Here is a 57,671-nt window from a genome sequence, read left to right on the forward strand (position 1 = left end):
AGCTGCGCCATTCGGCATCCTGCGTCTCGGCCGCCTCGCCGGTGCCCTTGTACCTGGGCGCCAGCTCGAGCAGCCGCTCGGTCGCGTCCGCCCGGCGATTCTGGATCACGTCCTCGCAGGCGTCGCGCAGCTCGCGCGGGATCTGTTGGCGCGCCTCCTCGGTGTCCTCGATGACGAACTGGTCGACGCCCTTGACCAGCGCATGCTCGAGCCGCTTCTCGACCGGCCAGCTGCGCCATTCGGCGTCCTGCGTCTCGACCGCCTCGCCGGTGCCCTTGTACTTGGGCGCCAGCTCGAGCAGCCGCTCGGTCGCTTCCGGCCGGCGGTTCAGGATCACGTCCTCGCAGGCGTCGCGCAGCTCCTGCGGGATCTGGTCGTAGACCTCGAGCTGCCCGGCGTTGACGATGCCCATGTCCATGCCGGCCTGGATGGCGTGGTAAAGGAACACCGAGTGCATGGCCTTGCGCACCGGCTCGTTGCCGCGGAAGGCGAAGGACAGGTTGGACACGCCGCCGGAGATCTTGACGCCCGGGCAGCGCGCCTTGATCTCGCGCGTGGCCTCGATGAAATCGACACCGTAGTTGTTGTGCTCCTCGATGCCGGTCGCTACCGCGAAGATGTTGGGATCGAAGATGATGTCCTCGGCCGGAAAACCGACCTTGTTCACCAGAATGTCATAGGCGCGCGCGGAGATCTCGACCTTGCGCTCCTTGGTGTCGGCCTGGCCTTTCTCGTCGAACGCCATCACCACTACGGCCGCGCCGTAGCGGCGCACCTTGCGGGCATGCTCGATGAAAGGCTCGACCCCTTCCTTCATCGAGATCGAGTTCACGATCGGCTTGCCGGCGACGCACTTCAGGCCGGCTTCGATCACGCTCCATTTGGAGCTGTCGATCATGATCGGCACCTTGGCGATGTCGGGCTCGGACGCGATCAGCTTCAGGAACGTGTCCATCGCCTTCTCGGCGTCGAGCAGGCCCTCGTCCATGTTGACGTCGATGATCTGCGCGCCCGATTCGACCTGCTGGCGCGCGACCTCGATGGCCGCAGCGTAGTCGTCCGCCAGGATCAGCTTCTTGAATTTGGCCGATCCCGTGACGTTGGTGCGCTCGCCGATATTGATGAAGGTGGCCCGTGTTTCGGGCTTGGCGTTCTCGGTCATCTCAAACTCAAAAGAAACTCGCTGCTTCCATGCCGGAAAGACGGAGCGCCGGAGGCAGGGCCTGCCACCGGCGCGGCGTCACGCCCTGTACCGCCTCGGCGACGGCCTTGATGTGGGCGGGCGTCGTGCCGCAGCAGCCGCCGACCACGTTCAGCCAGCCATTTTCGGCCCAGCCCTTCACGAGCTTGGCGGTCATTTCGGGCGGTTCATCGTAGGCGCCGAGTTCGTTCGGAAGACCGGCATTGGGGTAGACGCAGACCAGACCGTCGACCTGCGGATTGAGCGCGTTCACGTAGGGATGCAGTTCGGTCGCGCCGAAACTGCAATTCAGTCCCATGGTGAGAGGCCTGGCGTGGCGCACGGAATGCCAGAAGGCCTCGACCGTCTGGCCCGAGAGATTGCGGCCTGCGAGGTCGGTCAAGGTCATCGACACCATGACCGGGATCTCCTCGTCGCGCGCCTCGCCGGCCTCGTCGACGGCGACGATCGCGGCCTTGGCATTCAGCGTATCGAACACCGTCTCTATCAGGATGAAGTCGACCCCGCCATCCAGAAGCCCGTCGACCTGCTCACGATAGATGCCCTTCACCTCGTCGAAGGTGACGGCGCGATAACCGGGATCGTTGACGTTGGGCGAGACCGAGAGCGTCTTGTTGGTGGGCCCGAGCGCACCCGCAACGAAGCGCGGCTTGGCGGGGTCGCGTTCCGTCACGGCCTCGGCGCAGGCCCGCGTAAGCTTCGCGGCGGCGAGATTGATCTCGCGCGCCATGCCCGCGATCCCGTAGTCGCTGAGGCTGATCGCATTGGCGTTGAAGGTGTTGGTGGCCACGATATCGGCGCCCGCTTCGAGATAGGCGCCGCAGATCGCGCTCACGACGTCAGGCCGCGTGAGATTGAGAAGATCGTTGTTGCCTTTCTGATCGTGTTCGAAATCGCGGCCGCCGCGAAAGCCGGCCTCATCGAGCTTGTAAGTCTGGATCATCGAGCCGTAGGGCCCGTCCTTCACCAGGATCCGTTCCTGTGCGATGGCGCGCAGCCGATCTGCTCTCTCGGTGCGGCTCATGAGGGACTCCTGCGCGGGCGGACGCCCAGCAAATGGCAAATCGCGAACGTCAGGTCCGCGCGGTTCAGCGTGTAGAAGTGAAACTGCTCGACGCCCTCGCTCTGCAGGCGGCGGCAGAGGTCGCCAGCCACGGTCGCGGCGATCATGCGCCGCGTCTCGATATCGTCGTCGAGCCCGTCGAACAGGCTCGCGAGCCAGCCCGGCACCTTGGATCCGCAGAGACCGGCGATGCGGTTGACCGCCTGGAAGTTCGAGACCGGCATGATGCCGGGCACGATCGGCACATGGACGCCGGCTGCCGCGGCGCGGTCGCGAAAGCCCAGAAAGTCGTCGACCTCGAAGAAAAACTGGGTGATGCAGCGATCGGCGCCGGCGTCGACCTTGCGCTTCAGATTGTCGAGGTCCGCCGTCGCGTCGGGCGAATCGGGATGCTTCTCGGGATAGGCCGCGACGCTGATCTGGAAGGGCGCAATCTTCCTGAGACCGGCCACCAGATCGGCCGCGTTGGCATAGCCGCCGGGATGAGCACTGTACTTGCCGCCCATGCCCGAAGGCGGGTCGCCGCGCAGCGCCACGACATGGCGAATGCCGGCATCCCAATAGGCCTGCGCCACTTCGTCGATCTCGCCACGCGTGGCCGCGACGCAGGTGAGATGGGCCGCCGGATCGATGCCGGTTTCGGCTTTCAGCCGCACGACGGTGTCGTGGGTGCGCTGCCGGGTGGACCCGCCGGCGCCGTAGGTCACGGAGAAGAAGGTGGGACCGAGGGGCGTGAGACGCGTCACCGCTTCCCACAAGGTCTTCTCCATCGCGTCGGTCCTCGGGGGAAAGAACTCGAACGAGACCCTGAGCCGTTGTGGAGCACGGGCGGGGAAGTGGCCCTCACCGAGGCCGAGCGGGGCCGTGCTCATTGGCTCGGCGTTGAGCGGGCCGGTGTCGGGGCTCATCGGGAAACTCCCTCCTGCTCGGTGATGGGCGATACGGTCGCGGAGCGCGGCGCGGCGCGTTGCGGCAGCTCCCGCTCGCCGCGCCAGATGCCCGTCATCAGCCGCCGGCCGGGAAAATGAATCGGCTCGAGCGGACTGAGGCCCGCGCTCCTCAGCCAGCCCTGCACCTGGTTGTCGGCAAAGCCGAGATGGACGTGCGCGTGCTCGCGCTTCAACTCGACGAGATCGTGCGGTGAGAAGTCGACCACCAGCACCACGCCGCCCGGGCGCACAACGCGCGCCGCCTCGGCGAGCGCCGCTGCCGGGTCATCGGCATAATGCAGTACATGGTGGATGGTGACGACGTCGAAGCTCTCGGCGTCGAAGGGGAGCGCGTACATGTCGGCCTGGCGTATGTCGGCATTGTCGATGCCGGCGCGGGCAAGATTGGCGCGGGCGAGCGCCAGCATCTCGCGACTCTGGTCGACACCGACGGCCCGCTCGACCTTGGGGGCCAGCACTTCGAGCAATCGGCCCGTGCCGGTGCCGATATCGAGCAGCCGCCGTGCCCCCGCCGGGAAATGGTGGGCCAGCGCGCGCTCGATCTCCCGATCGGCGACATGCAACGCCCTCAATTCGTCCCAGCGCTGGGCATTGTCGCGGAAGAAGCGCACCGCCGCAGTTTGCCGACGCTGCTGCAGGGCATCGAGGCGGGCGCGGTCGGCTGCGAGACGCGGATGGCGGGGGTCGAGCCGGCGCACGAATTCGCGCACCAATGCCGCGTCGTCGCCCCCCGTCACCAGCCGAAAGCGCGTGAACTGCGCCTCGCGGAAACGCTCGAGCAGGCCGCCTTCGACCAGTAGCTTCAGGTGCCGGGAGACCCGCGGCTGGCTCTGTCCCAGCACGTGAACGTAGTCGCTGACGGTCAGGTCTTCGCGGGCCGCCAAGGCGAGGATGCGCAGCCGGGTATCTTCCGCCGCAGCCCGCAGCAGGGTAAGAAGGTGATCCATAGACCAAAGAATATAAGCATATCTTTATTTATACAAGCCAATACGAAGCGCGACGATTGTGGCTGCGCGGCCACATTTTACCGGCCGTTTTTCCTGCGCTCTTCAAACTACCCCGGGCGTATGCGACACTTTCCGGAAGTGGCGGCTGAACAGGCCGTCTTTTTAGCGTCCAGCCCCTGTGGCGGGGGGTCGGCGGGGGATGGGCTGGATTGGCTTTCATGGGCAAAGGTTTTGCGAGGACGATGGCGGCGTGTGTCCGCTACTCGGCAGTCGCGGCGGTGGCGCTGCTGGCCGGCTGCGCGACCCATGATACCGGCGCGACCGAAGTCTGGGATCCGCTGGAGGTTCCCAACCGGTTCATCTTCTCCATCAACCAGGCGGTCGACGTCATCGCCATCCGGCCGGTCGCTGTGCTCTATCGCGACTGGATGCCCAAGCCCGCCCAGCGCGGCGTGCACAACGTGGTCGAGAATCTCGGCGAGCCCGTCACCGCCATCAACGACGTGGTCCAGGGCAACGCCCATCAAGCGGCCACATCGATGGCACGGTTCCTGGTGAACTCGACGATCGGTGTCGCCGGCCTCTTCGACGTCGCAAGCTCGTTCGGGCTGAAGAAGAGCGACAACGACGCCGGCCAGACGATCGGCTACTACGCCGGCGTCGAGCCGGAGAATGGCGGCTTCTACATCATGCTGCCTCTGATCGGGCCGTCCAATGCGCGCGACGCGGTCGGGCTGGTGGCGGACGCCTCGATCGATCCGTTCGGTATCGCGATCTACAGCCTGAGCGGCAGCACCGCCTATTGGATCTATGCCGGCACCCGCTATGGCACGACGGTTATCGATACGCGGACCCGGACCATGACGGCACTCGACGATCTGGAGAGAAACAGCGTCGATTACTACGCCGCGCTGCGCAGTGCCTACACCCAGCGGCGTGCCGAGTTGATCCGCCAGAAGCGGGAAAAGACCGACTCCCGAGCCGAGCTGGAGCGGCGCGACAATCTCGCGCTGGTGCGCTAGGACTTCGTTCCCAAGTCCAAGGTCGTCCATTTTTCGCAAGGAGAGAGCGGTGCCATCGTTCGCCCCTCGTCGAACCATCCTGCGCCTCGCCGTCGGTGCGGGCACCATGGCCGTGGCCGTGTCCGGCCTCGTCACTGCGGCCAGCGGGCAGGCCTCGGCCGATCAGAGTCCCGCCGCCCAGCTCATACAAAAGACGGCGGCCGAGGTGATCGAGCTCATCAAAGCCAAGACGGGTGCCGCACGCGAAGCCGGCATCAGGCAGGTGCTCGAGACCGATTTCGACCTCGACTATATGGGACGTTCGGCGCTCGGCACGCACTGGAACAAGGCGACGCCGGAACAGCGCGAGCGCTTCCTCAAGGCAGCGGCGAGCGCCGAGGCGCACGCCTACGCCGAGCGTTTCGGCCAGTATGGCGGCCAGACGCTCACCGTCGGCCGGGTGACGACGCGGGCCAATGGCACCTCGGTGGTCGACAGCAAGCTCAACCAGAGCAACGGCGAGCCGATCGCGATCCAGTGGGAAGTGCGCAACGAAGGCCAGGGGCCGCGCATTGTTGACGTCAAGATCGAGGGCGTCAGCATGGTCATGACTAGACGATCGGATTTCAATTCCTACATTCAGAATCACGGCGGCAAAGTCGAACCGCTGATCGACGAACTGGAAGCCCGGGCCAAGCACTGAATTGCTGCCGTAGCGGTTCGGCCCTAGAGTAGCAGGCGGGAGGCCTTTCGATCGGTCCTGCCGCGTGAGCGTCAGGGGACCGAAGGAGAGCGCCAATGGATAGCGCAGTTGTCAAGAATGCGGCCGAGCCCCGCTCGGTCGATCCGGTCTGGGCCAGGATTCGCGAGGCCGCGCAGATGGCGGCCAGCGACGAGCCGGTATTGGCCGGGACGCTTCATGCCACGATCCTGAGCCAGTCCCGGTTCGAGGGCGCGCTCAGCTACCATCTTGCGCGTCTGGTGGGCACGACGGAGGTGCCGGCGGCGCTGATCCGCCAGACCTTTGACGAGGCGCTGAACGCCGATCCCGGCATCGGGCTTGCCGCGCGCGCCGACATTGTCGCCGTCGCTGAACGCGATCCCGCCTGCACCTCGCATCTCGACCCGCTGCTCTGGTTCAAGGGCTATCACGCGCTGCAGACCTATCGCGTAGGCCACTGGCTATGGAAGCACGGGCGGCATTCGCTCGCCCACTATCTGCAGAGTCGTGCGAGCTCGCTGTTCGCGCTCGACATCCATCCCGGCGCGGAAATCGGCAAGGGCATCTTCCTCGACCACGGCACCGGCATCGTGATCGGCGAGACGGCGGTCGTCGAGGATGGCGTCTCAATGCTGCACGGCGTGACGCTGGGGGGCACCGGCAAGGAACGCGGCGACCGTCATCCCAAGGTCCGGCGCGGTGTGCTACTCGGCGCCGGAGCCAAGGTGCTGGGCAACATCGAGATCGGCAAGTGCGCCAAGATCGCGGCCGGCAGCGTGGTGTTGGAGCCGGTGCCTGCGGGCTGCACGGCGGCCGGCGTGCCGGCGCGCATCATCGGCTGCGTCGACGTGCCCGAGCCCGCGCTGGAGATGGATCAGCGAATCTGATCCTGCCACGTTGCACGACCTCGACGCCTCGATCTCATCGGCGTCGAACGCGCGTTGATCGGCATATCACCACAGGAATACGGCCGCGACCGCGCCCGTCAACGTCGTGCACGTCAGCGCGATCAAGGTCACGAACATCAAGACTGCGCGTTCTCTCGCCTTGCTACGCGCGGCCCTGCTGAAGTCGTAGGCGTCGTCCTCGGATTCCGCGACGCGCCATCCGGCAATTGGATCCAGCATGACAATCCCCAAGTAGCGCCACGCCTGCGATCGGCCGGCTGTCCGCCAACCCTTCCCGAGGCAAGCAGACCGCTCGACCGGCGCGTGACCTTGCGGTCCGCTCTTGTCGACGTGACGATGTCCCACACACAGATGCCCCGGCGTACGGCGCGGCCGGCAAGTCCGGTTGCCGCGTCGGGGGCGCAACCGGGACCCCTCCCGATCACGCACCGCACAGTGTACAGCTTTCAACTGTATCAATGGTTTCCCGGCGCGGCCAAATTTGTGTCAAGTGCCCGTGCGCAGTCGTATTGACCGTGCAGTTGAAGCCAGAGGCATCCTGCAGGGCGCGTCAGTACACGTCCGCTTGATATCGTCCCGTCTTCTTGAGATCGGCGACGAAGTCCTTGGCCTGCGTCTCGGTCATCTTGCCGCGGTCGACGGCGACGGCAATCACCGCCTTCTCGACGTCGGCCGCCATGCGCTTGGCGTCGCCGCAGACATAGAAATGCGCGCCGCGCTGCAGCCATGCCCAGAGTTCGTCGGCTTCCGCGAGCATCCGGTCTTGCACGTAGGTCTTGGGCGTCTCCCGGTCACGCGACCAGGCGAGCGAAAGCCTGGTCAAGCTCTGGCACTCGCGCAGGGCCGCGAGTTCGCGCTCGTAGAAGAAGTCGCAGGCGCTTCGCTGATGGCCGAAGAACAGCCACGCGTCGCCTGGCGCCCGGGTGATCGTGCGCTCCTGCAGGAAGGCGCGGAACGGCGCGACGCCGGTGCCGGGCCCGACCATGATGATGGGGATCGCCGGATCGGCGGGAAGGGCGAAGTCGTGCGCGCGCTGGATATAGATCTTGAGCGGCGCGCCGGGCGCGATGCGACCTGACAGGAAGGTCGAGGCGACGCCGAGCCGCATGCGTCCGTCGATTTCGTAGCGCACCCGGTCGACGGTGAGCGTGAGCCGGTGGGGGTCGAGCTTCGGCGACGAGGAGATCGAATAGAGCCGCGGCTGCAGCGCGTCGAGGCACTCGACGAAAGCTTCGGGATCGGGCCGGATGCCGGGAAACTTCCGGACCGCCGCCAGCACGTCGAGAGTCGCGGCGTCGCCATCGGGATCCGCGCCCTGCGCGAGCGCTTTGGCCTTCGCCCTGCGCTCGCCGCCAACGATGTAGGATATCAGCTCGAACAGCATGTCGGGCGCTGCACCCAGTGACATGTCGTGGGCAAGGACGTCGGCGAGGGTGCTGCCGGCGACGGGGAAGTCGGGCGGCGCATTGATCGCGCCGATCACCGCCGACACGAGCGCGGCATCGTTGACGGGATAGACGCCGAGGCTGTCGCCGACCGCGTAGTCGAGGCCCGAGCCGCCGAGGTCGATCTCGACGTGCCAGGTCGATTTTTCCGACGCACCCTTGTTCAGGAGCGTGCGCGAGAGGAACCGGGCCTCGACCGGCATCTCGCGCGAATAGCCGCGCTCGACCGGCGCCCCGGGCTCGAGTCGCGCCGCCGCCTTCGCCGCGGCCCTGGCCATTTCCTCGTCGGGATCGGTTGCGCCGCCGCCCATCTCCTCGATGAGCTTCTTCAGCATGCGCGCCGTTTCCTTGCCGCCCGGCACGCAGAGGTTCAGGCGCTCCTCGGCATGCTGTGCGATCTCGTTGGCGTAGGTTTCGCACGTATAGCCGCACTGACCGCAATCCTGCTGCGCCATAGCCGCCATCATCCGGCGACGCAGCGGCCTGTCCTTGGCCATTTCCATGCGATCGGCGAGTGCGAGCGAGGGATCGTGCCAGGGCGCGCCATCGTCATCGCCGTCCGTCATCGGATCGCGGAAGGCAGGATCGGCCGCCGCCGGCAGGGGCGGCAGCGCCTGATCGGCGGGAAGCCGTGACAGCAGGCCGGCAAAGAAGCCGTTCAGCCACGCGCGCTGCTCGTCGCTGAAGGGCGCGCCCTGCGGAATGTACTCGACGACGTCCGCCGGCGCGCCGGGTGGCAGGGGTGTTTCCGTCACCGACACAGGATCACGCACCGGCCAGGCGGCGCAGGCCTTCGACGTCATGGCGCGCCGCGAACTGCCGGAAGGTCTCGCCGTCATCGGTGCGGTGGGCGAGATAGGCGGCGAGCAGGCGTTCGATGAAGCGTGGCGTGTCCTCGGCCTTGATCTCGCGGGCAAACTCGCGGCCAATCGCGGCGTCGCCGCCATAGCTGCCGCCGATCACGATATGGTAGCCGTCGACCGTATCGTCCTCACCCGAGGCGACGCGCGCGCCCACCAGTCCGATATCGCCAATGTAGTGCTGGGCGCAGGAGTTCGGGCAACCCGTCAGATGTATGTTTATCGGCGTGTCGAGCTCGAGGCGCGGATCGCAATGCTCGGCGATGGCGATGGCCATCTCCTTGGTACGGGCGTTGGCGAGCTTGCAGCCCGAGGAGCCCGTGCAGGCGACCAGCCCGGCGCGCAGCGGCGAGACGGCGAGCGACAGACCCGCTGCGGCGATGCGTTGCTCGAAAACGGGGCGATCGGCTTCGGCGATGCCCGAGACCAGCAGGTTCTGCCATACGGTGAGGCGGATATCGCCATCGCCCAGCTCGCGTGCGGCGTCGGCGATGGTGCGCATCTGGGCGGGTTCGAGCCGGCCTACCGGCAGGGCGATGCCGGCGTAGAGGAGTCCCGCCTGTTTTTGCGCATGCAAGCCGATGTGGGCCAGGCGATCCTGCGGTGGCCGCGGCGAGATGTGCCGCTCTTCGACGGGGTCGAGCCGGCGTCCGAGCCTTTCCTCGACGGCGGCAAGGAATTTCTCCAATCCCCAGGCATCGATCAGATACTTCATACGCGCCCTCGCGCGGTTGGTGCGGTCCCCGTGATCGATGAAGACCCGAACGATGGCGTCGGCCACCGTTGTCGAATCCTGCGGCGCCACGACGACGCCGGTCGGCCGCACGAGATTTTTGTGGCCGGTGATGCCGCCCAGGCCCAGCCGGTACCACACGCCCGGCATGACGGGCGCGCCTTCGCCCACCTGCACGGCGCTGAAGCCGATGTCGTTGGTCTCTTCCAGCGTCGGGATTGGCCCGCCGCCGTCGAAGGCGACATTGAACTTGCGCGGCAGGCCGCTCAGCGAGCGATCGTTCAGCACATGGAAGTGCCAGCGCCGCGTGTCGGGCCGCGTATCGAGCAACTCGTGCGATGCGATGCCCGCGGTGGCGTCGCCGGTCACGTTGCGGATATTGTCGGCGCCCGAACCGCGCGACGTGAGGCCGAGATCCTGCACAGCCTCCAGGACATTGGTGGTGTTCCTGGCCTCGATGCCGCGAATCTGGATGTTGGCGCGCGTCGTCACGTGCGCATGGCCTGCCCCCCAAGTGTCGGCGATGTCGGCGAGGCCCGCAAGCTGACGCCAGTTCAGGACGCCGTTCGGCATGCGCAGCCGCGCCATGTAGAAAGGCTGGTTGGGCGCGAGATAGAACAATCCATGGAAGCGCCAGCGGAAATTGTCCGGCGGCTTGGGATATTCGTTCCGCGATGCCTGGTCCTTCAGCCGCGCATAGCCGTCGAACGGATGCTCCTCGCGCTTCCACTTCTCCGGATCGGCCAATTTCCTGCCGCCCGCCTCGAAGCGCGCCATTGCTGCGAGATGCGCGGCATCGGGACCGCCGGACGCGGGCGCGCCGGCGGGCACGGACACATGTCCCCTGGCGCGCGCGGCCTGCAGACCGGACGCGAACCCTTCGAGATAGCGCTTCTGTTCGGGCAGGAAGTCGGGCGCGCTCATCGGATCACTCGGCCGCGAGGGGCGCGGCAAGCGCGTCGCCGATCGCCGCCGACTTGGGGCGATAGGTGAGATAGATGGCAAGCCCGGTAAAGAAAAACCCGCCGACGATGTTGCCGAGCGTCACCGGGATCTGGTTCCACAGCCACCAGTCGGCAAGCGTTACCCTGGCCCCCATCATCATGCCCGTGGGGATGACGAACATGTTGACGACGGCATGCTCGAAGCCCTGCGCGAAGAAGACGAAGATCGGCAGCCAGCAGGCGACGATCTTGCCGATTGCCGAGGTGCTGGTCATGGCCAGTACTGCCGACAGGCAGACCATCCAGTTGCAGAGCATGGCTTTGACGAAGACGACCACCAGTCCCGCACCACCCAGTGCGGCATAGCCCGTCGTCTTGGCTTCGGCGATCTGCACGATGCGCTGGGCCAAGCCTGCAGGCGCCGTCGTAAACATGTTGGTCAGCACGACGGCGAGGAGGAGGCCATAGACGACGCTGCCGACCAGGTTGCCGAGGAACACCCAGACGATATTGGCGCCAACTGCGCGCAGGCTGGCACGACCTTCGAACCACGACAGCGGCACAAGTCCGAAGCTGCCCGTCACCAGTTCCAGACCAAGCAACACGATCGTGGCGATGCCGAACGGGAAGACGATCGCGCCAACGAAGCCCTGACCGGTTGCAAGGGCGGCCGTCAAGGCGAGGCTGGTCGAGATGCCGAGGAGCGCACCCGACAGGACACCGCGAACGAAGAGGTCGCGTGGCGCGAGCGCAAGCTTGATCCCGGCCGCATCGATCATCGCCTGCGCGACCGCAGCCGGTCTTACATAGTCCATCGCATCACCTCTCGCTTCGTGACTCCGGGCTGGCAGTGAAGGAGCAAGAGGCATGCCATGAAATAACAGCCGTGGAATGTGATTGGAGGCTGAGCATCGCGATTCGACGTTTGATTTGCAGGTGCCCAAGAAATTCTTGCTTTTCCTCGCCGACGGTCACCCAATCTCTGGCGAGCTATGCCCAGATCGGCCTCGTGGTGTTGGTGGCGCTCTCCGCCAAGAACGGCATCCTGATCGTGGAGTTTGCGGTCGAGCAGCGATTGCAGGGCAGGACCGTGCTCGACGCTGCAGTCGAAGGCGCGCGGCTGCGCTTCCGCCCGGTGGCGATGACGAGCTTCGCCTTCATCCTTGGCCTGTTGCCGCTGGTCGTCGCCGAAGGGGCGGGCGCCGCCAGTCGCCGCGCTGTCGGCACGCCGGTCTTCGGCGGCATGATCGCGGCAGCCCTCTTCGGCATCTTCGTGATCCCGATGCTTTATGTCGTCTTCCAGGGGCTGCGCGAACGGTTCACTGCGAAGGCCATGGGTGCCGCGCCGCTGAGGCAGCCGACGAGTTGAGAATCCTAGCGGGCAGGAGAGCGGGCGGCGTGGTAGAGAAGAACGATGACACGAGGTGACCAGCCGGTCCGCTACATCGATCGCACCCGGCAGTATTATCGCGCCCTCGGCTATGCGACGGACTATGTCTGGGCGAGGCATGACGAGGTGCCTTTCGCTCGTCTCGCCAAGCCGATTTTGGCCGCGCGGATCGCCCTGATAACGACGGCCAGCCCCGCCGATTTCAAAGGGACGAAGCAGGTCTGGTCGGGACCGGTCTCACCACCGCCGCAATCGCTCTTCACGGCCAATCTGGCCTGGGACAAGGAATCGACGCACACCGACGACCGAGAGAGCTTTCTGCCGATCGAGGCAGCGTCGGAACTGGCGGCCGAAGGCATGTTCGCCGGCTTGGCCGCCCGCTTCCATGGCGTGCCGACCGAGTACAGCCAGCGCAAGACGACCGTAGTGGACGCACCACAGGTGCTGGAGCGCTTGCGCGATGACGGGGCGGACGCCGCCATTCTGTGTCCGCTTTGACCCGTCTGCCACCAGACCGTGAGTCTGGTCGCCCGTTACCTGGAAGCCAACGGCATCCCGACCGTAATCGTCGGTTCCGCGCTCGACGTGGTCGAGCATTGCGGCGTGCCGCGCTTCCTGTTCACCGACTTTCCGCTCGGCAATCCCTGCGGTCCTCCTTGGCGGGGAGACATGCAGAAGGCGATCATCCGTCTGGCGCTCGGCGTGTTCGAGTCCGCTCCGGGCCCGAGGACGACGGTGAGAGCGCCGTTCCACTGGAAAGACAACGACTGGCGTGCCCGATATGGCCGCGTCGATCCGGCCGACCGCGAGCGACTCCTCGCGCTCGGCGAAGAACGGCGTCGGCGTCGGGCCAAGCCGATCGCCAAGGATTCCGGATCCGGCAATGCGCCTCGGGACCAGGCAAGGCCCCGGAGCGCTTCTGATCGTTCCTAATTGTCGGACTTCATTCCGAAGGAAGCCATGCGCTGTTGCCAGACCTGCTGGTGCTGTTCGAATCGCGCGGCAGTTTCGGCGGCCGTCGAGGCTTCGACTTCGAGACCGAGTTGCGACAGGTCGGCGACGACCTCGTCCTGGGCGAGCACGGCCCTGAGTTGTCGATCCCACTCCGCGACGGCGGGCCGCGGCGAGCTGGAAGAGGCGAAGAAGCCATACCATTCCTGCAATTCGAGGTTCGAATAGCCGAGTTCGACAACCGTCGGCACATCACGTAGCACCCGGACCCGCTTGTGGCCGGAGGTCATGACGATCGTCACCTGGCGAGCCCGCTTCTGCTGCAGCAGCGTCGCCACGCTGCCGAGACCTGCGGGTACAACCCCCGCCATCAGGCTCTTGGCCAACCCTGACGCGCCCCGATCAGGGACGATCTCGAAGGGCACGCCAATATCGCGCCCGATCATCCTGCCATAGATCCTGAGGTAGGCATCGGTGGACGTCGTGGCCAGACGGGCACGGCCCGGCGAGCCCGCTTTCACCCACGCGATGTATTCGGCAAAGCTCGCGGCGCCCGTCATGGGCGACACGGCGAAAGCGACCTGGAACGCACCTGCGGTTGTCAGCGGCACGAGCCCGCTCGCGGAATCGAAGGGAAAGGGCGAGCTCGGGAGCTTCAGGGACAGAGTCGTCGACGGCAGGAAGGCGACGACCAATCCCTGCTGCAGATCATCCTTGAACAGATTTCCGGCCGCTATGTCAGTGCCGCTGGGCTTGTTCTGAACCGTGACCCGCCGGCCGACCCGGCGTTCCAAAGCCGGCGCGATGACGCGAGCCATGAGCTCGGCTCCGCCACCCGCCGCGAAGCCGACCAGGATGCGCAACGGTCTGTCGGGAAGTGTGCTCTGGGCATGTCCGCGCGGAGGAAGGATCGCCGGGGCGACAAGGCAACTGGTCAGGGCAAGAAGAGAGCGGCGGCGTGAAAGACCTCTCATCGTGATTTCCGAGTCCATACTGATCTACGCCCGAACGTCAGTCTTCTCCTGTTCGGGGGGGAAGACGATGCTACTTCCGGACCAGCGGCTTGTACTTGATGCGATGTGGCTGATCGGCGTCGGTGCCGAGGCGACGATGGCGGTCGGCCTCGTAGTCCTGGTAGTTGCCTTCGAACCATTCGACGTGGCTGTCGCCCTCGAAGGCCAGCATGTGCGTGGCGATGCGGTCGAGGAACCAGCGGTCGTGGCTGATGATGACGGCGCAGCCCGCGAAATCGACGAGCGCCTCCTCGAGCGCGCGAAGCGTGTCGACGTCGAGGTCGTTCGTCGGCTCGTCGAGCAACAGGACATTGGCGCCGCTCTTCAGCATCTTGGCGAGGTTGACACGGTTGCGCTCGCCGCCCGAGAGCTGGCCCACCTTCTTCTGCTGGTCGGCGCCTTTGAAGTTGAAGGAGCCGCAATAGGCGCGGCTCGAGACCTCGCGGTTGCCGAGCTTGATGACGTCGAGGCCGCCCGAGAGCTCCTGCCACACGGTCTTGTCGGGGTCGAGGGTCTCGCGGCTCTGGTCGACATAGCCGAGCTTGACCGTCGGACCGACCGCGAAGGTGCCCGAATCGGCGGTCTCCTGGCCGGTGATCATCTTGAACAGCGTGGTCTTGCCGGCGCCGTTGGGACCGATCACGCCGACGATGCCGCCCGGCGGCAGCTTGAACGAAAGATTGTCGATCAGCAGCCGGTCACCGAAGCCCTTGGAGATCTTGTCGGCCTCGATCACGTGGTCGCCCAGCCGCGGGCCGGGCGGGATCACGATCTGCGCCGTATCGAGCGTGGCCTTCTGCTCCTCCTCGACCATCTGATTGTAGGCCGCGATACGCGCCTTGCTCTTGGAACGCCGCGCCTGCGGCGTCTGGCCCATCCATTCCAGCTCACGCTGGAGGGTGCGGCGGCGGGTGTCGGCGGCCTTCTCCTCCTGAGCGAGCCGCCGCTCCTTCTGTTTCAGCCACGAAGTGTAGTTGCCTTCCCACGGGATGCCCGCTCCGCGATCGAGTTCGAGGATCCACCCCGCGACGTTGTCGAGGAAATAGCGGTCGTGCGTCACCGCCACGACCGTGCCGGGGAATTCCTTGAGGTGACGCTCGAGCCAGGCCACCGACTCGGCATCCAGATGGTTGGTCGGCTCGTCGAGCAGCAGCATGTCGGGCCGGCTGAGCAGCAGCCGACACAGCGCGACACGCCGGCGCTCGCCGCCCGACAGCTTGTCCACATCGGCGTCGGGCGGCGGACAGCGCAGCGCATCCATCGCGATCTCGACCGTGCGCTGCAGGTCCCAGCCGTTGCCGGCGTCGATCTTCTCCTGCAGCTCGGCCTGCTCGGCGATCAGCTTTTCCATGTCGGCTTCGGGGTCCGAGAAGGCGGCTGACACCTCCTCGAAGCGTGCCAGCATCCTGGCCATGTCGCCGGCGCCCTCCATGACGTTGCCGAGCACGTCCTTCGTGGGGTCGAGTCGGGGTTCCTGCTCGAGCATGCCCACCTTCGCCCCTTCGGCGGCCCAGGCTTCGCCGGTGAAATTGTCGTCCTGGCCCGCCATGACCCTGAGCAGGGTCGACTTGCCGGCGCCGTTCAGGCCCAGCACGCCGATCTTGGCTCCCGGAAAGAAGGAGAGCCATATGTCCTTCAGTACCTGCTTGCCGCCCGGATAGGTCTTGTTCAGGCCCTTCATGACGTAGATGTACTGGTACGCAGCCATTGCGGGCTCCTTGAAGCTCCGGACTAAGGTGGGAACGGGAAGGCGAGCCTTGTAGCGACCCGAGGGGCTTGGTTCAATGCGGGCGATGCTCGCCGAACCGGTGGTTCTTGCCCTGTCGCTGGCCTATCTCGGCCTGCTGTTCGCCGTGGCCTATTTCGGCGACCGGCATCAGCGCGCCTGGTCGGCCAGCAGTACCGTGGCGCCGGCCGTTTACGGCCTCTCATTCGCCATCTACTGCACTTCGTGGACTTTCTACGGCGCGGTGGGCCGGGCGACCAGGGCGGGCTTCGACTACTTGCTGATCTACACCGGCCCGGTGCTGGTCATGACGGTGGGCTTCCCGCTGTTACGCAAGATCGTGCGGCTCGCCAAGCAGCACAACGTCACATCGATCGCCGATTTCCTTGCCTCGCGCTACGGCAAGAGCCGTGCGGTGGGCGTGACGGCAACCCTGGTCGCGACGGTCGGCGTGCTGCCCTATATCGCGCTGCAGCTCCAGGCGGTGTCGTCGTCCTTCAGCGCCGTTGTCGACCCGACAACGCGGCCGGGCATGCAGGCCAGTGCCATCCACACCGATACGGCGTTGATTGTGGCCGCGCTGATGGCGGTGTTCACCATTCTGTTCGGCGTACGCCACGTATCGGCCTCCGAGCAGCATCGCGGCATGATGATGGCGATCGCCTTCGAGTCGGTGGTGAAGCTCCTTGCGTTGTTCGCGGTCGGTCCCTTCGTGCTGTTCGTGCTCTTCGATGGACCGTCCGACCTCTGGGCGAAGCTGGCTACCGAGCCAGCGCTGGCCGGCCGCGTACTGCAGGAAGGCTCGCCGCTTACATGGATCGTGACCTCGCTGCTTTCGGCCATGGCGTTCCTCTGCCTGCCGCGCCAGTTCCATGTCGCGGTCGTCGAGCACGGCCATGCCGCGAGCCTGCCGACGGCGCGCTGGCTGTTTCCCAGCTACCTCGTGCTGATCAATCTCTTCGTCGTCCCGATCGCGGCGGCCGGCCTGCTACTGCTCGGGTCGCAGTTCAATTCCGACCTCTACGTGCTGCGGCTTCCGCTCGAGCATGGCGCGGACTGGCTGTCGGCATTCGTCTTCCTGGGCGGCCTTTCCGCCGCGACCTCGATGGTGGTCGTCGCCTGCATGGCGCTGTCGGGCATGATTGGCAACGAGCTCCTGATGCCTTACCTGCTGCGCCATCAGGTGGTGCGGCGTGGCGAGATGGGGCCGCTGGTCGTGTTCGTGCGTCGTGCCGCCGTGGTGCTGATCCTGATGGCGGCCTACGCCTACGAGCGCATCGTCTCGGGCATCCTGCCGCTGGCCTCGATCGGGCTCATCAGCTTCTGCGCCGTCGCCAATTTCGCGCCCGGTCTGGTGCTCGGCCTCTACTGGCGCCGTGCCCATCGCTGGGGCGTGCTGGCGGGACTGGCCGGCGGCTTCGTTGTCTGGCTGTACGCGCTCCTGCTGCCGACGCTGCACCAGGAGGCGGGCGGTCCGCAGGAGATGCCGCTCAGGGACTGGTTGCCGGCGCCGCTCGATGCGCTCGATCCGGTGGGCCAGGGCTTCGTGGCCGGCATTTTCGTCAACACGCTTCTGCTCGCCGGCGTGTCGCTGCTGGTGCGCGCGCGGGGCGCCGATGCCGGGCAGGCGCGTGCGTTCGTGGTCGGCGCGGAGCCCGCGGAAGTCGACCCGCAGACGCCGGTCGATGCGCAACGGCTCGATTCATTGCGCGAGCTGCTGACGCGTTTCGTCGGGTTCGAGCGCGCCGAGCGCGCGCTGGGGCGCGAACCGCTCTCGATCGAGGCCGCGTTGCAGCGCACGGAGCGCGTGCTGTCGGGCACGCTGGGCGCCGCATCGGCGCGCGTGGTCGTCGCCGCCTTCGGGCGTCGCGGCCGGCTGATGCCGCGCAGCGCGCGCGCCCTGATCGACGAGGCATCGGAGGCGATTCGCTACAATTACGAGATCCTGCGCAACACGCTCGATCATGTCGGCATGGGCATCGCCGCCTTCGACCACAACGGCAATCTCGAGATCTTCAACGACCGCTTCACGACACTGCTGTCGCTCGATGGCGAAGCGGTCGCCGTCGGTGCCTCGCCTCTGTGGTTCGGCGCCACGCCCGAGATCGTGGCACTGCTGCGGAAGCCGCCAGCGCCGCAGACGCACGAGATCACGACGCGTGAGGGGCGTGTCGTCGAGTTCAGGGTCGATCCACTGCCCGGCGGCGGCTTCGTGGCCACCTGCAACGACGTGACGGCGCGCGTGCGCATCGCGGAAGCGCTGCGGGAGAGCGACGGGCGGCTGCGCCAGGCGGCCGAGACGCTGGAGCAGCGCGTGGTCGAGCGTACCGCCGAGCTCGAGGCGAGTCGCGCCGAGGCCGAGGCGGCCAACCTCGGCAAGACGCGCTTCATTGCTGCCGCGAGCCACGACTTGCTGCAGCCATTGCATGCAGCCCGGCTCTTCACGGCGGCGATGATGGACCGCGATCCGGGCAACGATCTCAGCGGCAAGATCGACGCGAGCCTGGGGGCGGTGGAGTCGCTGCTCGACGCGCTGCTCGACATCTCGAAGCTCGATGCCGGCGCCTTCAGGCCGGAGAAGCGCAACTTCGCCCTGCAGCCGATGTTCGATTCCCTTGCCACCGCCTTCGCACCCGTCGCCGCGCGACGCGACATCCAGCTGGTCGTGGTGCCCACGCGCGCCTTCGTGACCACGGATCCCGCCTTTCTGCGGCGCATCCTGCAGAACCTGCTCTCCAACGCGTTGCGCTACGGCCGCGCCGAGGGCAGGCCGCAGCACGTGCTGCTGGGTTGCCGTCGCGAGGGCGCGGGCCTGCGCATCGAGGTGAAGGATAACGGGCCCGGCATCGCCGCCGACAAGCAGAGCACGATTTTCGAGGAGTTCGTACGCCTGCAGCCCGAGGTCGAGCTGGCGCGCGAGGAGCGCGGCCTGGGACTTGGTCTCGCCATCGTCGAGCGCGTGGCGCGTATGCTCGACCTGCCGGTGCGGATCGCCTCGGCGCCCGGCCGCGGCTCGACCTTCTCGGTCCTGGTGCCGCGCGCTCCCTCGATCGAAGCGATGCCTGCTGCAGCGCCCGCGGTGCCGCCCACGCCGGCGCTGGAAGCCGAGAGCTTCGTGCTTTGTATCGACAACGAGGTGCGGGTGCGCGATGCGATGGCGACGCTGCTCGGCGGCTGGGGCTGCAAGGTCGCGACGGCGGCCAGCGAGGCCGAGGCGCTCGAGTGCGTCGCCGCGGCGGGCCGATTGCCTGATCTCGTGCTCGCCGATCTTCATCTCGACGACCGCGGCGAGGGCCGACCGGATGGCCTCGCCGTGGTCGAGACACTGCGTCGGCATTGGGGGCGCACGGTGCCGGCCGCTCTGGTCACTGCCGACCGCGAGCCGCTGCTGCGGCTGCGTGCTCGCGCGCAGCAGGTCGAGCTGCTGCACAAGCCGGTGAAGCCCGCCGCCCTTCGCGCGCTGCTCAGGATGCGCGAGCGGTCGCTTGGCCTGACGGCCTAGCCGGGCGGCAGGGCGAGGCCGCGCGCCTCGATCACTGCCTGGGTTCGCGAGCGCACGCCGAGCTTGCGCAGGATCACGGTGACATGCGCCTTCACCGTCGCCTCGCCGACGCCGAGCTTGTAGGCGATCTGCTTGTTCTGGTCGCCTTGCACCATCAGCGCGAGCACCCGCCATTGCTGCGGTGTCAGCTGCCCGGCACGCTGGGCAAAGCTGTCGCCGGCTGCGGCGCCGGCCTCCGGCGGCGCGATGATCTCGCCGTCGAGCACGGCGCGGACGGTGTCCGCGATCTCCTCCAGGGAGGCCGATTTTTCGACATAGGCGGCGGCGCCGAGATCGTGCGTCCGCCGGGCGACGGTGGAATCGCGCGCTGCCGAGACCACGATGATCGGCACCGTCGGCCAGTCCGAACGCAGCAGCGCCAGTCCGGTCAGCCCATCCATGCCGGGCATGTCGAGGTCGAGAAGCAATGCATCGGTGTCGGGCTGGCGCTCGAGGGCGGCTTGTGCCTCGGCGAGACTGCCGGCAAGGCCGATGGCGGCGCCCGGGAAGCTTTGCGACAGCACCGTGCTCAAGGCGTCGCGGACCATCGGATGATCGTCGGCGATCAGGAAGCTGCGCGGCGCGGACGGCGAGTCGCTCATTCCAAGGCTTGTTTCGCTCCGTTTGCATCCAGAGTGAGACAAGGGCGGCCGGCCGGTCAACTCACCGCTTCAGGACAGATCACGCATCGTCTTGTCATTTGTTCTATTCGCATAGCTGATGTAAAATGGACGCCACAAGACTGGGATGTCTGCAAGGACATCCGGAGCGGGGACGACAGGCGAGGCGCCAATGGCCGACCTTTCCTTTCTCAATTGCCTGTCCCGCTGAACTCGGGTCGCGCACGCGTCGCGTAGGTTCAACGACAGGAGCTCCAATATGGCAGTCGCAGCAGCCCTCGGCGAAGGCCGCATCGTTTCCCGGCAGGAGGAGCGGCGGGTCATCTTCGCGTCGTCCCTCGGCACGGTGTTCGAGTGGTACGATTTCTATCTCTACGCCACTCTCGCACCGTTTTTCGCGGCGCTGTTCTTTCCGCCCGGCAACGCCACGGCGGCGCTACTCTCGGCCTTCGTGGCCTATGCCGCAGGCTTTCTGGTCCGGCCCTTCGGCGCGCTGGTGTTTGGCCGACTGGGCGACCTGGTCGGCCGGAAGTACACCTTCCTCATCACCATCTTGTGCATGGGCGGCTCGACCTTTGCGGTCGGCCTGTTGCCCACTTTCTCGGCCGTGGGCTGGCTGGCGCCCTCTCTCATGCTGATCCTGCGCCTGATCCAGGGCCTGGCGCTCGGCGGCGAGTATGGTGGCGCTGCCACCTATGTCGCCGAACATGCGCCCAGGAACGGGCGCGGCTACGCCACGAGCTGGATCCAGACCACGGCGACGTTGGGCTTCTTCCTGTCGCTCGGCATCATCGCGCTCTGCCGCACCCAGATGGACGCCAAGACTTTCGCCGACTGGGGGTGGCGCGTGCCCTTCCTGGTCTCGCTGATCCTGCTGATCTTTTCGGTCTATATCCGGCTGAAGCTGAACGAATCGCCGCTGTTCCGGCAGATGAAGGAAGAGGGCAAGGGTTCGTCCTCGCCGCTCACCGACAGCTTCTTCCGTTACCCCAACAATCGCTATGTCCTGCTGGCGCTCCTCGGCGCGACCGCGGGGCAGGGGGTGGTCTGGTACACGGGCCAGTTCTACGCTCTCTTCTTCCTCACCATCACGCTGAAGCTCAACTATCTCTCGGCCTATGCACTGGTGGGCCTCTCGCTGTTGATCGGCACGCCGATGTTCATCTTCTTCGGCTGGCTGAGCGATCGCATCGGCCGCCTGCGCATCATCCTGGCCGGCTGCCTGATTGCGGCGATCACCTACTTCCCGCTGTTTGCCGCGCTCACGCACTATGTCAATCCCGAGCTTGAAGCCTTCCAGGCCAGGACCAAGCTCTCGGTCACGGTCGATCCCGCGACCTGCAACATCCACGTGTTCGTGGGCCCATGGTCAACCTTCTCGGAGTGCGACCGCGCCAAGGATGCGTTGACCAAGGCCGGCCTGTCATTCGAGTCGATCGATGCCGAGGGGGGGAAGCCGATCGTCATTCAGATCGGCGACAAGAAGCTCGAAGGCTTCGACTCGAAGACCGGCCAGGCAAGACTTGACGCGGCGCTCAAGGAGGCGGGCTATCCGTCGGGGGGCGCCAATCCGGCGAAGGTCAACTGGTTCATGGCCGAGCTGATCCTGGTGATTTTCCTGATCTACGTGACCATGGTCTATGGTCCGATCGCGGCCTTTCTGGTCGAGTTGTTCCCGACCAAGATCCGCTACACCTCCATGTCGCTGCCGTATCACATCGGCAATGGCTGGTTCGGCGGCATGCTGCCCCTGTTGGCGACGGCGCTGGTCGCCTGGAAGGGCGACATCTACTTCGGACTTTGGTACCCGATCGTTGTGGCGGTGATGACCCTGGTGATCGGCTTCTTCTTCCTGCACGACACCAAGGACGTCGACCTCACTGAGTGAACGTGCATCCTTCGCCATGTCGACCGGCGGCGGCATGAGGCCGCCGGTTCCCGGAAGCGAAAACAGCATCGTGCGGCCGGTTTCCTTTTGAGGCCCGAAAAGGCATCCTGACTCCTCCTCAGGTGTGATCAGGATCCGTGCATGAATCTCGATGCCGTCGCCATCGGCCGCCATCCTCCGGACGACGTGAACGTCCTCATCGAGGTGCCGATCGGCGGCGAACCGATCAAGTACGAGATGGACAAGGCGGCCGGCACGCTCGTGGTCGATCGCTTTCTCTACACGCCCATGCGCTATCCCGGGAACTACGGGTTCGTGCCGCATACCCTGTCGGACGACGGCGACCCGATCGACGTGCTGATCGCCAATACGCGTCCCATCATCCCGGGCGCGGTCATGAACGTTCGACCGCTCGGCGTGCTCCGGATGGAGGATGATGGCGGCGGCGACGAGAAGATCATTGCCGTGCCCACTTCCAGGATCACCCAGCGTTACGTCCACGTGGAGAGCTACAAGGACCTGCCCGAGATCACGCGCCGGCAGATCGAGCATTTCTTCGTCCACTACAAGGACCTGGAGCCCGGCAAATGGGTCAAACTCCAGGGCTGGGGCGATGTCGAGGAGGCGCGTGGTCTGATCGCGTCGGCGATCCAGCGCGCCGCGGCGGGGCGATCATGAGGCGCGGCGGTCCGGCGGCGCAGGAGGCTCGCGATGCCTGAGGCGACGAGCTCTTCCGATTCCAGGCCGCTCGATGGCCGAACCGTCCTCGTGGTCGAGGACAATTCGGAGATCGCTTTCGAGCTCGCCGCGATTCTCGAGGAGGCGGGCGCGACGGTGGTCGGACCGGTGGCGTCCGTGCAGAGCGCCTACGATCAGATGGCGGATCGCAGGATCGAGACGGCGTTGCTCGACGTGACGTTGCGCAACAACGAGACGGCGTTTCCGCTCGCCGACGCTCTTGCCGCGCAGCGCATCCCCTTCGTCTTCATCTCCGGCCAATCGAGCGCGCTCATGCCGCCGCGCTATCGCGACCGCGCGTTCCTCAACAAGCCCTACAAGAGCGAGGAGGTGGTCGACCTGGTCCTCGCTTCCTTGCAATCTGGCACGCCGTCCTCCTGAGGACGCTATCCCCGACCGATATCTGGCCTACGCTTCCTTCACAAGGCGGACCGGAACGGACTTGACGGCGGGCACCTTGCTGCCCTTGGCATGATGCCAGAGGGGAACCAGGGGATTGCACTCGGGGTAGTAGCCGGCGCAGGCTCCGGGCGGCACGTTGTAGGGGGTGACACGGAGACCCCCTACCCGACGCGGCTCCTCCCCATCGCGCTCGGCCGCGCAGCTCGCCGTGACGATATCGCCCTCCTCGAGCTCGAGGCGGCGCATGTCGTCGCGGTGCATCAGGATGACATGGCGCGTGCCGTAGATGCCGCGGAAGCGGTCGTCGTGGCTGTACACCGTCGTGTTGAACTGCCCGTTGCTGCGCAGGGTGAACATTCGCAGGACCCGGGGATCATCCGACTCGACATCCGGATCCGCCGACAATCCCTCCGGCGCGATGAAGTTAGCCTTGCCGGTCTCGGTGTTCCATTTGCGCTCGCGGGCGGCGAGCGGCCGATGGAAGCCGCCCGGCTTGAACATGCGCTGGTTGAAGTCGTGGAACCGCTTGGGGTAGGTGCGCTCGATGGCATCGCGGATGAGGCTGTAATCGCCGACCCAGCGGTCCCAGTCGACGCGCGAGTTGGCGATGGCGAGCGAGGCTTTCGCCAGCTCGGCGACGATCCGAACTTCCGACAGAAGATGTGGACCGGCCGGGTGGGCCTGGCCCTTGCTGCCATGGATGCAGGCCGTGCTGTCCTCCGTTGACACCGCCTGGGCGCCAGTCGCCTGCCGGTCGATCTCGATGCGGCCGAGGCAGGGCAGGATGTACGAGACCTGGCCGTGGATGAGGCAGGTGCGATTGAGTTTGGTCAGGATCTGGACCGTGAGGCGCTGCCGCCGCCAAGCCGGTTCGATGCGTCCATGGTCGGGCACCGCGCGGACGAAATTGCCTCCCAGGCTCACGAAGGCGCGCACGGCGCCGCTCAGGATGCCTTCGCACGCTTCGACCGTGTTCAATCCCTTCCTCTGCGGCGGTTCGAAGCCGTAGAGTTCTCGCAGCTTGTCGTTGGGCACGAGCTCGGGCTTCTCCGTGATGCCCACCGTACGCTGGCCTTGCACGTTCGAGTGACCACGCACCGGACAGACGCCGGCGCCGGGTTTGCCGATGTTGCCGCGCAGCAGCAACAGATTGACGATCATCTGCACGTTTTCGACGCCGTTGCGGTGCTGGGTGACTCCCATGCCGTAGATGCCCAGGCATCGCTGCGACGCAGCATAGGCGGTCGCGACCGCCTCCAGCGACTGACGGCTCAGGCCCGACTTTGCTTCGATCAGGTCCCAGGAAAGCTGGCGGATCCAGTCGGCGAAGGCGTCGAAGCCGTGGGTGTGCTCGGCGACGAAGGCATGATCGAGCGCGTCGGCCTCGATCACGGCCTTGCAGACGCCGGCAATGGCAGCGAGATCGCCTCCCGGCATGAGCTGCAGGTACTGCGAGCTGATGCGAGTGGAGGAGCCGGTGAGCATCTCGAGTGGCGCCTGCGGATTGGTGAAGCGTTCCAATCCGCGTTCGCGCAGCGGATTGAAGGTGATGATCGGCACGCCGCGCCGGCTCGCATCCTGCAGGTCGTGCAGCATGCGAGGACTGGAGGTCGCGACGTTCTGGCCGAAGAAGATGATCAGGTCGGTCTTGGCGAAATCATCCAGCGTGACCGTCCCGACCGGCACGCCGATGCTCTTGGGCAGCGCCACCGATGTGCTCTCATGGCACATGTTCGAGCTGTCGGGCAGGTTGTTGGTCCCCAGCATCCGTGCGAACAGCGCATAGAGGTAGGAGGCCTCGAGGGAGGCGCGGCCCGAGGAATAGAACACGACCTCGTCGGGCTTCAGGGCACGGATCTCGGCTCCGATCTCGCGAAAGGCGGTCTCCCAGGCCACCGGCACGTATTTGTCGGTCGCCGGGTCCCATTTCATCGGCTCCGTCAACCGGCCGGCCTCCTCGAGGTCGTGGTCGCTCCAGGTCGAGAGTTCAGCCACGGTGTGCCCGGCGAAGAATTCCGGCGTCACCCGCTTCGGCGTGATCTCCCAAGTCGTCGCCTTGGCACCGTTCTCGCAGAACTCGAAGACGTGCGGGTCGGCAGGCTTTGCCCAGGCGCAACTCACGCAGGCGAAGCCGTCCGGCTTGTTCTGCTTCAGGAGAACGGCGCTGCCACTGACGAAATTGTGCTCGCGGCGGAAGCTGCGGAGCAGGGATCCGACCGATCCCCAGCCGCCGGCCGGACCGGTGTGCGGCTTGAATTCAAGGTCCTGCTTCCTGGCCATCGCGCACTCCATCGGCGGCAAGCCCCGCGCCTGGAAGAGCAACGTGGGCGATGCGACCGGCGTTGCTTCTCGTCACCATCAAAGATGCGGCGTACTAGCGCGTTGCGTAGTCGATCGAGGCAAGCCCGAACAGGATCAGCAGCCAGACGCTGGCGCCGACAGCGAACACGCGGATGAGGCCATGCTCGCCGCGCAGCTGCATGAAGAACCAGAAGATCAGCGCCGCCTTGGCGAAGGCGATACCCAGGCTGACGACGATACTGGCGGCGCCGGTCAGCAGGAAGCTGGCGCCGACCGTAAGCGACAGAAGCGCCACGAGCGCCCCCCAGACCCCGGCCAGACGCCACTGGACCGCACTCATCGACGTCACCTCGCGAGATAGAGGACGGGATAGAGGAACACCCAGATCGCATCGACGAGATGCCAGTAGAGGCCGGTGTTCTCGACGACGATCGAGCGGCGTGGCAACAGGAGCCTCTCGGTGCCGACAAAGGTCGCCACACCCGAGAGGAGGGCGACCCCCACGGTCACGTGCAGGGCGTGCAAGGCCGTGGCGATCAGATAGAGGTTCATGAACAAGTGCTCCACGTTTCCGGTGAAGCGTGCCGGATCGCTGAAGCCGGGCAGCACGCCGTCCGCATATTCACGGCTGTACTCGAAGGCCTTGATGGCAAGAAAGGCAACGCCGAGGACGGCTGCAATGGCAAACAGCATCACGACCGTCCGCCGCTGCCCCTGGCGCGCCGCGTGCACGGCCACAGCCACCGCGAGGCTGGAGGTCAGCAGGACGGCGGTGTTGATGGCGCCGATCCAGATGTGCAGGGCCTTCGATGCCTCGACGACCTCGTGCGGATAGAGGACGCGGATCACAAGGGCGGCGGCGAACAATCCGCCGAACAGCATGATCTCGCTGCCGAGGAACACGTACATGCCCATCAGACCTGCGGCGCGTTGCTGCTCGGCGTCGACGTAAGGGCCGCTCACGTAAGCCTGCTCAGTCATGCCGGCCTTCCCTCTCGATCGGATAGTCGTAGGGTGGGCCATCTACAGTTGGAACCGATTCGAAATTGTGCTTGGGCGGCGGCGAGGGGATGGTCCATTCCAGGCCGGTCGCGCCCCATGGGTTGGGGCCGGCCGCGTCGCCGTAACGAAACGACCAGAAGAGATAGAGGAAAGGCAGCAGGTAGGTGACGGCGAGGATGCTGGCGCCGGTCGAGGAGAAGACGTTGAGCACGTGGAATTCCGGCGGATAGTGGTGATAGCGCCGTGGCATGCCGAGATAGCCCAGGATGAATTGCGGGAAGAAGGTGAGGTTGAAGCCCAGGAAAATCATCAGCGCGGTGAGCCGGCCCCAGATCAGCGGATAAAGCCGGCCGGTGATCTTCGGCCACCAGTAGTGCAGGGCGCCGAAATAGGCCGCGACCGTGCCGCCGACCATGATGTAGTGGAAGTGGGCGACGACGAAGTAGGTGTCGTGGACGTGCACGTCGACGGCCAGCATGGCGAGGATCAGGCCGGTCAGTCCGCCGACGACGAACAGGCCGATGAACGAGGCGGCGAAGAGGAACGGCGGATCGATTGCAATGTGGCCTTTGTAGAGCGTCGCCGTCCAGTTGTAGACCTTGATGCCGGACGGCACCGCGACCGCGAGACTGAGGAAGGAGAAGACCGCGCTTGCATATATGGACTGGCCCGACACGAACATGTGGTGTCCCCAGACCAGGAAACCGATCGCCGCGATCGCGATCGAGCAGCCGGCGACGAAGTTGTAGCCGAAAACGGGCTTGCGTGCGGCGGCGGCGACCAGCTCGCTGACGACGCCGAGCGCCGGCAGGATCATGATGTAGACGGCGGGATGGCTGTAGAACCAGAAGAGATGCTGGTAGAGCAGCGGATCGCCGCCCAGCGCCGGATTGAAGATGCCGACGCCGAACAGCCGCTCGGCGGCGATCAAGGCCAGCGTGATCGCAAGCACCGGCGTCGCCAGGACGAGGATCAGCGCGGTCGCGTAGTGCGACCAGACGAAGAGCGGCAGCCGGCCCCAGGTCATGCCGGGGCAGCGCAGCTTGTGCACGGTGACGATGAAGTTGAGCCCGGTCAGGATCGAGGAGAAGCCGACGATGAAGACCGCGGTCGCGGCCAGCACGACCTTGCCGTTGGCGAACATGGAGGAGAGCGGCGTGTAGAAGGTCCATCCGGTATCGACGCCGCCCGAGATCAGGACGTAGACCGTGAACAGGCCGCCCAGGATGTAGATGTACCAGCTCGCGAGATTGAGCCGGGGAAACGCCATGTCGCGGGCGCCGATCATGATCGGGATCAGGAAGTTGCCGAACGTGTTGGGGATCGATGGAATCAGAAAGAACCACACCATGATCACGCCGTGCAGCGTGAAGGCCCGATTGTAGCCTTCGTTGGACAGGATGAGGCCATTCGGCTCCAGGAGGTCGATGCGGACGAGCGCCGCCGCCGTGCCGCCGACGAAGAAGAAGATCGTCACCGACACCAGATAGAGGAGCGCGATGCGCTTGTGGTCGGTGGTAAAGAACCAGGACCGCAGGCTGTTGCCGGCGCGCAGGTAGCTCGTGCGCTGGGCCGGCGTCTCCGACAGCCCGCGATCGTCGAGGTTGTCGCGGTCGGGGCCGGCTTTGAGGGTGCGAATGCTCATCGGGGAGCCTCCCGCGGTTCGGCGCCAAGGGACTTGATGTAGGCCACCAGCTTCAGAACGTCGGCCTCGCTCAGCACGTTCTGGAAGGTGGGCATGATGTGCGGATAGCCGGCCGCGATCTGCGATTGCGGCAACAGGATGCTGTCGCGGATGTACTGTTCATCGGCGATCACCGTCTGGCCGCTCTCGAGCGGCACCTCCTTGCCGAACAATCCGTTGAGGGCCGGCGCCTTCACCGTGGACGCGGGCCCGTGGCAGCCGCTGCAGCCGCGGCTGCGGAACAGTGCCTCGCCCTGCGCCGCGAGCGACTGATCGACGCCGGCCTGGTCGAGCCAGCGGGCGTAGGCGGCCTGGCTCAGGACGAAAACGTGACCGCCCATGAGCGAATGATCGGCACCGCAGAACTGCGAGCAGCGCAGAGGGTAGCTGCCCTCCTTGTCCGCCTTGAACCAGAGACTGGTGTAGCGGCCGGGCACGACGTCCTGTTTCAGGCGAAGAGCGGGGATGAAAAGGCTGTGAATGACGTCCTGTGACGCCATCGTCAGCCGGACCGGCTTGCCGACAGGAATATGGAGGTCGTTGATCTCGCGCTGGCCGCGCGGATGCTGGAACTTCCACATCCATTGCTTGGCGACAACCTGGATCTCCAGTGCATCCGGCGGCGCGCGATGGATGTCGAAATAGAGCCGCGTCGCCCAGACGTAGAAGATCAGCAGGAGCAGAAAGGGAACGATCGCCCAGGAGAGCTCCAGCGCCATGTTGTGGTCGATCCGGTGCGCGCGGTTGGCGGCGCGACCGCGGCGATATTTGACTGCGAACACCAGCATCAGGATGAAGACCGGCGCCGACAGGAGCATCACGAGCACGAAGATCGCGATCGTGAGGTGATCGACCTCGGTCGCATAGCCGGAGGCCTGAGCAGGCCAGAGCGGGAAGTGGCTCATGACGCGCCGCGCTGCATCCGCCGACGCTCGCCCAGGATCGCCAGGCCGATGAGCGCACCGGCCGCGATGACCGTGATCGCGCCGCCGATCCGCAGCGCCATCCAGATCAATGACCCATACCGCCCGGTCTGCGGATCGTAGTGGTAGCAAAGCAGCAGGAGCTGATCGCCCCACGAGCCAATTTCCCCTTTGCCCGCCTCGGTCAGGGCGAGCCGGAGATCGGTGGAGTCAGGCGAGATTCCGTAAAGCCATCGCGACAGGCGTCCGTCCGGCGTCAGTACCGCGACTGCGGCAATATGGGCATATTGCTGCAGGTCATTGTCCCAGGCGTACCGGTAACCCAGCCGGTCGGTGACAAGCTTGATGTCGCCTTCGGTGCCGGTGAAGCCATGGAGGCCATGGCGCAAGGCCGGGAACGACTGCCGTAGCTTGTCGAGCGACCCCCGGGCATCGGCCGGACCTTCCCGCGGATCGATGCCGAAAGCGACGACGGTGAAATCCTCGCCCGGCGTGAACTTCTGGCCGGTGACCGCCCGGGCGAGCCCGGCCAGCGTCAAACCACAGATATTGGGACAGCGATGGACGACCGGCGCGAGCACGATCGGCTTGCCGTTGGCGGTCTGGCGCAGCGTCGTTGGCTTGCCATCCTCGTCCTGAAAGACGAGGTCGAGCGGAATCCTCGCACCCGCTCGACGATCGATGCCGGCCGTGCGGAAGGGATCGAACGCGAAGGCGCTGCCGCAAGCCGTCAGGACGAGGATGAGGGCCAGCACCGCTCTCATTGCGAGGATCCCTTCTTCCCGTCGCCCGGGTCGGGCCATCCGCGCTCGACCAGGAGCTGCATGGCGCGCTCGATCGGGATGCGGGCGCGATCGTGCTTCTGGTCGAGCCAGGCGTAGCCTTCCAGCCGCCGTCGCGCGGCTGCTTCGATGGCGGGGCGATCGCTGCCCTCGAGCACTTCCAGATGCGGTCCCGGCGGCAGCGCTTGCTGACGTGTCGCCGACCACCAGGGACCCGCGATGGGCAGATGCGGGAAAAGCGTGAACAGGCCGGCCACCACGCCGCAGGAGAGGACAATTCCCGCGAACAGCGCGAGCACCAGCGCGCCGATGCGGCCAGCCGAGAGATCACGCCGCTCATGACTGGCCGATGTGGCCGGCGGCGTCACGACGGCAGCCTCGCCTCGCGCCGCTCCAGTCGGACCAGCACGAGGGGCGCGACACCGAAGACGACCTTCGTCAGCAGGCCCAGCCCCAGCAGGGAGGCAAGCGCGGCGATGGCGCCGACCGCTTCGTGGTCCTGCACGGTCGGCATGACCAGCCATACCATCTCGAGCATTTTGCCGGCCAGCACGGCGACCGACAGGGCCAGGAGCCAACGGATGCCGTTGCGAATGGGCGGGAAGAAGAGAAGGAAGGCCGGCGCGAGCTGCAGGATGGCGATCGCATATTCGGCCGCCGACCAGACGCCGTCGCCCCGCTGCCGATACCACGCCACGCTGGGCGGCAGGTTGTTCGACCAGATGATGAAGTACTGCATGAACGCGAAGTAGGCCCAGAACAGCAGCGCGCAGAGGAGGAGACCGCCCAGCACGCCGGGCCGATCGGGAGGATGACCACTCGTGAGGCGCACGACGAGAAGGACCGAGAGCGCGATGATCATCTGATTCGTGAGCGTGTAGAGCCCGAAACCGGAGGAATGGAACGCGGGATCGCGGGACATCAGCCAGTCGACCGCGATCGTGGTGGCGAGCAGCACATAGACGATCAGGCCGCCCGCCGACACCGGTCCCGACCAGGCGGGCCGCACGACGAGCAGCAGGGCGAAGGCCGTGAGACATGCGAAGAACGCGACCGTGCGCAGGACGAAGAAAGCCGGTGAGAGATAGACGGCGCGATAGCCCGAGCTCGCCTCGGCCACCCACGGATAGAGCGCCCCGAGGCCGAGCAGTATCGGCAGCGCGGCGACGGCAGCGAACGGAAGCAGGACGAGCGTGCATTCGGCGGGATATGACAGCTCCTGCCGCCAGGGACCGGGAATCAGCCGCATCATCATCAGCAGGCCCAACGCGCCGATCGGCAAACCACTCCAGAACGCGAAGCCGGTGAGCCACCCTGCAAGTGCTGCCCGGCTGTCCGCGAAGGCGAGCAGCAGAGCCACCGCGCAGGCGGCCGTTCCAGCGGCGAGGCAGAATTGCCTGCCTTTCACCGCCCGCCCCCCTCGAGCTTCGTGCGGTCCGCCGCCGACAGCGCGGAGGCCGGTGCATCCTGGCTGAGCTGGAGGGCGCGAATGTAGGCCGCGATCGCCCAACGATCGGCCGGCGACACACGGTCGGCATACGAGTACATCACGCCATGACCATTGGTGATCACGTCGACGAAGTAGGACGAAGGCGCGTTGCGCAGGCGGTCGATGTGGAAGCTGGGCGGATGCGGAAAACCGCGACTCGGCACGATGCCCTGCCCGTGACCCGACAGATCATGACAGGGCGTGCAGTAGATTCCGAACCGCTCGCGGCCGCGCGCCAGAAGCTCGCCGGTCATCGCCGGACGCTCGCGCAAGGCCTGGCGTTGTGCGGGATCGTCGCGCGCGATCGTGCCGTCCGGCGATGCTTGCAGCGACATGCCGTTGGCGAAGAGCGTGCTGCGCTCCTCCGAGTCGTAGCGCGGCTGGTGACGCATCTGGTCGCATGACGAGACCGCTGCCAGAAGCATGGCCACGATCGCGAACGCCGAATTCATTCGGGCACCTCCGTGTGCTCGACCGGCGATATCCGGGTTGGCGTCAGTGTTTCGAGAAAGGCGCGCGTGCGCTCCTCCTCGAACAGCGGGTCGTTGCCGAGGACCAGCAGGAAGAATTTGTTCGAGCTCGCCAAATGAAACTCGTCGAGATCGAACAGGGGGTGATGCAGGCGCGGCAGGCGGTTGAGCGCGAGCATGCTGCCGATCGCGAACAGGACCGCGAACAGCACCGTGAGCTCGAAGGTGATCAGCATGAAGGCGGGCGGAGCCACCAGGGGCCGGTTGCCGATGTCGATCGGGAACGCATGATTGGTGTAGACCTGCATGCCGTAGCCGACGGCGGCGCCCACGATGCCGCCCAGCAGCGTGAAGAGGGGCACGCGCTGATCGGCGAAGCCGAGCCGCTCGGCCAGCCCCTCGATCGGGAAGGGTGTGTGGGCATCGAGTCGCCGGAAACCCGCCTGGCGCGCCTTCTCGACGGCCTCGATCAGCCGCTCCGGGCGGTCGAACTCGGCCAGCATGCCGAACAGGCCGGCGCCGGGAGCGGGCTCAGCCATGCGCCTGCTCCTTCTTTCCCTTCTCTTCGAACAAGGCCTCCTTGACCTCGAACGAGGAGATGATCGGCAGGAAACGCACGAACAGCAGGAACAGCGTCAGGAAGACGCCGAGCATGCCGGCGAACAGCGACCAGTCCCAGAAGCTCGGATGGTATTCGCGCCAGGACGAGACGAGGTAGTCGCGATAGAGCGTAGTGACCAGGAGCATGTAGCGCTCGAACCACATGCCGACCGTCACCGAGAGGCTTATCAGAAAAAGCAGGAGAGGCTGTACGCGGACGCGGCGAAACCAGAGGAGTTGCAGCGGCACGAAGTTGGCGACGACGGCGCCCCAGTAGCTCCAGGCATAGACGCCGCCCAGCCGGTCGAGCAGGGTGCCCATCTCCTGGTGCTCGCCGGCGTAGAGCGTGTCGAACACCTCTGCCCAATAGCCGTAGGCGGTCATCAGGCCGGTGGCGAGAAGGAGCTTGGCCAGGAGATCGAGATGGCGCGGTGTCACGAGGTTCTGCAGGCCCAGCGCGTGGCGCAGCACGATCGCGATCATCGATACCACGGCAAAGCCCGAGAAGGCTGCGCCGAGCACGAAATAGGGAGGGAAGACGGTAGAGGTCCAGCCCGGTATCGGCCCGGCGGCGAACAGCAGCGAGACTTCCGAATGGACCGACACGACCAGGGGAACGGCGATGGCGGCCGTCAGGCGGTAGGCCTGACGCCACCGCGCCCAATGATGGGCCGAGCCGCGCCATCCCAGGGCCGCGAGCCCGAAGAAGACCTGGGTCCGGCGTTTCCTGGCGCGATCGCGTGCCGAGGCGACGTCGGGAACGATGCCGATGTACCAGAACAGGATCGAGACGGTGAGGTAGGTCAGGACGGCGAAGAAGTCCCAGGTGAGTGGGCTCTTGAACTGCGGCCAGACCGTCATGGTGTTGGGGTAGGGCGCGATCCAGTAGAAGAGCCACGGTCGGCCGAGATGGACCAGCGGATAGAGGCCGGCGCAAACCACCGCGAACAGCGTCATCGCCTCGGCGAAGCGGTTGAGCGAATTGCGCCAGTGCTGCTCGAGCAGCAGCAACATCGCCGAGATCAGCGTCCCGGCATGGCCGATGCCCAGGAACCAGATGTAGTTCGAGATGGCGAGGCCCCAGGCGACGGGAATGTTGTTGCCCCAGACACCCACGCCGTACCAGAACAGCACCGTGACGGAGACGAAGAACGAAAGAAGCAGGAGAAGCGCCAGACCGAAGCAGGCCCACCAGGCGCGCCGGTCCGGATAGTCGAGGGCGATGTCGACGATCTCGCCGGTGATCGCGGCATAACCGCCTGGCGTCGGAGCGGCGTCCGTCATGACGGACGCCTGTCGGCCCTGACGCGCGCAAGATAGGTGGTGCGCGGCCGCGTGTTCGCTTCCTCGAGCAAGCTGTAGTCGCGGGGACTCGCCTTGCGGCGGCTGACTGCGCTTGCGCGATCCGTGACATCGCCGAAGACGATCGCCTGGGTCGGGCAGGCCTGCTGGCAGGCCGTCACGACATCGCCGTCGCGGATGGGATGGCCCGCGATCTGGGACGCGATGCGCGCGGCGCTGATGCGCTGGACGCAGTAGGTGCATTTCTCCATGACGCCGCGGCTGCGCACGGTGACGTCAGGGTTGCGCATGGCGCGGAGCTGCTCGGGATCGTCGCCGGTGTTCTCGAACCAGTTGAAGCGGCGCACCTTGTAGGGACAGTAGGAGGCGCAGGTCCGCGTGCCGACGCAGCGATTGTAGACCTGAAGGTTGAGGCCGTCGTGACTGTGGACTGTGGCATTGACCGGGCATCCCATCTCGCACGGCGCCTGCTCGCAGTGCATGCACGGCACGGGCTGGAAGCTGGAGCTGGGCTCGTTCGCATCGCCCTCGAAGTAGTGGTCGACGCGCAGCCAGTGCATCTGGCGGCCCTGCTCGACGAGCTCTTTGCCCACCACCGGCACGTTGTTCTCGGCCATGCAGGCGACCATGCAGGCATTGCATCCGATGCAGAGATCGAGATCGACCGACATGCCCCAGGAGGGGCTGTCCCATTTGCGCTCCGGATAGAAGCTTGCCGCCTCAGGGTGTTTCTTGACGGGCCTGTCGGCGCGATCGACGCGGCGGACGAAGTCGAAACCGTCCATCTCCTGATGAAGCTGCGTGCTCGCCACGACGAGGTGCTTGCCGGTAGTTCCGAGCCTGGCGCCGTCGAGGACCCATGATCCGGCATCGTTGCACAGGGCAAACGCGTCATAGCCGAGCCCATGGGGCAGCGGTCCCGTCCGATCCGCACCGTAGCCGAGCGTCACGGTAAGGGTCTTGTCGTCCTGACCGGGCGCGATCCAGGCGGCACCGGTGATGCTGCGTCCGTTCGCTTCGAGTCGTAGCTCGTCTCCCCTCGAGATCCTGCGTTCGGCCGCGAGCCTCGGACTGACGACGACGACATTGCCCCATGTCACCTTGCTGATCGGTTTGGGCGTTTCCTGCAGCCACGCATTGTTGGCGAAGCGGCCGTCCCAGATCGTCGGATCGGGCCGGATATCGATCATGAGGGCGCCGGCGGTCGGGGCCTTGATGGAGACGTTGCGGTTCGCGATGGTCGGCAGGACAGGTGTGGGCGCGCTGTCGGCTACAAATCCACGCACCAGGGAATCGCGCCATCGGTCGTCGAAGTCGCTTCCCCACGCATGACGCCAGGTGGCACGCACGAGATCGTGGTCGGACCGCGTGTCGCCGGCCCATCTGTCGAGGACGGCGTGCAGCGAGCGCACATCGTAGAACGGCCGGATCAGCGGCTGCGTGAGACAGACCGTCCCGTCGACCGAGCAGGCGTCGGTCCAGCTCTCGAGGTCATGCTGCAGTGGCACGTGCCAGTGGCTGAGCCGCGCCGTCTCGTCCACGTAGAGGCCCGCATGCAGCGTGAACTCGACCTTCTCCAGAGCCTGCCGGAAGGCGAGCCCTGCAGGCGTGGCATAGGCCGGATTGACCTCGAGCATTACCAGCGTCGAGACGCGGCCGGCGTTCATGTCCCCGGCCAGCGCCGCGACGGAATTTTCGTCGTCCGGAGCAGGGACGCTCGTGATCGGATCGATGAAGGTCAGGGTGTTGCCGTGGGCTCCCAGCCGCTCGTTGATGAGGAGCGCAACGGCATGGACGTCGGGGGCATGGGCTGCACCCACGGTGACAACCGATGAGCCGTGACTGGCTCGGAGTGCCTCCATGACCTGCTTTGTCCAGGTCCTCTCCGTGGGGGCGAGAGGAGCGGCAGGCGCCGGTCCGACGCCGAGCTCTTGGGCGATGGCTGCAACGAGAAGGCCGATGCGTGATGGAGAGACAGTCAGACGATGGTCGGCCATCGATCCCGTCGTGGTCAGGCTCGACTCGGCAACATGAAGCTGTGAAGCGCCCTGTCCCTGCTGCCAGGCGAGCCGACGCTTGGACCAGCGATGGGCGTAGGGCGCCTGTCGCGGCCCCGCACCCAGAAAGTCGTCGTCGAGGCTGACGACGACGTTCGCCTCGTCGAGGCGAAGAAGCTGATCGAGCCGCCGGCCGAACACCGTCTGCGCCGCCTGTTGACGGTTGGCGTCGCTCAGCGGCTCGCTCACGTGCCAACGCGCCTTCGGCCAGCGCCGAAGAAGGTCGGAGATCTGGCGCAGGAGAGTCGGCGAGCTGACGGCGCCGGTCAGCAACCGCAAGCCCTCGCCCTGGCGGGCCTCCAGCGTCAGGCGGCGCCCGGCGACAGCGGCATCGAATGCGGCCCACGTCGCTGCCTGGCCGAGCAGTTGCGGGGCTTGCGACCTCGCGGGATCGTACAGGCCGAGCAGCGCGGCCTGCATGAAGACGTCCGTCGCGCCGCCGGTCAGGGGATGATCCGCATTACCCTCGAGCTTCACCGGCCGCCCGACATAGGTCTTGCCCAGGACGGGCTGCGCGCAGCCTGAGAAGCCGACCGCGGTCGCGTACCACTTGGGCTTTCCCGGCACGACGAACTCCGGCGCATTGACATAGGGAAGGGCGCGCTCGTCGGCTCGGGCACGCCGGCCGGCGGCCGAAGCCAGCGCCAGCGACGCCGCCATGGCGCGCAGCAGCGAGCGGCGATCGATGTGGGGCGGCGTGCGCGCTTCGCGATCCATATCCATCACCTGTGGCACGTGCTGCAGTCGATGAGCTTGGCCGGCTCGATGTGGTAACGCGCCATCATGCGGCGGCCAAAATCCGCATGGCGTTCGGGGTGGCGGTCCCACTCACTCCAGTCCATGCGCGTGACCTGGTCGCGTGGGCGCAGATGGGATGCGGGATCACGATGGCAGGCGAGACACCATCGCATCTGGAAGGGCTCGGCCCGCGCCAGCAGCGGCATCCGATCGACCCGGCCGTGACAGGTGACGCAAGGCACGCCGCGCGAGATATGGATCGAATGGTTGAAGTAGACGTAGTCGGGTAGTCGGGCGACGCGCCGCCATGCGATCGGCGTGCCGGTGGCCAGGCTTTGCCGGACCGGTGCCAGCATCGGCGCGCCGGTCCAGATCTCCGAATGGCACGTCATGCAGACATGGGTGGGAGGCAATCCCGCCTCGGCGCTGACTTCGACCGAGGTGTGGCAGTAGCGACAATCGATGCCAAGAGCGCCGACGTGATGGGCGTGGCTGAAGGGGACCGGCTGGTCACGGACCCAGCCGACGAGCGTCGCATAGGTTGCGTCCATGAAACCGCCGAGGAAGAGGAGGCAGCCCGCGAAGACGAGGGCGACCAGCAACATGCCGGTGCGCAAGCGGGTGTCGGCCGACGCGGTGAAGATTTGCGGCATGTGGTGGCGACGCTCCGCGCGCAGGGTCGCACCGGAAACGGTCTGATTGGCTTACGGTTGCGACTCGCGCGCGGATGCCGCGGGCATCGGTTCCGCTACTGTTGTTGCGGCAGCGGTACCTTGGAGTCCTCTAGCTTCGCCTGCAGGATCGGAATGCCCTTCAGCGGATGGTGCTGCTTGCAGGCGGCCTTGGCATAGCTGCCCTCTACCGTCGGAACGCGGTTGTGGGAGTGACTGGCGGCGTAGCGATCATAGTTCTTGGAAAGCACGGTGCAGTACTTCTGAACGGCCGGAGCGGGCCGGAGTTCCTGGGCGTCCGCCAGCAGCGGCATGCCGAGAAGGACACAGCAAAGCGCAAACAGTGTGGTATGCGTGAACATGACAACCTCCTCCGTCATGAACGAGCGCCGGTCGTATCGTGTTGCGATATGGTTATCGAGGCCGCGTCATCCCGTCACTCGAACCGGGCACGCAACGTCTGCCTCCCACGCAACGTTCATTTGAAAATGCAATCAGTGCAAGCGCCGTCGTTCGCCGCGAACGGCGCCGGGAGGAGCGCATGTCCGGGTCTCTGCGCCGCCGCGACGTCCTTCTTGCAGGCGCCGCCTTTGCGTCGGTATCGCTGAGTGGGCGGTCGGATGCCCGGGTGTATGGCGGCGGCGCTCCCTGGACGCCGGGCATCGCCCCCGGTCTTGCCGACGTTCCGCAGACCATCCCCGGGGGCGATTTCAAGTTCTTCACGACGGCCGAGGCTGCCTTCATCGATGCCGCCGTGGCCCGTCTGATCCCTGCCGACCATCTGGGGGCCGGCGCGAAGGAAGCGGGCGTGACCGTATTCCTGGATCGCCAGTTGGCTGGTCCCTACGGCCGTGCCGAGCGCTGGTACATGCAAGGTCCGTGGCATGACGGGACCAAGAGCCAAGGCTACCAGAGCCGGCTTTCGCCAGCCGAGCTCTATCGTGCGGCGATCAGATTCATCGATCAACATTGCCGCCAGCAGCTTGGCGGCAAGGGCTTTGCCGAGCTGTCGACCGATCAACAGGACAGCGTCCTCAAGGAGATCGAGAAGGGCAAGCTCAAGATTGCCGACATCGGGCCGCACGCGGTCGAGATCGAGGGCGCAAAGGGCCCCGACGGCGATACTTTCTTCGCGGTCCTGATGCAGAACACGATCGAGGGCTTCTTCTCCGATCCGATCTATGGCGGCAACCGGGACATGGTGGGCTGGAAGCTGATCGGCTTCCCCGGCGCTCGCTACGACTATCGACCTTACGTGGAACGGCACGGCGAGAAGCTCGACCTGCCGCCGGTCGGCGTCCGCGGGCGCCCGGAATGGAAAGACCAGAGCTGAACCGAGGAGGCGGATTATGGTGAAGAAGCTGCCGTCGGTGGACGTGGTGCTGGTCGGCTTCGGCTGGACGGCCGCGATGGTGGCCGAGGAGCTCACCGCGGAGGGGCTGAACGTCGTTGCCCTCGAACGAGGGGCGTGGCGGGACACGCCGACAGACTTTGCGGTGACCTTCGCCCAGGACGAGCTGCGCTACATGTGGCGCAGGAGCCTGTTCCAGGAACCTGCCCGGCAGACCCTCACCTTCCGCAACAGCATGGACCAGACGGCCTTGCCGATGCGCCATCTCGGCTCGTTCCTGCCGGCTACCGGTGTCGGCGGCGCGGGCATCCATTGGAACGGCCAGACCTGGCGCTTCCTGCCGACCGACTTCGTCGCGCGCAGCCACAACGAGGCACGCTATGGCACCCTGCCCGAGCACATGACGATCCAGGACTGGGGCGTCACTTACGACGAACTGGAGCCCTTCTACGACAAGTTCGAATACCTTTGCGGCATCAGCGGCAGGGCCGGCAACATCAAGGGTACCATCCAGGACGGCGGCAATCCTTTCGAAGGGGCCCGCGCCAGGGACTATCCCAATCCGCCGCTGCGGATGGTCTACGGGCCGACGCTGTTCGCGGCGGCGGCCAGGGAGACCGGGCACAAGCCTTTTCCCTGCCCTGCCGCCAACATGTCGAGGACTTACACCAATCCGCTCGGCGTCACGCTCGCGCCCTGCACCTATTGCGGCTTCTGCGAGAAGTTCGGTTGCGGCAACTACTCGAAATCAAGCCCCCAGACGACGATCCTTCCGGTACTGATGCGGCGCGACAACTTCGAGCTGCGAACACAATGCGAGGTGCTGCGCGTGAACCGCGACAGCAGCGGCAAGCGCGCCACCAGCGTCACCTACATCGATACCGAAGGCCGCGAGTTCGAGCAGCCCGCCGAGATGATCTTCCTGTGCGCCTTCGCCCAGCACAACGTGCATCTGCTGCTGCTCTCGGGCATCGGCAAGCCGTACGATCCGAAGAGCGGCGAGGGCGTGATCGGCCGCAACTATGCCTACCAGGTCGTGTCATCGGTCGACGTTTTCTTCGACGACAAGATCATCAATCCGTTCGTCGGTGCCGGCGCGCTCGGCGTCGGCATCGACGAGTACAACGGCGACAATTTCGATCATGGCGGCCTGGGCTTCATCGGCGGCGGCTATCTCGCCTGCTGGAATACGCATGGCCGCCCGATCGAGCTGCATCCGGTCCCGAAGGGAACGCCCAAATGGGGCGGCAAATGGAAGGAGGCGGTGGCGAAGAGCTACCTGAGGACGGCGACGATATCGACCCACGGCGCGGTCATGAGCTATCGCACCAACTACCTCGATCTCGATCCGACCTATCGCGATGTCCATGGCCGGCCGTTGCTGCGCCTCACCTTCGACTTCGGCGAGAACGAGCATCGCCTGTCCGACTACCTGACCGATCGGGCGGCCGAGATCGCCAAGGCGATGAAGCCGCGCGAAATCCACGCCAAGAAGCGCGAAGGCCACTATTCCGTCGTGCCCTACCAGACGACGCACAATACGGGAGGCGCTGCGATGGGCAGCGATCCCAGGACGAGCTTCGTCAACCGCTACCTGCAGAGCTGGGACGTCTCCAATCTCTTCGTCATGGGTTCGACGGTCTTCCCCCAGAACGCCGGATACAACCCGACGGGAACGATCGGTGCACTGACCTATGCGGCAACCGATGCGATCAAGAGCAAGTATCTCAAGAACCCCGGCCCCATGGTCCAGGCCTAGGCGGAGGCACCGGTGAAGATCGCCGCGACATCCATCTCCTTGGGCTTCGGATTGGCCTGCCTTCTCGGTCTCGCTGCCGAGAGCGCGGCCGCCGACACTTCCTTCGCCCGGATCGAGCGTGGACGACATCTTGTCACCGCCGGCGACTGCATCGCCTGCCATACGGCACAAGGCGGCAAGCCGTTCGCCGGCGGCCGCCCGATAGAAACGCCGTTCGGCACGATCTACTCCGCCAACATCACGCCGGACCGCAAAACGGGCATCGGTGCCTGGAGCGACGACGATTTCTACAAGGCGCTCCATCGGGGCATCGCCCCCTCGGGCGCGCATCTCTATCCGGCCTTCCCCTATCCGTACTTCACCAGGCTGAGGCGCGACGACGTGCTGGCGATGCGTGCCTATCTGAACACCATCGATCCGGTGAAGTCGCAGCCGCGGCCGCCGGACCTCGCCTGGCCGCTCGGCTACCGCTTCCTGATGAGCGGATGGAACCAGTTGTACTTCGATGAAGGCGACTTCCACCGCGCGCCCGACAAGAGCGACGAATGGAACAGAGGCGCCTACCTCGTGCAGGGGCCGGCGCATTGCGGCGCCTGCCATACGCCCAAGAATTTCGCCGGCGGCGACAAGACCGGCCATGCGCTGCAAGGCGGCGTGATCCAGGGCTGGTTCGCGCCCGACATCACGAACGACCGGCGCACCGGCATCGGATCATGGAGCGGCGACGAGATCGTCGAGTACCTCAAGACCGGACGCAACGACCGAAGCGGGGCGACGGGCATGATGGCCGAAGTGGTCGCCGATTCGACTTCCAAGCTCCCCGATCAGGATTTGCGGGCGATTGCTGCCTACCTCAAGGATCAGAAGGGGGAGGAGCCGGCGCAGCCCGAGTCGCCCTCGCAAGTGGCCATGAAAGCAGGGGCGGCGGTCTATTCCGATAGCTGTTCAGCTTGTCATCAGATGAACGGCAAGGGCGTGCCCGGCATGTTCTCGCCGCTTGCCGGCAGCGCGAGCGCTCAATCGACCGATCCCACGACCTTGATTCGCCTTGTGCTGGAGGGTGGACGGACGGTGTCGACGGACGCCCGGCCGACGCCCTCCTCGATGCCGGCCTACGGTTGGAAATTGACCGACGAGGAGATCGCGAACGTCCTCACTTTCGTTCGCAACCACTGGGGCAACGTCGCCGCGCCGGTCGAAGCGAGCAAGGTCGGGGCCATCCGCGAGAAGCTGCAAGAGACAAGCCACGCCTCGCGTTGAGCGAAGCCGCGGGCAAACGAGCGTAGACGGCACCGGATCGATCCGCCCGCATCTCGAAAAGCCAGCCGGGGTACGCGGATGCCTCTTCAATCGGGCGTCGACAGGTGCCACGCTCTCCTTCCGGCCGAGCGAAGGAGAGCGTCATGTCTGTGCGGGTGATCGGTATGATCGGCGTCGCGCCGCCGAGTGGCGAAGCGACGGTCCATGTCATCAAGGGTGGCATCTCCGTGCCCTACCTGCGGGCCTTCGCCCAGGCGCACGAGGCGGCCGGCTTTGATCTCGCCCTGGTCGGCTATACGGCATCCTCGGCCGAGGGTTTCCTCGTCGCCCAGTATGCCGCCCAGCAAACCGATCGCCTCGGTTTTCTCATCGCCCATCGGCCGGGTTTCGTGGCGCCGACACTGGCGGCGCGCAAGATCGCGACGTTCGATCATCTGACGAACGGTCGAATTGCATTGCATGTCATCTCCGGTGCGAGCGACGCCGAGCAGCGTGGTGACGGCGACTTCGCGCCGAAGGAAGAACGTTATCGCCGTGCCGCCGAGTACCTCGAAGTGATGAAGCTTGCCTGGACGAGCGAACGCCGCTTCGATTTCGCCGGTGAGTTCTATCGGGTGGAGGGCGCGCGTTCCGACGTGCAGCCGTTGCAGAAGCCGCATCCGTCGCTTTTCTTCGGCGGCTCGTCGGAGGGCGCGCTGGCAATGGGCGCCCGGCACTGCGACGTGTTCGCGATGTTCGGCGAACCCCTCGCGGCGACCGCGCAACGCATCGCCGACTTCCGGGCACGGGCCGCCGTTCATGGCCGCACGCCGACTTTCAACATGTCGTTCCGCCCGATCCTCGGCACCACGGAAGGGGCAGCGTGGGACCGCGCGCGGCGAATTCTGGCGTCGATCCAGAAGCCGGGCGATCCGACCGGCTTCGGCAATGCCAAGAAGCCACTCGACCACTCGGCGCGCCGCCTGCTCGACTTCGCAGCGCAGGGCGAGACGCATGACGAGCGCCTCTGGATGCCGATTGCCGAAGCGACGGGAGCGGTCGGCAACACCTCCTGCCTGGTCGGCACGCCCGAGCAAGTGGCCCGCGCCCTTCTGGAATACTACAGGGTCGGCGTTCACTCGTTCCTGATCCGGGGCTTCGATCCGTTCGACGATACCGTCGATTTCGGGCGCGAACTGATCCCGCGCCTGCGGGCTGGCGCCACCGAGCTCGATCGGGCAAAGGCTGCGTGAGGCGGATGCGGACCAGCCGATGAGCAAGACCATCGAGTTCCACTGGGATCTCGGCAGCACCAACAGCTACTTCGCCCTCCATCTGGTCAAGCCGGTGGCGATCAAGCACGGCGCGACGATCGTGCCGCGGCCGTTCAATCTCGGATACGTCTTTCGCAAGCAGAAATACGTCTTGATGGAGGAGCCGAAAGCGAAGCTTCGCAATCGCAAGGACGATCTGATGCGCTGGGCCAGGCGCTACGACCTGCCCTTCCGCATGCCGAGCAGATTTCCCATGAAGACCAGTCCGGCGCTGCGCGGCGCGCTGACCATGCGACGCTTCGGCAAGGAATGGGAATTCATGGAGGAGATATTCGCCGCCTATTGGGAAAGGGACGATGCGTCGGTTGGAGAACTGACCGGTCTGCTGCCCGTCGCCATGAAGCTCGGCGTCGACCCCGAACGGTTCGCAGTGCTCGCCGACAGTCCCGAGATCCGGAGCGCGCTCGCGTCGGAGACCGACAAGGCCCTGGAGCGCGGCGTCTTCGGCGCGCCGACCTTCTTCGTCGGCGAGGAGATGTTCTGGGGCAAGGATCGGATGGAATTCATCGATCGCGAGCTCGCTTCGCCGAGCCCGCCGCGGACGAAGGACTGCGGTCCTGAATGGCCCGACGTTTGAGGCGCCCTACCTTCGCGACAATATTTCCGTCGCGATGAGGTTCCACTCGTCCTGCAGAGCGAGGTCGGGCAGTGCCCGGCCTGCACGTCGGTACCAGCCGCCGGCGTTGGCCATGTCGCCTTCCTGCCTATGCAAATGCGCATGCACCCAGTCGCAGTCCCGATCTCCTTCGTGCTGCTGGACGCAATGGTGTGCGCGGTCCCAGTCGCCGCGATGCGCCCACCATAGCGCCTGAAGAGCGGGGCCGAGGTTCGGCGGCGGTGCCGCCTCTGACACGCTCTCGCGGAAGGCATCGATCGTGGTCATGGATGCATACCTTTGCTGATTTCGACGCACGCTCCGTTCCTCAATACCGCGCGATCACCTTGTCGGCAAAGTCGCTGAGATTGCGGCGCGCCTCGGCCATCGCCGGCAGCAACGTGATCTCCTGAAGGCCCATGGCCTCGCGCTCGCGCAGCATGGCGATGATTTCGTCCGGCGTGCCGACCAGCCCGCCGGTAGCGCGAATCAGGTCCTCGGTGATGAAGCGGCGTTCCTCGGCCGGCAGAAAGGCACAATGGCCGAGATGGACCTGTTGGTAACGCTTGGCGAGCGGCATCTCCATCTTCTCGGTGAAGGCGAGGTACGCCTCCCACAGATCGCGGCAGCGTCCGGCCACGGTGCTGGTATCGCCATCCTTGTGGTAGAGCTCCCACCAGTAGTGCAGGGTTGCCGCTGCCATTGGGCCGACGGCGTCGATGACGCGATCGGAGGTCATGCTCTCGCCGGGTTCCAGGACACAGGCGTAGGTGAGGGCGGCCGTATGGAAGGCGTCGGGCAGCGTTCGTCCGACGGCGTCGGCGCCCTCGCGCATCACCTCGAGGCTCTTCTGCAGACGGGCCCGGGTCTGGTTGTGCGAACACACCCGTCCGTCGCCGTAGGCGCCGGCGGCCTTGAGCGCCAGCGGGCCGTCCGCCGCGACATAGATCGGCACCGGATGGGCTACGTCGATGAAGCCCTGCGCGGGGTGCAGGAAGCGGATGTCACTATGCTCCTGTCCCTCGCCGTCGAGCGCGTAATCGACCTCGCCGCCATGCAGCAGGGCCCGCAGCACGCGCAGATATTCGCGGAACGACCCGGCTCTCATGGGATCCTTGCCCATGACGCGCATCGCCGTGTGGCCGGTGCCGATGCCGAGGAAGACGCGGCCGGGCGCGAGCTGGTTGATGGTGGCGATCGAATGCGCGGTCACGGGCGCCAGCCGCACGGGCGCGACCGCCACGCCGGTGCCGAGGCGGATGCGCGATGTGTTGGCAGCCGCCAGCGCCAGCACTGCATAGGCGTCGGAATAGAGCATTTGCGAATCGGCGGCCCACGCACAGTCGTAGCCCATCGCCTCGAGTTCGACGAACAGCCTCCAGTCCGAGGCGCGCGGGACGACGGTGACGCCGAACTTCATCGCTCAGGTCGTCCTGCTTCGGATGAAAGCGCCGATCTCGAGACAGCCGTCCCGGCCCTCGGAGAGCACGGGGGCGAAGATCGGAAAGACGTGCGGCATGTTCGGCCAGATCGACAGACGTACGTCGACGCCCGCGGCATTCAATCTTTCGCCGATGCGCGTGGCGTCATCCAGCAGGATTTCCGCCGTGCCCGCCTGCACGAGAATCGGTGGCAGGCCCTTCAGGTCGGCATGGAGCGGCGCCGCCAGTGGCGTCTTCGCATCCTTGCCGCCGAGGTACATGCCGGCCATCCAGACGAGGCCGTCCTTCCGCACCATGGGATCCTGCGCCGCGCGCGCCGTCATGCTGGTGCCCACCCCCTCGAGATCGACCCACGGCGAGATCGCGACGGCGCAGGCCGGCAGGCCGAGCTTGCGATCGCGCAGATTGACCAGGCTGGCGATGGTGAGGCCGCCGCCGGCCGAGTCACCCGCGATCGCCAGCCTGTTCGCGGCGAAGCCTTGCTGCAGCAACCAGCGCCATGCCGCGGCCGCATCCTCCACCGCTGCCGGGTAAGGGTGTTCGGGCGCCAGCCGGTAGTCGATCACGAGGAGCGCGGTGCCGGAGGCAGCCGAAATATCGTAGGCGAGCCGCCTGTGGGTATTGATCGAGCCGATGGCGTAGCCGCCCCCATGCAGGTAGAGCACCGCGCGCCGCGGGTCGCAGCCCGGCGCCTTGACCCATTCAGCCGGCACGCCGTCCGCATTGACTTTCTCGCACTTGGCATCCGGCGCGCCGCCCAGGAAATCGGCCAGCTTCTCGAAGCGGGCGCGCGCCTGGCCGATCTCCGGGGTTTCGGGGGCAGGCCTCGAGCGCAGCAGGTTCACGAGGTCGTCGAGTTGGGCTGTGGTCATCTGGGCGGCCCCTCTGAGCAGGATGTTGCCGCAACAATTCAGGCAATGGTTTGCCGGTTCAAGAAAAGATCTGCCGCTGATCCGACAGACGGTCGGTGCCGTCGTGCCCGTAGCCGACCACGATCAGTGAAGGCGCCACCCGCCTCCGCGGATGGCGGCAAGAGGCGCAATCCGGCCCGGCGCAGGGCGACGACAAAAGTCTTGAGACGCCCGGCCGCGACGCGCGAGGCGGTCGGTACCATCAGGAGGTCGAGCGAAGCCCGGAATGGAGCATCGTGGTCGCCCTGAGCCAAAGCGCATAGTGCGACCAGCGTCGCCTCGTCGCGGCTGACCTCCGAGCAGGGCGGAAGATGGATGTGCAGGCGGCGTCGCGCGCCAAACACGAGGGCATCCATGGCGATCGAGAAATCCGGCAGGACGTCGATCAGGCCGGCCTGCCTGCCTGAAGCCGCGATGGATGGTCGAGTTCTCCGTAGGCAAGGAATGGTCGTGCTCCACTGACGCAGCGCCCACAGAACAAAGCGTTCGCCGATCGGCAGCGAGCAGGCGCAGCCGTGCCGGCCGCAGCTCGGGCGCGTGCTGGTCTCGGGAGGCTCTGGTGCGACGCTCGAATTGCATTCCATGGATCTGCCGTTTCCAAAGGCATCAACTGACGGGCCATGATATGCAATTAATAGTCAATCGCAATACTATCGATCCGGGACGATAAAGCGCGACCAGGAGTGGTCGCTGGTCATTTTGCCACATCATGAACACGGGAAAATCGGTCGCACCGTGATCTAGTGAACGTCCAACGCGCCGATTGGGGTGAACACAGAGCGCATTGGGGGTGTGGGGCGTGAAGGGCATGTCTGATCCGGCCTCTCACGGGGAAGAGGAACGACCGCGTCGGCAAGCACCGCCATCCGACATGTCGCGACCGCGCATTGTCGTGATTGCCACGGTGCATTGGGCGGCGACCACCCGGCTGTGCCTGGAAATGGCCGACCGAGGGTTCGAGGTGAGGGCGCTCACCCCGGCTGACCACGCCCTGTTCAAGATGTGCGCCGTCACCGTGGACCGGCTCGGCCGCACGCGCGCCGAAGCGCTCGAGACGATCCGCCGTGTCGTGGAGAGATATTCCCCCGATCTGCTGATCCCGGGCGACGACCCCGCAATCGAATTGCTGCGGACGTTACACAACCGCGCCGTGCGTGGCCGCGGCCGCAAGCCCGACCAGATGGCCGCACTTATCGAAGCCTCCCTGGGTGCGCCCTCGTCGTTCGTGTTCGCCTACCAGAAGAGCCGGTTTGTCTCTCTCGCCCGGGAGGAGGGACTGTCGGCGCCGAGGACGCAGGTCGTGCGGGACCTGCACCAGCTGCGTGCGCACATCGCCACGGCGCGCTTCCCTCTCGTCATCAAGCGCGACGAGATGTACGGCGGCCAGGGGGTTCGCATCGTGGCGACCGCTGCTGAAGCCGAGCAAGCTTTCCTCGAATTCCGGACGACCGTGGGCCGCGTATTTGCGCTGAGGCAGGCCGTCAGGAGACTCGATCTCGGCCACCTGCGACAGCTCTGCCGGGCGCGGCCGGCCATAACGGTGCAAGAGTACATTGAAGGACGCCCGGCCAATCGCGCGGTCGTCTGCCACCGCGGGCGGGTGCTCGCCGGCCTGAGCGTCGAGGCCCTGCGGACGAGCGCCTGCACCGGCCCCGCCACCGTCGTGCGGGTGATCGACTCGCCGGCAATGGCCGACGCCACTGCGCGTCTCGTGCATCGCCTTGGTCTTTCCGGGTTCGTCGGTTTCGACTTCATGCTGGAAGCCGGCACCGGCCGTCCGTACCTCCTCGAGATGAACCAGCGCCCGACCCAGATCTGCCATCTCGTCTTCAATGCCTCTTCCGATATGATCGGCGCATTGGCGACCGCATTACCGGCGGCCGTCGATCGTCGTGCGACGCCCAATATCGGCTCGGGAACGGTTGCTCTCTTTCCGCAGGAGAGCTGGCGCGATCCGGCCAGCGATTTCCTGCGCACAGCCCATCACGACGTGCCCTGGCAAGAGCCGGAGTTCATCGTGGCCTATCGTGAACCCGTCGCCGCGGAGCCGCTCAGCTGGGTGCAGATCGCTCGGCAATTCCTGCGCAATCCGCGACGTCATTTGGGCCGTCGGACGGAGGTGGCGCCACTTTCGACCGCGAACAATCTCTCAGGCAGCACTTCCGCCTTTGCGTCCTCCGCCTATGCAGAAGCACTTCCCGGAAAGGACGCCATTCATGTCTGACCGAACGGACGTGGCCATCATAGGCGCCGGTCCATACGGCTTGTCCATCGCCGCGCACCTCGCCGATCGCGGCGTTTCGTTCCGGATCTTCGGCAAGCCGATGGAGAGCTGGCTGACGCAGATGCCGCGCGACATGCTGCTGAAGTCGGAGGGCTTCGCATCCAGCCTGTACGATGGCGGTGGCGAATTCTCGCTCGGCAGCTACTGCCGGCAGAAGGGCGTGCCCTATGCCGACCTCGGGCTGCCGGTTCCCCTCCGCACGTTCTGCGAATATGGTCTCGCCTTCCAGCGACGCGTCGTGCCGACGCTCGAGGACGCGAAGGTCACCGCGCTGACGAAGACGCCGGAGGGCTTTGCCTTGCGGCTCGACACCGGCGGGACGTTGAGCGCCCGGCGCGTGGTGATGGCGGTCGGCATCAGCCACTTCGCCCATATGCCCGAATCGCTCGCCGGCCTGCCGCAGACGCTGGTTTCGCACAGCTCTGGCCATACCGGCTTCGCCCGCTTCAAGGGCCAGGACGTCGTCGTTCTGGGCGCCGGGTCCTCGGCGGTCGATGTCGCGGTGCTCGCCCACGAGGCAGGCGCGAGCGTTCGCGTGCTGGCGCGGCGAGACGAGATCGAAATACACAGCAGGATGCGCCTGCCGCGGCCGTTGTCGGACCGGATGCGCCAGCCCATGTCGGGCATTGGCCCGTCCTGGCGATCCTGGTTCTTCACCCATCTGCCCTCGATCTTTCATCTTCTGCCCGAGGCGAGACGGCTGAGGTGGGTGAAAACCCATCTCGGGCCTGCCGGAGGATGGTTCATGGCCGATCGCTTCTTCGGCCGCGTACCCTTCCTGCCGGGACATGCGCTGATCGATGCCAGCGCCGCGGACGACAAGGTGAGGCTCGAATTTGCGACGACGGACGGTAACCGGATGGTGCTCGAGGCCGATCATGTCATCGCCGCGACCGGCTATCGACCGGCCGTGAGACGGCTCGCATTCATCGATCCGGCGCTTGCGGCATCGATCGCCACGGTGAACGACACGCCGATCCTTTCGGCCAATTTCCGGTCGAGCGTTCCGGGGCTCTATTTCGTAGGCCCGATCGCCGCCAACAGCTTCGGTCCGCTGATGCGCTTCGCCGTCGGCGCCAGGTTCGTCGCGCGGCGACTCTCGCGGCACCTCGCGGCGACCACGCGGCGTCTGCCGGGCGTCGCGCGCGGCGCAACTCCTGCCGGCGTTGCCGAGGGACGACTGTCGTCGACCGTCGCCGCGAAGTAGCAGGATCAGACGGCCGCGCGGCGGGGCCACTATGGCCTCAGGCCGCGCTCGGTCCGGGGTCACCGTCATCGCCGCCGTCGCTTGGCCGGTTCGCCCTCTGGCCCGCCTGCGGTGAGTCGCTGGCGCGCGCACGGGCCGCCTTCCTCGCCTTGAGCTTGGGGGCGAGCTGTACGACGTTGTCGTGGGAACCCTCCTGACTCGGCCCGCCCGGCTTACGCCCGAGCTTTTCGTCGGTCCTCGATGTCATGCACAATCTCCATCCTGGCGGTCGCAATTCGGCCCTTGGCCTTGCGGGTTTGGAAGGCGCCGTGTTGGACACGCGTCAGCGTGTCGAGCAGACCAAGATCGGATTGTTCCGCGACCTCGCTGCGAACGTTCCCCGAGCCCGATAGGTGACGGCGGGCGCCGAGCTCGGGGCTAGATGTCCGCGATCAGATTGCCTGAACGACAGAGCGCTCGGCTGAAGGTTGCAGGCCGCAGCATGATCGCGAGAGACATAGGTGATCGAAGGCTGAAAATCAAATTCGGGCGCGCCATCTGGACGCCCCTCGCACGATCCCGTTTTTCGCCCGGCGGTAAGCCAAGCCGCGGCCGGACCTATGTTCCATCGATTTCCGGCGCTACCCTCGGCCGGGCAGTTTGAGGAGCACGGCATGACCATTCTCGAGCACGAGGGCCTCGACGGTGCAACGAGGCGTCGCGCGCCGACCTATCAAGTACTTGTCGAGGACATCAAGGCTCTCGGCGTCGAGCAGGTGTTCGGCCTGATGAGCGACGACACTGCGGTCTTCGCCACCGCGCTCGACAGTTCCGGCGTCCGCTTCTACGGCGCGCGGCACGAGAACAACGCCATCGCCATGGCGGAAGGTTTCGCCTATGCGACCGACGGTCTCGGCATTGCGGTGATCGGAAGGGGACCGGCCACGGCGAACGGGCTGCACGCCGCTACCTATGCAAGCCGCACCGGCTCGCGCGTGCTGATCATCTACGGCGAGGCGGCAGTGCCGACAGGGGCCGCCAATTCGCTCGGCCCCGACTACAAGGGCTTCAACGCGACGGGTGTGTTGAGCGCCGCCGGCATCCGCACCTTCGTCGCGACCAGCGCCGTCGCCGCCCGCGGTGCGTTGGCGGACGCCGCGGCTGCGGCGCTGCAGGGCGGGGTGGCGGCGTTACTGCTTCCTGTCGACGTCCAACTCGCCGAAATGGATCTCGGGGAAGGGGCGTTTGCAGCCGCGCCGAAACGGGCCCTGCGTCCACCGACACCGCCACGCTCGCAGGCGATCGAAGCGGCCATTGGCCTGCTGCGGCAGAGTCGCAAGCCGCTGATCCTCGCGGGCCAGGGAGCGTATCGTGCCCGCGCCAGGGCAGCCCTGGAGCAGCTCGCCGAGCGGACCGGCGCACTGCTGGCGACATCGGCCCGCGGCAAGGACCTGTTTCGCGGGCATCCGTGCAATCTCGGGATCATCGGTTCGTTCTCGCATTCCGCGGCGCGCCGCTTGGTGGCCGAGGCGGATTGCGTCCTGGTGTTCGGCGCGAGCCTCAACCTGCTCACCATGAGCTTCGGTCATTCCCTGCCGAAGGCGCCGCTGATCCAGGTCGATGCAAGCCGCGGCAACATCGGCCGCTGGCATGCGGCCGATGTCGCCGTGGTGGGCGATGCGCGGCTGGCGGCGGAGGCGCTCCTCGAGGCGCTGCCGGCGGGGTCCAACGCCGAGCGACCATTCCGCTCGGAAGAGACGCGGCGCTTCCTCGGTGACTTCGACATCGCCCGGGACTTCCAGCCGGCCAATACCACCCGCACAGTCGATCCGCGCGCGCTCGGCGTCGCGCTGGACAAGCTTCTGCCGCCGAGGCGCAACCTGGTTTACGACGCCGGCAATTTCCTCGGCATCGTGCCCTATCTCTCCGTGCCGGACCCCGGTCATTTCAAGATGACCAGCGATTTCGCGTCAATCGGTCTCGGCTTCGGCGCGGCGCTGGGCGTGGCCAGGGCACGGCCGGACGAAACCACGGTTCTGGTCATTGGCGACGGCGGCTTTCTCATGACCATGGGGGAGCTCGAGACCGCGGTGCGCGAGGACCTGCCCCTGGTCATCGTGCTGATGAACGATTGTGCCTACGGCGCGGAGCTGCATTTCCTGAAGATGCGCGATCTGCCGGTGGCCAAGTCGGTGTTCCCCGACGTCGACTACGCGCCGATCGCCGAGGCCTTCGGCTTCCAGGCGGCAACGATCCGTACGCTCGACGATTTGCACAAGGCGGCGCCAATGCTCGCCCGGCCGGACGGTCCGGTGTTCCTCGACTGCAAGCTGAACGCGGCCGTCGCCGCGCCGTTCATGAGCGAGTTCCACGAGTTCGAGACCAGAAAGCACTGAGGGTGGCCAAGATGGACGGTTGCCCGCCGGGACCATAGCATCGTCACGACCAACCGGAGGACACCATGGCGCTGGATCTGTTGGTGCGCGGCGGCACCGTCGTCGACGGCTCGGGCGGCAACCGGTTCGTTGCCGATATCGGCATTGCGCAGGGTCGGATCGCCAGGATAGGGCGCCTCAGCGAGCCGGCGCGTCGGACCATCGACGCCGACGGTCTGATCGTCTCGCCGGGCTTCATCGACGGCCATACCCACATGGATGCGCAGGTTGCGTGGGATCCGTTGGGAAGCTGCTCGTGCTGGCACGGTGTCACTTCGGTCGTGATGAGCAACTGCGGCTTCGCCCTGGCGCCCTGCAAGCCGGCCGACCGCGATTGGTATGCACGCTGCCTGTCGGCCGTCGAGGACATTCCGACCGAGGCGATGGCCGCCGGCATCGACTGGTGCTGGGAAACCTTTCCCGACTACATGGCCACGGTCGAGCGCCTGCCCAAGGCGATCAACTACGGCATGTATATCGGCCATTCGGCGCTGCGCATGTACGTCATGGGAAGGCGCGCGCTCGACGAGACGGCGAACGACGACGACATGCGTCGCATGGGGCTTCTGGTCCAGGAGGCGCTGAAGGCCGGCGCACTCGGCTTCTCGAGCTCGCGGGCGACCACCCATGTCACGCCCGATGATACACCCGTCGCCAGTCGCATCGCCGACTGGCGGGAGATCGACCGCATCGTTGCCGCCATGGCCGAGCTCGATGCCGGCATCTTCCAGATCGGTCCGGACATCGGCAGCGGCCCGACCCATCGTGCCTTCCTCGAACGCCTGCGGCAGGTCGCGCTCGCTCACGGCCGGCCGATCATGTTCGGCGTGCTCGCCACCCGCCAGGGCGAGGATCCCAACCCCTGGCAATATCAGACGAAGTACATCGACGACACGATCGCCGCAGGCGGACGCATGTTCGGGCAAGGCACGACGCGCTCGATCAATGCGATCTTCTCGCTGAAGTCCTATCTGCCGTTCGACGTGCTGCCGGCCTGGCAACCGATCCGTGCCCTGCCACTCGACGAGCAGAAGAAGCGGCTGCGCGATCCTTCGGTGCGTCGCGAGCTGGTGGCGGCGGAAGCGACGATGAAACCGCGGGACAAGACGTTCCAGGGCGGCGGTGCCGCGACCACGGATCCGCGCAAGCCCGACTACGCCAACCTCTTCGCGCTGAAGGGTGTCGATTGGGACGATCCGACGGTCGATCAGCTCGCCAGGGTGCGCGGCCAGCATCCTGTCGAAGTGATGATCGATCTGTCGCTCGCCGACGAGAACCAGATCTACGTCCAGCCACTGGTCAATGAATCGCCGGAGGACGTGCTGGGCATCCTGAGGCACGAGCGCACGCTCGCCACCTTCTCGGACTCGGGCGCGCACGTTTGCCAGGAGATGGGCTCGTCGCTGCAGACGCACTTCCTGAGCTACTGGGTGCGCAAGCGCGGCGCCTTCACGCTCGAACAGGCGATCAAGAAGCTGACGCGCGATAACGCCGTGGCCTGGGAGCTGCTGGACCGGGGCCTGATCCGGCAAGGCTGCAAAGCGGATCTGGTGCTGTTCGAGGAGGAGCGCATCCGTCCCTGCCTGCCGACGGTGGAGAAGGATCTGCCGGGCGCCGCACGGCGACTGGTGCAAAAGGCGGAAGGTATTCGCGCCACCATCGTCAACGGGTCGACGACCTTCGAGAATGGCGAGGCGACCGGTGCCTTCGCCGGCGAAATGCTGAGGGGCAAGCTGGCCGCGTAGGACGATTGCTCCTTGCCGGCGCTGCCCTGCGGGATGCTGCTGGTCGGTCGATCGAGATCTCGGTGGCCGAGTCCATTCGACGGCGCCAAGGGACACATGTACTGTTCGAGGAAGGACTGACTCGGGCGGGGGGACGCCATGCCACACAGGAATCTGGGCGAGATCTTCCTGGGTCCGCGCCTCGATCCCTTCAGTCAGGAGACCAGGCGGCATGTGGCCCTCGTCGCCTTCCTCGCCTGGATCGGGCTCGGGGCCGACGGTCTGTCGTCATCCTGCTACGGCCCGGCGGAAGCATTCCTGGCGCTCGGCGCCCACCGGCACCTCGCGCTTTATCTGGCGCTGGCGACGGCGGCGACCGTTTTCATCATCGCAGTCGCCTACAACCAGGTCGTCGAGCTCTTCCCGTCGGGCGGCGGTGGTTACAAGGTCGCCACGAACCTGATCGGGCCGGGCGCCGGCCTGATTTCCGGCGCCGCGCTCATCGTCGACTACATGCTCACAATCGCGATCTCCGTCGCGAGCGGCGTCGATGCAATCTTCAGCTTCCTGCCGCGCGATGTTCACCCCTTCAAGCTGGCGACGGAAATAGCGATCGTTGTCCTGCTCCTTGTGCTGAACCTTCGCGGAATGCGGGAATCGATCAGGATTCTGCTGCCGATCTTTCTCGGCTTCTTCGCCACTCACATCATCCTGATCCTGCTTGGCATCGGGCTGCATGCCGACCGCATCCCTGCGCTCGTTCCCGATACCCTGAAGGAAACCTCGCTGCTCACGCAGCAAATGGGCTGGATCTTCACCGCCTCCCTGTTTCTGCGCGCCTATTCGCTCGGCGGCGGCACGTACACCGGCATCGAAGCTGTCTCCAACAACGTGCAATCGCTTGCCGAGCCGCGCGTGCTCACCGGCAAGTGGACGATGTTCTATATGGCGCTGTCGTTGAGCTTCGTGGCCGGCGGCATCATTCTTCTCTATTTGCTCTGGGATGTGCAGCCGGCCGAGGGAGAGACACTGAACGCGGTCGCCTTCCGCGCCATACTGGGCGACAGCATCGGGCATTCGGGATTCGAGACGCCGGCGCTCTGGGTCGTTTTGATGCTCGAGGGCGGCCTGCTGCTGGTCGCCGCCAATACCGGCTTCCTCGGCGGGCCCGCCGTGCTCGCCAACATGGCTGCCGATTCCTGGGTGCCGCACCAATACCGCTATCTGTCGAGCCGGCTGGTCACGCAGCGCGGGATCGTTCTCATGGGGGTTGCCGCGGCCGGCATCGTTCTGGCCACGGAGGGAAGCGTGGCGCTGCTCGTGGTGCTGTACAGCATCAACGTGTTTCTCACCTTCGCGCTCTCGCTGCTCGGTCTGACGATCTACTGGTGGAGCGTGCGCCGCACCGATCGCCGGTGGCCAATTCGGATCGCGCTATCCATTCTCGGCCTGGTGGTGACGAGCGGAATTCTCGCTGTCACCACCGTCGAGAAGTTCACCGAAGGCGGGTTCATGACCCTGCTGATCACCGGCATCGTGATCGGCTTCTGTATCCTCAACCGCTCGCACTACGAAAAGATCCGGCGCAAGCTTCGCGAGGCGGACGCGGCACTGCCGATGGAGTATCCGATCTCGGCAACGCCGCCAGCGGTGCAGCCGAACGAGGCGACGGCGGTATTCGTCGTCGGATCCTGTCGCTGGGGCGGGGTTTATGCCCTGGACTGGGTAAGGCGGGAATTCCCCGACCATTTTCGCAATTTCGTGTTCATGAGCGCGCGCACGGTCGATGCCAGATCCTACAGCGGCTCTGAGGAACTGGAGCAGGTACGCGCGAAGGCGGCGCAGACGACCGGCTACTTCGTCACGTACTGCAACAATCGCGGCCTTGCCGCCAAAGCCTATGTCCGGTTCGGCACCGATCCGATCGAGGAGCTGACGGCGCTCGCGGAGCAGGTCCGGCAGGATTTCCCCCACTGCATCTTCTTCACGAGCAAGCTGATATTCGAGCGGGACAACTGGTACATCCGCCAGCTTCACAGCGAAGCGGCGCTGACCTTGCTGCGTCGGCTCCATTTGCGCCACATGCCGATGATCGTTTTGCCGATGAAACTCTGATCGTCCCGCCCGGGCTCGACGCCAGGCGCCATCGGATGCTCCACAGCGCCGGCGTCATGCCGTAAACTCCGTTCGCACATGTCACGATGGGCGGGAAGCGGGCATTGGATATCCGCGAATGGCTTGAGCAACTGGGGCTTGGTCGCTACGGCGACGCGTTCGTCGCCAACGACATCGACGAGACCAACTTGCGCGGCCTCGACGCCGACGATCTGCGCGAACTCGGGGTCGCGTCGCTCGGCCATCGCAAGCGGCTGATCGAAGCCATCGCGCGCCTCGGCGATCCGGTCGACGCGAAGGCGACCGGCACGTTGCAAACCGAGCGGCGGCAGGTTGTCGTGCTGTTCGCCGATATCTGCGGCTTCACGGAACTGTCGCATGCGCTTGGTGCCGAGGAGGCCCACCGGGTCGTCGAATCGTTTCTCGGCCGTGCCGACGAAATCGTGGCCGAGCACGGCGGTACGGTCGACAAGCATCTGGGCGATGCAACGATGGCGCTGTTCGGTGCGCCCCTGGCTTATGGGGACGACGCATTGCGTGCCGTTGCTGCGGCGGATGCCTTGCAGCGCGCCATGCCGGCGCTCTCGGCCCGGCTCGGCCGGCCTCTTTCGACGCATGTCGGCATCGCCATGGGCGATGTCGTCGCGGGCGACATCGGGAGCAGCGTACGTCGTGACTACACCGTACTCGGCGACACGGTGAACCTGGCGTCGCGCCTGGTCGGCGAAGCCGGCCCCGGCGAGACTGTGCTGAGCGATGCAGTGTGGCGCGCCGTCGCCGCCCGGATGGCCGGCACCGATCTCGGCGAGCGCATGCTCAAGGGAATAGCGAGTCCGCAACGCTTGTGGCGCCTCGATGGACCACGCGAGAGCGTGTCGACTGCGCGCTTTCCCTTCATCGGCCGCGAGCTCGAGCTCGCCCAGGCCGAGGCGGTGCTGGAAGCCGCCAATCCAGGCGCCGTGCTGCACATCAGGGGCGAAGCCGGCATCGGCAAGTCGCGCTTGCTGGCCGAGACTCTTGCCGCGGCGGAGCGGCGCGGCTTTTCGCCCGTCCTGGTTCGCGTCGTCGACTTCGGGGCAGACCGGCGCCACCTGCCGCTGCGTTCGCTGGCCGAGCAGCTCGCGCGGCGGCTTCCGGGATGGCCGGAAGACGAGACTCTGTCACCCTCGGCGCGTGCCGCGCTGCACGACGTGCTCGAGCAGCCTCTGGCCGCCGAGTTGGCTCAGCCCTACTTCGCCATGGAGGATGCTCGCCGGACCGCCTTGCGCGTGCAAGCGGTTCTGGATCTCGCCGGCATTGTCGCCTCCGCGACGCCCATGGCCGTCGCCGTCGAGGACCTGCATTGGGCGCGCGATGCGGTAAAGAGCCTGGTTCGCGCGCTCGCGCTGCGCACGCTCGACTCGCGTCTGGTCCTTCTGACCACGTCGCGTATCGAGGGCGATCCTCTCGATCTGACCTCTCGGCGGGAGTTCGGCGGAGCGTCGATTGCGATCATCGAGCTGGGTCCCTTGCGTCCCGAGGCGATGCAGCAGCTGGCTCGCGTCGCCGCGAGCGCCATCGATCGGGCGAACACCAGCCGCGTCCTCGCCCGTTCAGGCGGCAATCCGCTGTTTCTCGAGCAACTCTTGTTGAGCGCGGACGATGCCGAGGCCCGCCCGCTGCCAGGCACTATCCGCGCCCTCGTCCAAGCCCGCCTCGATCGGCTGGCGCAGGGCGACCGCGCGGCCGTGCAGGCCGCCAGCGTGCTGGGCCAGCGCTTCTCGATGGCCGCATTGCGAGCTCTGCTTCTGCGCCCCGACTACGATGTGCGGCGGCTCGTCGAAGCCGGTTTGCTGGCCTTCGACGGGGATATGGTCATGTTCGTGCACGCCCTCATCCAGGAGGCGACCTATGCCTCGTTGCTCAGCGAAGGGGCGCGGGCCTTGCATCGCCGTGCCGCCGATTGGCTGGGCGATTCGGAGCCCGACCTGCGCGCCAGCCATCTCGATCGGGCCAATGACCCGGCGGCTGCCAGGGCCTATCGCGTGGCCGGCGAGCGCTGGCGTGCCGCCGGCAACCTGTCGCTCGCTCTGGAGCGAGCCGAACGCGGCCTGCAGATCGCGCCGAACGATGAGGACGCGGTGCCGCTCCGGCTGCTGGTCGGCCACCTGAGGCTGGCGCTCGGGGCGCCGCGCGAGGCCGAAATGCAGTTCAGATCCGCGCTGCAACAGAGTCCCGACGAGGCGACGCGGGCCG

47 protein-coding genes and 2 pseudogenes (1 of these 49 running past the window's edge) are annotated in these 57,671 nt (G+C 66.1%); 21 read left to right on the top strand and 28 right to left on the bottom strand.

Annotated features, from left to right (window positions below; all coding sequences use genetic code 11):
• Nucleotides 1-127 precede the first annotated feature (127 nt).
• The 3 genes and pseudogenes from VH499_RS05050 to VH499_RS05060 form a co-directional block, all read right to left on the bottom strand.
• Nucleotides 128-2,225: pseudogene (locus VH499_RS05050) on the bottom strand (homocysteine S-methyltransferase family protein); the annotation flags it as partial.
• Nucleotides 2,222-3,136, bottom strand: coding sequence for a methylenetetrahydrofolate reductase [NAD(P)H] (gene metF / locus VH499_RS05055; protein WP_332051652.1), 915 nt, complete (start codon nt 3,134-3,136; stop codon nt 2,222-2,224). The gene metF and the pseudogene VH499_RS05050, both read right to left, overlap by 4 nt.
• Before the next feature lie 32 nt (nt 3,137-3,168).
• Entirely contained in the window at nt 3,169-4,161 is a 993-nt protein-coding gene (locus tag VH499_RS05060; RefSeq protein ID WP_332051605.1) for an ArsR/SmtB family transcription factor, read from the bottom strand.
• Between the two features lie 218 nt (nt 4,162-4,379).
• Here VH499_RS05060 and VH499_RS05065 point away from each other — a divergent pair, with 218 nt between their 5' ends.
• From VH499_RS05065 to cysE, 3 genes are all read left to right on the top strand, one after another.
• Nucleotides 4,380-5,183 (top strand): VacJ family lipoprotein, encoded by an 804-nt coding sequence (locus tag VH499_RS05065; protein ID WP_332051606.1) that lies wholly within the window; start codon nt 4,380-4,382, stop codon nt 5,181-5,183.
• Between the two features lie 49 nt (nt 5,184-5,232).
• On the top strand, nt 5,233-5,865 hold the full coding sequence (locus VH499_RS05070; RefSeq protein WP_332051607.1) for an ABC transporter substrate-binding protein: 633 nt from the start codon (nt 5,233-5,235) through the stop codon (nt 5,863-5,865).
• A 95-nt stretch (nt 5,866-5,960) separates the two neighbouring features.
• Nucleotides 5,961-6,770: a serine O-acetyltransferase gene (cysE, locus tag VH499_RS05075; protein ID WP_332051608.1), complete on the top strand. Its 810-nt coding sequence runs from the start codon at nt 5,961-5,963 to the stop codon at nt 6,768-6,770.
• 66 nt (nt 6,771-6,836) lie between these two features.
• Here cysE and VH499_RS05080 read toward each other — a convergent pair whose 3' ends face one another.
• The 4 genes from VH499_RS05080 to VH499_RS05095 all read right to left on the bottom strand — a co-directional run bounded on the left by VH499_RS05080 (nt 6,837) and on the right by VH499_RS05095 (nt 11,588).
• Nucleotides 6,837-7,010, bottom strand: coding sequence for a hypothetical protein (locus tag VH499_RS05080; protein ID WP_332051609.1), 174 nt, complete (start codon nt 7,008-7,010; stop codon nt 6,837-6,839).
• A 331-nt stretch (nt 7,011-7,341) separates the two neighbouring features.
• Nucleotides 7,342-9,039: a sulfite reductase subunit alpha gene (locus tag VH499_RS05085; RefSeq protein ID WP_332051610.1), complete on the bottom strand. Its 1,698-nt coding sequence runs from the start codon at nt 9,037-9,039 to the stop codon at nt 7,342-7,344.
• Entirely contained in the window at nt 9,002-10,753 is a 1,752-nt protein-coding gene (locus VH499_RS05090) for a NirA family protein (RefSeq protein WP_332051611.1), read from the bottom strand. The genes VH499_RS05085 and VH499_RS05090 overlap by 38 nt, the downstream gene beginning before the upstream one ends.
• Nucleotides 10,754-10,757: 4 nt before the next feature.
• Nucleotides 10,758-11,588: a formate/nitrite transporter family protein gene (locus VH499_RS05095; RefSeq protein ID WP_332051612.1), complete on the bottom strand. Its 831-nt coding sequence runs from the start codon at nt 11,586-11,588 to the stop codon at nt 10,758-10,760.
• 164 nt (nt 11,589-11,752) lie between these two features.
• Here VH499_RS05095 and VH499_RS05100 point away from each other — a divergent pair.
• From VH499_RS05100 to VH499_RS05110, 3 genes and pseudogenes are all read left to right on the top strand, one after another.
• Nucleotides 11,753-12,142: pseudogene (locus VH499_RS05100) on the top strand (efflux RND transporter permease subunit); the annotation flags it as partial.
• Nucleotides 12,143-12,187: 45 nt separating this feature from the next.
• Entirely contained in the window at nt 12,188-12,661 is a 474-nt protein-coding gene (locus VH499_RS05105; protein WP_332051613.1) for a hypothetical protein, read from the top strand.
• 18 nt (nt 12,662-12,679) lie between these two features.
• Nucleotides 12,680-13,096, top strand: a complete 417-nt coding sequence (locus tag VH499_RS05110) for a hypothetical protein (protein WP_332051614.1) — start codon at nt 12,680-12,682, stop codon at nt 13,094-13,096.
• Here VH499_RS05110 and VH499_RS05115 read toward each other — a convergent pair.
• Nucleotides 13,093-13,932 (bottom strand): tripartite tricarboxylate transporter substrate-binding protein, encoded by an 840-nt coding sequence (locus VH499_RS05115; RefSeq protein ID WP_332051615.1) that lies wholly within the window; start codon nt 13,930-13,932, stop codon nt 13,093-13,095. The two genes, VH499_RS05110 and VH499_RS05115, sit on opposite strands and share 4 nt — an antisense overlap.
• 226 nt (nt 13,933-14,158) lie before the next feature.
• Nucleotides 14,159-15,835 (bottom strand): energy-dependent translational throttle protein EttA, encoded by a 1,677-nt coding sequence (gene ettA, locus VH499_RS05120; protein WP_332051616.1) that lies wholly within the window; start codon nt 15,833-15,835, stop codon nt 14,159-14,161.
• A gap of 76 nt (nt 15,836-15,911) precedes the next feature.
• Here ettA and VH499_RS05125 point away from each other — a divergent pair, with 76 nt between their 5' ends.
• A complete protein-coding gene (locus VH499_RS05125; RefSeq protein WP_332051617.1) occupies nt 15,912-19,355 on the top strand; it encodes a hybrid sensor histidine kinase/response regulator in 3,444 nt (1,147 codons plus the stop codon).
• On the opposite strand, the gene VH499_RS05130 is transcribed toward VH499_RS05125, so the two are convergent.
• The gene (locus tag VH499_RS05130; protein WP_332051618.1) at nt 19,352-19,996 is read right to left on the bottom strand and encodes a response regulator transcription factor; all 645 of its coding nucleotides are present in this window, start codon (nt 19,994-19,996) and stop codon (nt 19,352-19,354) included. The two genes, VH499_RS05125 and VH499_RS05130, sit on opposite strands and share 4 nt — an antisense overlap.
• Nucleotides 19,997-20,273: 277 nt before the next feature.
• Between VH499_RS05130 and VH499_RS05135 the strand changes: the two genes are divergently transcribed.
• From VH499_RS05135 to VH499_RS05145, 3 genes are all read left to right on the top strand, one after another.
• Entirely contained in the window at nt 20,274-21,902 is a 1,629-nt protein-coding gene (locus tag VH499_RS05135) for an MFS transporter (RefSeq protein WP_332051619.1), read from the top strand.
• A 141-nt stretch (nt 21,903-22,043) separates the two neighbouring features.
• Nucleotides 22,044-22,580, top strand: coding sequence for an inorganic diphosphatase (ppa, locus tag VH499_RS05140; RefSeq protein ID WP_332051620.1), 537 nt, complete (start codon nt 22,044-22,046; stop codon nt 22,578-22,580).
• Between the two features lie 33 nt (nt 22,581-22,613).
• Nucleotides 22,614-23,021: a response regulator gene (locus VH499_RS05145; RefSeq protein WP_332051621.1), complete on the top strand. Its 408-nt coding sequence runs from the start codon at nt 22,614-22,616 to the stop codon at nt 23,019-23,021.
• Between the two features lie 27 nt (nt 23,022-23,048).
• On the opposite strand, the gene VH499_RS05150 is transcribed toward VH499_RS05145, so the two are convergent.
• The 14 genes from VH499_RS05150 to VH499_RS05215 all read right to left on the bottom strand — a co-directional run bounded on the left by VH499_RS05150 (nt 23,049) and on the right by VH499_RS05215 (nt 37,423).
• On the bottom strand, nt 23,049-25,322 hold the full coding sequence (locus VH499_RS05150) for an FdhF/YdeP family oxidoreductase (RefSeq protein WP_332051622.1): 2,274 nt from the start codon (nt 25,320-25,322) through the stop codon (nt 23,049-23,051).
• Between the two features lie 94 nt (nt 25,323-25,416).
• Nucleotides 25,417-25,683, bottom strand: coding sequence for a cytochrome C oxidase subunit IV family protein (locus tag VH499_RS05155; protein WP_332051623.1), 267 nt, complete (start codon nt 25,681-25,683; stop codon nt 25,417-25,419).
• Between the two features lie 5 nt (nt 25,684-25,688).
• A complete protein-coding gene (locus VH499_RS05160) occupies nt 25,689-26,324 on the bottom strand; it encodes a cytochrome c oxidase subunit 3 (protein WP_332051624.1) in 636 nt (211 codons plus the stop codon).
• Entirely contained in the window at nt 26,317-27,990 is a 1,674-nt protein-coding gene (locus tag VH499_RS05165; RefSeq protein WP_332051625.1) for a cytochrome c oxidase subunit I, read from the bottom strand. The genes VH499_RS05160 and VH499_RS05165 overlap by 8 nt, the downstream gene beginning before the upstream one ends.
• A complete protein-coding gene (gene coxB / locus VH499_RS05170) occupies nt 27,987-28,934 on the bottom strand; it encodes a cytochrome c oxidase subunit II (RefSeq protein ID WP_332051626.1) in 948 nt (315 codons plus the stop codon). Before coxB ends, VH499_RS05165 begins: the two co-directional genes overlap by 4 nt.
• Nucleotides 28,931-29,716, bottom strand: coding sequence for an SCO family protein (locus VH499_RS05175; protein WP_332051627.1), 786 nt, complete (start codon nt 29,714-29,716; stop codon nt 28,931-28,933). Before VH499_RS05175 ends, coxB begins: the two co-directional genes overlap by 4 nt.
• Nucleotides 29,713-30,102, bottom strand: a complete 390-nt coding sequence (locus VH499_RS05180; protein WP_332051628.1) for a hypothetical protein — start codon at nt 30,100-30,102, stop codon at nt 29,713-29,715. The genes VH499_RS05175 and VH499_RS05180 overlap by 4 nt, the downstream gene beginning before the upstream one ends.
• A complete protein-coding gene (locus VH499_RS05185) occupies nt 30,099-31,142 on the bottom strand; it encodes a hypothetical protein (protein WP_332051629.1) in 1,044 nt (347 codons plus the stop codon). Before VH499_RS05185 ends, VH499_RS05180 begins: the two co-directional genes overlap by 4 nt.
• Nucleotides 31,139-31,675 carry a cytochrome c gene (locus VH499_RS05190; protein ID WP_332051630.1) on the bottom strand — a complete coding sequence of 179 codons (537 nt, stop codon included), beginning with the start codon at nt 31,673-31,675 and terminating at the stop codon, nt 31,139-31,141. Before VH499_RS05190 ends, VH499_RS05185 begins: the two co-directional genes overlap by 4 nt.
• Nucleotides 31,672-32,232 carry a DUF3341 domain-containing protein gene (locus VH499_RS05195; protein ID WP_332051631.1) on the bottom strand — a complete coding sequence of 187 codons (561 nt, stop codon included), beginning with the start codon at nt 32,230-32,232 and terminating at the stop codon, nt 31,672-31,674. The genes VH499_RS05190 and VH499_RS05195 overlap by 4 nt, the downstream gene beginning before the upstream one ends.
• Nucleotides 32,225-33,577 (bottom strand): NrfD/PsrC family molybdoenzyme membrane anchor subunit, encoded by a 1,353-nt coding sequence (gene nrfD / locus VH499_RS05200; RefSeq protein ID WP_332051632.1) that lies wholly within the window; start codon nt 33,575-33,577, stop codon nt 32,225-32,227. The genes VH499_RS05195 and nrfD overlap by 8 nt, the downstream gene beginning before the upstream one ends.
• On the bottom strand, nt 33,574-36,369 hold the full coding sequence (locus VH499_RS05205) for a 4Fe-4S dicluster domain-containing protein (protein ID WP_332051633.1): 2,796 nt from the start codon (nt 36,367-36,369) through the stop codon (nt 33,574-33,576). Before VH499_RS05205 ends, nrfD begins: the two co-directional genes overlap by 4 nt.
• Before the next feature lie 5 nt (nt 36,370-36,374).
• Complete coding sequence (locus tag VH499_RS05210; protein ID WP_332051634.1) at nt 36,375-37,043, bottom strand: cytochrome c3 family protein; 669 nt, start codon at nt 37,041-37,043, stop codon at nt 36,375-36,377.
• A gap of 95 nt (nt 37,044-37,138) precedes the next feature.
• Complete coding sequence (locus tag VH499_RS05215; protein WP_332051635.1) at nt 37,139-37,423, bottom strand: hypothetical protein; 285 nt, start codon at nt 37,421-37,423, stop codon at nt 37,139-37,141.
• A 179-nt stretch (nt 37,424-37,602) separates the two neighbouring features.
• Between VH499_RS05215 and VH499_RS05220 the strand changes: the two genes are divergently transcribed.
• The 5 genes from VH499_RS05220 (at nt 37,603) to VH499_RS05240 (ending at nt 43,321) form a co-directional block, all read left to right on the top strand.
• Complete coding sequence (locus tag VH499_RS05220; protein WP_332051636.1) at nt 37,603-38,394, top strand: gluconate 2-dehydrogenase subunit 3 family protein; 792 nt, start codon at nt 37,603-37,605, stop codon at nt 38,392-38,394.
• A gap of 16 nt (nt 38,395-38,410) precedes the next feature.
• Nucleotides 38,411-40,171, top strand: a complete 1,761-nt coding sequence (locus tag VH499_RS05225) for a GMC family oxidoreductase (protein ID WP_332051637.1) — start codon at nt 38,411-38,413, stop codon at nt 40,169-40,171.
• A gap of 12 nt (nt 40,172-40,183) precedes the next feature.
• Nucleotides 40,184-41,431, top strand: a complete 1,248-nt coding sequence (locus tag VH499_RS05230) for a cytochrome c (RefSeq protein ID WP_332051638.1) — start codon at nt 40,184-40,186, stop codon at nt 41,429-41,431.
• Between the two features lie 143 nt (nt 41,432-41,574).
• Nucleotides 41,575-42,663: an LLM class flavin-dependent oxidoreductase gene (locus VH499_RS05235; RefSeq protein ID WP_332051639.1), complete on the top strand. Its 1,089-nt coding sequence runs from the start codon at nt 41,575-41,577 to the stop codon at nt 42,661-42,663.
• A gap of 19 nt (nt 42,664-42,682) precedes the next feature.
• Nucleotides 42,683-43,321, top strand: coding sequence for a 2-hydroxychromene-2-carboxylate isomerase (locus VH499_RS05240; RefSeq protein WP_332051640.1), 639 nt, complete (start codon nt 42,683-42,685; stop codon nt 43,319-43,321).
• Between the two features lie 6 nt (nt 43,322-43,327).
• On the opposite strand, the gene VH499_RS05245 is transcribed toward VH499_RS05240, so the two are convergent.
• The 3 genes from VH499_RS05245 to VH499_RS05255 are packed head-to-tail and all read right to left on the bottom strand — an operon-like array spanning nt 43,328 to nt 45,653.
• Entirely contained in the window at nt 43,328-43,627 is a 300-nt protein-coding gene (locus tag VH499_RS05245) for a hypothetical protein (RefSeq protein ID WP_332051641.1), read from the bottom strand.
• A gap of 40 nt (nt 43,628-43,667) precedes the next feature.
• Nucleotides 43,668-44,759: an LLM class flavin-dependent oxidoreductase gene (locus VH499_RS05250; RefSeq protein WP_332051642.1), complete on the bottom strand. Its 1,092-nt coding sequence runs from the start codon at nt 44,757-44,759 to the stop codon at nt 43,668-43,670.
• Between the two features lie 3 nt (nt 44,760-44,762).
• Nucleotides 44,763-45,653, bottom strand: coding sequence for an alpha/beta hydrolase (locus VH499_RS05255; protein ID WP_332051643.1), 891 nt, complete (start codon nt 45,651-45,653; stop codon nt 44,763-44,765).
• A gap of 910 nt (nt 45,654-46,563) precedes the next feature.
• Between VH499_RS05255 and VH499_RS05260 the strand changes: the two genes are divergently transcribed.
• Both VH499_RS05260 and VH499_RS05265 read left to right on the top strand, forming a co-directional pair.
• Complete coding sequence (locus tag VH499_RS05260; protein WP_332051644.1) at nt 46,564-47,916, top strand: ATP-grasp domain-containing protein; 1,353 nt, start codon at nt 46,564-46,566, stop codon at nt 47,914-47,916.
• Nucleotides 47,909-49,183: an NAD(P)-binding domain-containing protein gene (locus VH499_RS05265; protein ID WP_332051645.1), complete on the top strand. Its 1,275-nt coding sequence runs from the start codon at nt 47,909-47,911 to the stop codon at nt 49,181-49,183. Before VH499_RS05260 ends, VH499_RS05265 begins: the two co-directional genes overlap by 8 nt.
• A gap of 37 nt (nt 49,184-49,220) precedes the next feature.
• On the opposite strand, the gene VH499_RS05270 is transcribed toward VH499_RS05265, so the two are convergent.
• On the bottom strand, nt 49,221-49,430 hold the full coding sequence (locus VH499_RS05270; RefSeq protein ID WP_332051646.1) for a hypothetical protein: 210 nt from the start codon (nt 49,428-49,430) through the stop codon (nt 49,221-49,223).
• Nucleotides 49,431-49,836: 406 nt separating this feature from the next.
• On the opposite strand from VH499_RS05270, the gene VH499_RS05275 reads away from it, so the two are divergent.
• From VH499_RS05275 to VH499_RS05290, 4 genes are all read left to right on the top strand, one after another.
• The gene (locus VH499_RS05275) at nt 49,837-51,558 is read left to right on the top strand and encodes a thiamine pyrophosphate-binding protein (protein WP_332051647.1); all 1,722 of its coding nucleotides are present in this window, start codon (nt 49,837-49,839) and stop codon (nt 51,556-51,558) included.
• Nucleotides 51,559-51,623: 65 nt separating this feature from the next.
• Nucleotides 51,624-53,342, top strand: coding sequence for an N-acyl-D-amino-acid deacylase family protein (locus VH499_RS05280; RefSeq protein WP_332051648.1), 1,719 nt, complete (start codon nt 51,624-51,626; stop codon nt 53,340-53,342).
• Between the two features lie 138 nt (nt 53,343-53,480).
• On the top strand, nt 53,481-55,436 hold the full coding sequence (locus VH499_RS05285; RefSeq protein WP_332051649.1) for an APC family permease: 1,956 nt from the start codon (nt 53,481-53,483) through the stop codon (nt 55,434-55,436).
• Nucleotides 55,437-55,522: 86 nt separating this feature from the next.
• Nucleotides 55,523-57,671 carry the 5' portion of an adenylate/guanylate cyclase domain-containing protein gene (locus VH499_RS05290; protein ID WP_332051650.1) on the top strand. 1,097 nt of this gene lie beyond the right edge of the window, so 2,149 of the gene's 3,246 nt are visible here — the first part of the coding sequence; it begins with the start codon at nt 55,523-55,525; its stop codon lies beyond the right edge, outside the window.

The sequence above is a fragment of the Reyranella sp. genome (genome assembly GCF_036558665.1).
GTDB lineage: Bacteria > Pseudomonadota > Alphaproteobacteria > Reyranellales > Reyranellaceae > Reyranella.

Coding starts and splice junctions, on each gene's coding strand:
- VH499_RS05285 (WP_332051649.1), top strand. CDS start 53,481: ATGCCACACAGGAATCTGGGCGAGATCTTCCTGGGTCCGCGCCTCGAT.
- VH499_RS05135 (WP_332051619.1), top strand. CDS start 20,274: ATGGCAGTCGCAGCAGCCCTCGGCGAAGGCCGCATCGTTTCCCGGCAG.
- VH499_RS05060 (WP_332051605.1), bottom strand. CDS start 4,161: ATGGATCACCTTCTTACCCTGCTGCGGGCTGCGGCGGAAGATACCCGG.
- VH499_RS05255 (WP_332051643.1), bottom strand. CDS start 45,653: ATGACCACAGCCCAACTCGACGACCTCGTGAACCTGCTGCGCTCGAGG.
- metF (WP_332051652.1), bottom strand. CDS start 3,136: ATGAGCACGGCCCCGCTCGGCCTCGGTGAGGGCCACTTCCCCGCCCGT.
- VH499_RS05220 (WP_332051636.1), top strand. CDS start 37,603: ATGTCCGGGTCTCTGCGCCGCCGCGACGTCCTTCTTGCAGGCGCCGCC.
- ppa (WP_332051620.1), top strand. CDS start 22,044: ATGAATCTCGATGCCGTCGCCATCGGCCGCCATCCTCCGGACGACGTG.
- VH499_RS05210 (WP_332051634.1), bottom strand. CDS start 37,043: ATGCCGCAAATCTTCACCGCGTCGGCCGACACCCGCTTGCGCACCGGC.
- VH499_RS05250 (WP_332051642.1), bottom strand. CDS start 44,759: ATGAAGTTCGGCGTCACCGTCGTCCCGCGCGCCTCGGACTGGAGGCTG.
- VH499_RS05270 (WP_332051646.1), bottom strand. CDS start 49,430: ATGACATCGAGGACCGACGAAAAGCTCGGGCGTAAGCCGGGCGGGCCG.
- nrfD (WP_332051632.1), bottom strand. CDS start 33,577: ATGACGGACGCCGCTCCGACGCCAGGCGGTTATGCCGCGATCACCGGC.
- VH499_RS05155 (WP_332051623.1), bottom strand. CDS start 25,683: ATGAGTGCGGTCCAGTGGCGTCTGGCCGGGGTCTGGGGGGCGCTCGTG.
- VH499_RS05275 (WP_332051647.1), top strand. CDS start 49,837: ATGACCATTCTCGAGCACGAGGGCCTCGACGGTGCAACGAGGCGTCGC.
- VH499_RS05080 (WP_332051609.1), bottom strand. CDS start 7,010: ATGCTGGATCCAATTGCCGGATGGCGCGTCGCGGAATCCGAGGACGAC.
- VH499_RS05260 (WP_332051644.1), top strand. CDS start 46,564: ATGTCGCGACCGCGCATTGTCGTGATTGCCACGGTGCATTGGGCGGCG.
- VH499_RS05205 (WP_332051633.1), bottom strand. CDS start 36,369: ATGGATCGCGAAGCGCGCACGCCGCCCCACATCGATCGCCGCTCGCTG.
- VH499_RS05280 (WP_332051648.1), top strand. CDS start 51,624: ATGGCGCTGGATCTGTTGGTGCGCGGCGGCACCGTCGTCGACGGCTCG.
- VH499_RS05265 (WP_332051645.1), top strand. CDS start 47,909: ATGTCTGACCGAACGGACGTGGCCATCATAGGCGCCGGTCCATACGGC.
- VH499_RS05090 (WP_332051611.1), bottom strand. CDS start 10,753: ATGAGCGCGCCCGACTTCCTGCCCGAACAGAAGCGCTATCTCGAAGGG.
- VH499_RS05195 (WP_332051631.1), bottom strand. CDS start 32,232: ATGGCTGAGCCCGCTCCCGGCGCCGGCCTGTTCGGCATGCTGGCCGAG.
- VH499_RS05190 (WP_332051630.1), bottom strand. CDS start 31,675: ATGAATTCGGCGTTCGCGATCGTGGCCATGCTTCTGGCAGCGGTCTCG.
- VH499_RS05095 (WP_332051612.1), bottom strand. CDS start 11,588: ATGGACTATGTAAGACCGGCTGCGGTCGCGCAGGCGATGATCGATGCG.
- VH499_RS05150 (WP_332051622.1), bottom strand. CDS start 25,322: ATGGCCAGGAAGCAGGACCTTGAATTCAAGCCGCACACCGGTCCGGCC.
- VH499_RS05160 (WP_332051624.1), bottom strand. CDS start 26,324: ATGACTGAGCAGGCTTACGTGAGCGGCCCTTACGTCGACGCCGAGCAG.
- VH499_RS05125 (WP_332051617.1), top strand. CDS start 15,912: ATGCGGGCGATGCTCGCCGAACCGGTGGTTCTTGCCCTGTCGCTGGCC.
- VH499_RS05245 (WP_332051641.1), bottom strand. CDS start 43,627: ATGACCACGATCGATGCCTTCCGCGAGAGCGTGTCAGAGGCGGCACCG.
- VH499_RS05175 (WP_332051627.1), bottom strand. CDS start 29,716: ATGAGAGCGGTGCTGGCCCTCATCCTCGTCCTGACGGCTTGCGGCAGC.
- VH499_RS05130 (WP_332051618.1), bottom strand. CDS start 19,996: ATGAGCGACTCGCCGTCCGCGCCGCGCAGCTTCCTGATCGCCGACGAT.
- ettA (WP_332051616.1), bottom strand. CDS start 15,835: ATGGCTGCGTACCAGTACATCTACGTCATGAAGGGCCTGAACAAGACC.
- VH499_RS05105 (WP_332051613.1), top strand. CDS start 12,188: ATGACACGAGGTGACCAGCCGGTCCGCTACATCGATCGCACCCGGCAG.
- VH499_RS05215 (WP_332051635.1), bottom strand. CDS start 37,423: ATGTTCACGCATACCACACTGTTTGCGCTTTGCTGTGTCCTTCTCGGC.
- VH499_RS05145 (WP_332051621.1), top strand. CDS start 22,614: ATGCCTGAGGCGACGAGCTCTTCCGATTCCAGGCCGCTCGATGGCCGA.
- VH499_RS05235 (WP_332051639.1), top strand. CDS start 41,575: ATGTCTGTGCGGGTGATCGGTATGATCGGCGTCGCGCCGCCGAGTGGC.
- VH499_RS05165 (WP_332051625.1), bottom strand. CDS start 27,990: ATGAGCATTCGCACCCTCAAAGCCGGCCCCGACCGCGACAACCTCGAC.
- VH499_RS05225 (WP_332051637.1), top strand. CDS start 38,411: ATGGTGAAGAAGCTGCCGTCGGTGGACGTGGTGCTGGTCGGCTTCGGC.
- cysE (WP_332051608.1), top strand. CDS start 5,961: ATGGATAGCGCAGTTGTCAAGAATGCGGCCGAGCCCCGCTCGGTCGAT.
- VH499_RS05115 (WP_332051615.1), bottom strand. CDS start 13,932: ATGGCTCGCGTCATCGCGCCGGCTTTGGAACGCCGGGTCGGCCGGCGG.
- VH499_RS05085 (WP_332051610.1), bottom strand. CDS start 9,039: ATGACGTCGAAGGCCTGCGCCGCCTGGCCGGTGCGTGATCCTGTGTCG.
- VH499_RS05240 (WP_332051640.1), top strand. CDS start 42,683: ATGAGCAAGACCATCGAGTTCCACTGGGATCTCGGCAGCACCAACAGC.
- coxB (WP_332051626.1), bottom strand. CDS start 28,934: ATGAGCCACTTCCCGCTCTGGCCTGCTCAGGCCTCCGGCTATGCGACC.
- VH499_RS05065 (WP_332051606.1), top strand. CDS start 4,380: ATGGGCAAAGGTTTTGCGAGGACGATGGCGGCGTGTGTCCGCTACTCG.